This is a genomic window from Sphingomonas liriopis, from assembly GCF_024211255.1.
GTDB lineage: Bacteria > Pseudomonadota > Alphaproteobacteria > Sphingomonadales > Sphingomonadaceae > Sphingomonas > Sphingomonas liriopis.
On sequence record NZ_JAMLDY010000001.1, the window covers coordinates 55,385 to 111,959 of the forward strand.

General features: G+C 68.0%; 56 protein-coding genes (2 of these 56 cut by a window edge). 17 read left to right on the forward strand and 39 right to left on the reverse strand.

Annotation, left to right across the window (positions count from 1 at the left end; all coding sequences use genetic code 11):
- Both M9979_RS00295 and M9979_RS00300 read right to left on the reverse strand, forming a co-directional pair.
- On the reverse strand, window positions 1-467 hold the 5' portion of the coding sequence (locus M9979_RS00295) for a GFA family protein (RefSeq protein WP_254287328.1). The gene continues 79 nt to the left of window position 1, outside the view; the window shows 467 of its 546 coding nt (coding positions 1-467); the start codon lies at window positions 465-467; the stop codon falls past the left edge of the window.
- Between the two features lie 34 nt (window positions 468-501).
- Window positions 502-1,374, reverse strand: coding sequence for a class I SAM-dependent methyltransferase (locus M9979_RS00300; protein WP_254287329.1), 873 nt, complete (start codon window positions 1,372-1,374; stop codon window positions 502-504).
- 30 nt (window positions 1,375-1,404) lie between these two features.
- Here M9979_RS00300 and M9979_RS00305 point away from each other — a divergent pair, with 30 nt between their 5' ends.
- Window positions 1,405-1,824: a helix-turn-helix domain-containing protein gene (locus M9979_RS00305; RefSeq protein ID WP_254287330.1), complete on the forward strand. Its 420-nt coding sequence runs from the start codon at window positions 1,405-1,407 to the stop codon at window positions 1,822-1,824.
- A 60-nt stretch (window positions 1,825-1,884) separates the two neighbouring features.
- On the opposite strand, the gene M9979_RS00310 is transcribed toward M9979_RS00305, so the two are convergent.
- Window positions 1,885-2,622 carry a class I SAM-dependent methyltransferase gene (locus M9979_RS00310; protein ID WP_254287331.1) on the reverse strand — a complete coding sequence of 246 codons (738 nt, stop codon included), beginning with the start codon at window positions 2,620-2,622 and terminating at the stop codon, window positions 1,885-1,887.
- 351 nt (window positions 2,623-2,973) lie between these two features.
- On the opposite strand from M9979_RS00310, the gene M9979_RS00315 reads away from it, so the two are divergent.
- Window positions 2,974-3,234, forward strand: coding sequence for a hypothetical protein (locus tag M9979_RS00315; RefSeq protein WP_254287332.1), 261 nt, complete (start codon window positions 2,974-2,976; stop codon window positions 3,232-3,234).
- A 3-nt stretch (window positions 3,235-3,237) separates the two neighbouring features.
- Here the strand turns inward: M9979_RS00315 and M9979_RS00320 are convergent, their stop codons facing one another.
- Window positions 3,238-4,323, reverse strand: a complete 1,086-nt coding sequence (locus M9979_RS00320) for an anhydro-N-acetylmuramic acid kinase (RefSeq protein ID WP_254287538.1) — start codon at window positions 4,321-4,323, stop codon at window positions 3,238-3,240.
- Between the two features lie 121 nt (window positions 4,324-4,444).
- Between M9979_RS00320 and rimO the strand changes: the two genes are divergently transcribed.
- The 3 genes from rimO to M9979_RS00335 all read left to right on the forward strand — a co-directional run bounded on the left by rimO (window position 4,445) and on the right by M9979_RS00335 (window position 8,691).
- The gene (gene rimO / locus M9979_RS00325; protein WP_254287333.1) at window positions 4,445-5,770 is read left to right on the forward strand and encodes a 30S ribosomal protein S12 methylthiotransferase RimO; all 1,326 of its coding nucleotides are present in this window, start codon (window positions 4,445-4,447) and stop codon (window positions 5,768-5,770) included.
- Window positions 5,771-5,935: 165 nt separating this feature from the next.
- On the forward strand, window positions 5,936-7,327 hold the full coding sequence (locus tag M9979_RS00330) for a serine hydrolase domain-containing protein (RefSeq protein WP_254287334.1): 1,392 nt from the start codon (window positions 5,936-5,938) through the stop codon (window positions 7,325-7,327).
- Window positions 7,327-8,691 carry a leucyl aminopeptidase family protein gene (locus tag M9979_RS00335; RefSeq protein ID WP_254287335.1) on the forward strand — a complete coding sequence of 455 codons (1,365 nt, stop codon included), beginning with the start codon at window positions 7,327-7,329 and terminating at the stop codon, window positions 8,689-8,691. Before M9979_RS00330 ends, M9979_RS00335 begins: the two co-directional genes overlap by 1 nt.
- A gap of 131 nt (window positions 8,692-8,822) precedes the next feature.
- Here M9979_RS00335 and M9979_RS17185 read toward each other — a convergent pair whose 3' ends face one another.
- Both M9979_RS17185 and tpiA read right to left on the reverse strand, forming a co-directional pair.
- Window positions 8,823-9,566, reverse strand: a complete 744-nt coding sequence (locus tag M9979_RS17185) for an energy transducer TonB (RefSeq protein ID WP_277998320.1) — start codon at window positions 9,564-9,566, stop codon at window positions 8,823-8,825.
- Window positions 9,567-9,723: 157 nt separating this feature from the next.
- Window positions 9,724-10,470, reverse strand: coding sequence for a triose-phosphate isomerase (gene tpiA, locus M9979_RS00350; protein WP_254287338.1), 747 nt, complete (start codon window positions 10,468-10,470; stop codon window positions 9,724-9,726).
- Between the two features lie 110 nt (window positions 10,471-10,580).
- On the opposite strand from tpiA, the gene M9979_RS00355 reads away from it, so the two are divergent.
- Together M9979_RS00355 and M9979_RS00360 are read left to right on the forward strand one after the other, a co-directional pair.
- Window positions 10,581-12,521 (forward strand): peptidylprolyl isomerase, encoded by a 1,941-nt coding sequence (locus tag M9979_RS00355; protein WP_254287339.1) that lies wholly within the window; start codon window positions 10,581-10,583, stop codon window positions 12,519-12,521.
- 2 nt (window positions 12,522-12,523) lie between these two features.
- Window positions 12,524-14,017: an anthranilate synthase component I family protein gene (locus M9979_RS00360; protein WP_254287340.1), complete on the forward strand. Its 1,494-nt coding sequence runs from the start codon at window positions 12,524-12,526 to the stop codon at window positions 14,015-14,017.
- Between the two features lie 316 nt (window positions 14,018-14,333).
- On the opposite strand, the gene M9979_RS00365 is transcribed toward M9979_RS00360, so the two are convergent.
- A complete protein-coding gene (locus M9979_RS00365) occupies window positions 14,334-14,726 on the reverse strand; it encodes a hypothetical protein (RefSeq protein WP_340689035.1) in 393 nt (130 codons plus the stop codon).
- 183 nt (window positions 14,727-14,909) lie between these two features.
- Between M9979_RS00365 and M9979_RS00370 the strand changes: the two genes are divergently transcribed.
- The 6 genes from M9979_RS00370 to lexA are packed head-to-tail and all read left to right on the forward strand — an operon-like array spanning window position 14,910 to window position 19,648.
- The gene (locus tag M9979_RS00370) at window positions 14,910-15,494 is read left to right on the forward strand and encodes an anthranilate synthase component II (RefSeq protein WP_254287342.1); all 585 of its coding nucleotides are present in this window, start codon (window positions 14,910-14,912) and stop codon (window positions 15,492-15,494) included.
- On the forward strand, window positions 15,491-16,486 hold the full coding sequence (gene trpD, locus M9979_RS00375) for an anthranilate phosphoribosyltransferase (protein WP_254287343.1): 996 nt from the start codon (window positions 15,491-15,493) through the stop codon (window positions 16,484-16,486). The genes M9979_RS00370 and trpD overlap by 4 nt, the downstream gene beginning before the upstream one ends.
- Window positions 16,483-17,259 carry an indole-3-glycerol phosphate synthase TrpC gene (gene trpC, locus M9979_RS00380; protein WP_254287344.1) on the forward strand — a complete coding sequence of 259 codons (777 nt, stop codon included), beginning with the start codon at window positions 16,483-16,485 and terminating at the stop codon, window positions 17,257-17,259. Before trpD ends, trpC begins: the two co-directional genes overlap by 4 nt.
- Window positions 17,256-17,723, forward strand: coding sequence for a cyclic pyranopterin monophosphate synthase MoaC (gene moaC, locus M9979_RS00385; protein ID WP_254287345.1), 468 nt, complete (start codon window positions 17,256-17,258; stop codon window positions 17,721-17,723). Before trpC ends, moaC begins: the two co-directional genes overlap by 4 nt.
- A 4-nt stretch (window positions 17,724-17,727) precedes the next feature.
- The gene (locus M9979_RS00390) at window positions 17,728-18,906 is read left to right on the forward strand and encodes a molybdopterin molybdotransferase MoeA (protein WP_254287346.1); all 1,179 of its coding nucleotides are present in this window, start codon (window positions 17,728-17,730) and stop codon (window positions 18,904-18,906) included.
- 58 nt (window positions 18,907-18,964) lie between these two features.
- Window positions 18,965-19,648, forward strand: a complete 684-nt coding sequence (gene lexA / locus M9979_RS00395) for a transcriptional repressor LexA (RefSeq protein ID WP_254287347.1) — start codon at window positions 18,965-18,967, stop codon at window positions 19,646-19,648.
- Here lexA and bla read toward each other — a convergent pair.
- Both bla and M9979_RS00405 read right to left on the reverse strand, forming a co-directional pair.
- On the reverse strand, window positions 19,645-20,454 hold the full coding sequence (bla, locus tag M9979_RS00400) for a subclass B3 metallo-beta-lactamase (protein WP_254287348.1): 810 nt from the start codon (window positions 20,452-20,454) through the stop codon (window positions 19,645-19,647). The genes lexA and bla overlap by 4 nt on opposite strands.
- 455 nt (window positions 20,455-20,909) lie before the next feature.
- Window positions 20,910-23,069 (reverse strand): ComEC/Rec2 family competence protein, encoded by a 2,160-nt coding sequence (locus tag M9979_RS00405; protein ID WP_254287539.1) that lies wholly within the window; start codon window positions 23,067-23,069, stop codon window positions 20,910-20,912.
- Window positions 23,070-23,149: 80 nt separating this feature from the next.
- Here M9979_RS00405 and gltX point away from each other — a divergent pair, with 80 nt between their 5' ends.
- Genes gltX through M9979_RS00420 form a run of 3 tightly spaced genes read left to right on the forward strand, consistent with a single transcriptional unit; the run spans window position 23,150 to window position 26,059 of the window.
- A complete protein-coding gene (gene gltX, locus M9979_RS00410; protein WP_254287349.1) occupies window positions 23,150-24,556 on the forward strand; it encodes a glutamate--tRNA ligase in 1,407 nt (468 codons plus the stop codon).
- A 16-nt stretch (window positions 24,557-24,572) separates the two neighbouring features.
- Entirely contained in the window at window positions 24,573-25,856 is a 1,284-nt protein-coding gene (locus M9979_RS00415; RefSeq protein ID WP_254287350.1) for a citrate synthase, read from the forward strand.
- Window positions 25,856-26,059 carry a hypothetical protein gene (locus tag M9979_RS00420; RefSeq protein WP_254287351.1) on the forward strand — a complete coding sequence of 68 codons (204 nt, stop codon included), beginning with the start codon at window positions 25,856-25,858 and terminating at the stop codon, window positions 26,057-26,059. Before M9979_RS00415 ends, M9979_RS00420 begins: the two co-directional genes overlap by 1 nt.
- Window positions 26,060-26,147: 88 nt before the next feature.
- Here M9979_RS00420 and M9979_RS00425 read toward each other — a convergent pair whose 3' ends face one another.
- From M9979_RS00425 to M9979_RS00440, 4 genes are all read right to left on the reverse strand, one after another.
- Window positions 26,148-27,491: a sensor histidine kinase gene (locus M9979_RS00425; RefSeq protein WP_254287352.1), complete on the reverse strand. Its 1,344-nt coding sequence runs from the start codon at window positions 27,489-27,491 to the stop codon at window positions 26,148-26,150.
- Window positions 27,488-28,588 (reverse strand): DUF2336 domain-containing protein, encoded by a 1,101-nt coding sequence (locus M9979_RS00430; protein WP_254287353.1) that lies wholly within the window; start codon window positions 28,586-28,588, stop codon window positions 27,488-27,490. Before M9979_RS00430 ends, M9979_RS00425 begins: the two co-directional genes overlap by 4 nt.
- A gap of 35 nt (window positions 28,589-28,623) precedes the next feature.
- Window positions 28,624-29,781 (reverse strand): hypothetical protein, encoded by a 1,158-nt coding sequence (locus M9979_RS00435; protein WP_254287354.1) that lies wholly within the window; start codon window positions 29,779-29,781, stop codon window positions 28,624-28,626.
- 65 nt (window positions 29,782-29,846) lie between these two features.
- Window positions 29,847-30,137, reverse strand: coding sequence for an Hpt domain-containing protein (locus M9979_RS00440; RefSeq protein WP_254287355.1), 291 nt, complete (start codon window positions 30,135-30,137; stop codon window positions 29,847-29,849).
- A gap of 100 nt (window positions 30,138-30,237) precedes the next feature.
- On the opposite strand from M9979_RS00440, the gene M9979_RS00445 reads away from it, so the two are divergent.
- Entirely contained in the window at window positions 30,238-32,526 is a 2,289-nt protein-coding gene (locus M9979_RS00445; RefSeq protein ID WP_254287356.1) for a coiled-coil domain-containing protein, read from the forward strand.
- 105 nt (window positions 32,527-32,631) lie between these two features.
- Here M9979_RS00445 and M9979_RS00450 read toward each other — a convergent pair whose 3' ends face one another.
- From M9979_RS00450 to M9979_RS00575, 26 genes are all read right to left on the reverse strand, one after another.
- Window positions 32,632-32,916 (reverse strand): DUF1467 family protein, encoded by a 285-nt coding sequence (locus tag M9979_RS00450; RefSeq protein WP_254287357.1) that lies wholly within the window; start codon window positions 32,914-32,916, stop codon window positions 32,632-32,634.
- Window positions 32,917-32,922: 6 nt separating this feature from the next.
- Window positions 32,923-34,578, reverse strand: coding sequence for a ribonuclease J (locus M9979_RS00455; protein WP_254287358.1), 1,656 nt, complete (start codon window positions 34,576-34,578; stop codon window positions 32,923-32,925).
- A 58-nt stretch (window positions 34,579-34,636) separates the two neighbouring features.
- Window positions 34,637-35,416 (reverse strand): type III pantothenate kinase, encoded by a 780-nt coding sequence (locus M9979_RS00460; RefSeq protein ID WP_254287359.1) that lies wholly within the window; start codon window positions 35,414-35,416, stop codon window positions 34,637-34,639.
- Window positions 35,417-35,418: 2 nt separating this feature from the next.
- Window positions 35,419-36,132 carry a biotin--[acetyl-CoA-carboxylase] ligase gene (locus M9979_RS00465; RefSeq protein ID WP_277998321.1) on the reverse strand — a complete coding sequence of 238 codons (714 nt, stop codon included), beginning with the start codon at window positions 36,130-36,132 and terminating at the stop codon, window positions 35,419-35,421.
- On the reverse strand, window positions 36,129-37,583 hold the full coding sequence (gene nuoN / locus M9979_RS00470) for an NADH-quinone oxidoreductase subunit NuoN (RefSeq protein ID WP_254287360.1): 1,455 nt from the start codon (window positions 37,581-37,583) through the stop codon (window positions 36,129-36,131). The genes M9979_RS00465 and nuoN overlap by 4 nt, the downstream gene beginning before the upstream one ends.
- Entirely contained in the window at window positions 37,583-39,115 is a 1,533-nt protein-coding gene (locus M9979_RS00475) for an NADH-quinone oxidoreductase subunit M (RefSeq protein ID WP_254287361.1), read from the reverse strand. The genes nuoN and M9979_RS00475 overlap by 1 nt, the downstream gene beginning before the upstream one ends.
- Entirely contained in the window at window positions 39,112-41,238 is a 2,127-nt protein-coding gene (gene nuoL, locus M9979_RS00480; RefSeq protein WP_254287362.1) for an NADH-quinone oxidoreductase subunit L, read from the reverse strand. The genes M9979_RS00475 and nuoL overlap by 4 nt, the downstream gene beginning before the upstream one ends.
- A gap of 5 nt (window positions 41,239-41,243) precedes the next feature.
- Window positions 41,244-41,549 carry an NADH-quinone oxidoreductase subunit NuoK gene (gene nuoK / locus M9979_RS00485; protein ID WP_163959071.1) on the reverse strand — a complete coding sequence of 102 codons (306 nt, stop codon included), beginning with the start codon at window positions 41,547-41,549 and terminating at the stop codon, window positions 41,244-41,246.
- Window positions 41,546-42,157 (reverse strand): NADH-quinone oxidoreductase subunit J, encoded by a 612-nt coding sequence (locus M9979_RS00490; RefSeq protein WP_254287363.1) that lies wholly within the window; start codon window positions 42,155-42,157, stop codon window positions 41,546-41,548. The genes nuoK and M9979_RS00490 overlap by 4 nt, the downstream gene beginning before the upstream one ends.
- A gap of 117 nt (window positions 42,158-42,274) precedes the next feature.
- Window positions 42,275-42,760, reverse strand: coding sequence for an NADH-quinone oxidoreductase subunit NuoI (gene nuoI / locus M9979_RS00495; protein ID WP_254287364.1), 486 nt, complete (start codon window positions 42,758-42,760; stop codon window positions 42,275-42,277).
- A gap of 124 nt (window positions 42,761-42,884) precedes the next feature.
- Window positions 42,885-43,907: an NADH-quinone oxidoreductase subunit NuoH gene (gene nuoH / locus M9979_RS00500; protein ID WP_254287541.1), complete on the reverse strand. Its 1,023-nt coding sequence runs from the start codon at window positions 43,905-43,907 to the stop codon at window positions 42,885-42,887.
- Window positions 43,908-43,933: 26 nt separating this feature from the next.
- Window positions 43,934-45,937: an NADH-quinone oxidoreductase subunit NuoG gene (nuoG, locus tag M9979_RS00505; protein ID WP_254287365.1), complete on the reverse strand. Its 2,004-nt coding sequence runs from the start codon at window positions 45,935-45,937 to the stop codon at window positions 43,934-43,936.
- Window positions 45,930-46,547 (reverse strand): hypothetical protein, encoded by a 618-nt coding sequence (locus tag M9979_RS00510; RefSeq protein WP_254287366.1) that lies wholly within the window; start codon window positions 46,545-46,547, stop codon window positions 45,930-45,932. Before M9979_RS00510 ends, nuoG begins: the two co-directional genes overlap by 8 nt.
- Window positions 46,547-47,851, reverse strand: coding sequence for an NADH-quinone oxidoreductase subunit NuoF (gene nuoF / locus M9979_RS00515; protein WP_254287367.1), 1,305 nt, complete (start codon window positions 47,849-47,851; stop codon window positions 46,547-46,549). The genes M9979_RS00510 and nuoF overlap by 1 nt, the downstream gene beginning before the upstream one ends.
- On the reverse strand, window positions 47,851-48,519 hold the full coding sequence (locus M9979_RS00520) for a complex I 24 kDa subunit family protein (RefSeq protein WP_254287368.1): 669 nt from the start codon (window positions 48,517-48,519) through the stop codon (window positions 47,851-47,853). Before M9979_RS00520 ends, nuoF begins: the two co-directional genes overlap by 1 nt.
- Window positions 48,519-48,749, reverse strand: a complete 231-nt coding sequence (locus M9979_RS00525; RefSeq protein ID WP_254287369.1) for a hypothetical protein — start codon at window positions 48,747-48,749, stop codon at window positions 48,519-48,521. Before M9979_RS00525 ends, M9979_RS00520 begins: the two co-directional genes overlap by 1 nt.
- Window positions 48,750-48,794: 45 nt before the next feature.
- A complete protein-coding gene (locus tag M9979_RS00530) occupies window positions 48,795-50,006 on the reverse strand; it encodes an NADH-quinone oxidoreductase subunit D (protein WP_254287542.1) in 1,212 nt (403 codons plus the stop codon).
- Between the two features lie 20 nt (window positions 50,007-50,026).
- Entirely contained in the window at window positions 50,027-50,869 is an 843-nt protein-coding gene (locus M9979_RS00535; RefSeq protein WP_254287370.1) for an NADH-quinone oxidoreductase subunit C, read from the reverse strand.
- Window positions 50,866-51,426, reverse strand: a complete 561-nt coding sequence (locus M9979_RS00540; RefSeq protein ID WP_254287371.1) for a NuoB/complex I 20 kDa subunit family protein — start codon at window positions 51,424-51,426, stop codon at window positions 50,866-50,868. Before M9979_RS00540 ends, M9979_RS00535 begins: the two co-directional genes overlap by 4 nt.
- Complete coding sequence (gene ndhC / locus M9979_RS00545) at window positions 51,423-51,797, reverse strand: NADH-quinone oxidoreductase subunit A (RefSeq protein WP_254287372.1); 375 nt, start codon at window positions 51,795-51,797, stop codon at window positions 51,423-51,425. The genes M9979_RS00540 and ndhC overlap by 4 nt, the downstream gene beginning before the upstream one ends.
- A 212-nt stretch (window positions 51,798-52,009) precedes the next feature.
- Window positions 52,010-52,822 (reverse strand): inositol monophosphatase family protein, encoded by an 813-nt coding sequence (locus M9979_RS00550; RefSeq protein ID WP_254287373.1) that lies wholly within the window; start codon window positions 52,820-52,822, stop codon window positions 52,010-52,012.
- A gap of 147 nt (window positions 52,823-52,969) precedes the next feature.
- Complete coding sequence (gene efp, locus M9979_RS00555) at window positions 52,970-53,533, reverse strand: elongation factor P (RefSeq protein WP_254287374.1); 564 nt, start codon at window positions 53,531-53,533, stop codon at window positions 52,970-52,972.
- 64 nt (window positions 53,534-53,597) lie between these two features.
- A complete protein-coding gene (locus M9979_RS00560) occupies window positions 53,598-54,182 on the reverse strand; it encodes a M23 family metallopeptidase (protein ID WP_254287375.1) in 585 nt (194 codons plus the stop codon).
- A 154-nt stretch (window positions 54,183-54,336) separates the two neighbouring features.
- Entirely contained in the window at window positions 54,337-55,326 is a 990-nt protein-coding gene (locus tag M9979_RS00565) for a L,D-transpeptidase family protein (protein WP_254287376.1), read from the reverse strand.
- A gap of 204 nt (window positions 55,327-55,530) precedes the next feature.
- Entirely contained in the window at window positions 55,531-56,214 is a 684-nt protein-coding gene (gene thiE, locus M9979_RS00570) for a thiamine phosphate synthase (RefSeq protein WP_254287377.1), read from the reverse strand.
- Between the two features lie 163 nt (window positions 56,215-56,377).
- A protein-coding gene (locus M9979_RS00575) for a class I fructose-bisphosphate aldolase (RefSeq protein WP_254287378.1) crosses the window boundary here: on the reverse strand, window positions 56,378-56,575 show its end. Its footprint extends 726 nt past the window's final position; only the last 198 of its 924 coding nucleotides appear in the window; its start codon lies beyond the right edge, outside the window; its stop codon occupies window positions 56,378-56,380.

Genomic DNA, 56,575 nt, shown 5'->3' on the forward strand with positions numbered 1-56,575 from the left:
GCCGTCGGTCGTATCCAGATGGGACCATCGAGGCAGCCGGCGGGAACCTGAAGCATGGCACCGTCCATCTGAACATCCGGAAGCGCCGACCCGCACTCCATACAAAAGCTCCGCTGATGCCGGGTGCCGGGCAGCTTGAAGATTTTGACTTCAGCCTCGCCCGCTAGCCAATGAAGTGTTGCGCCAGACGCGAAGAGATTGGCGCCATGGGCCGTGCCGCTTCCCTTTCGGCATCGAGAGCAACGGCAGAGGAAGAAGCTGTCGAAGGATCCGTTGATCTCGAAGCATACTGTTCCGCAAAGACAGGAGCCGGAAATGTTGGACTGGTTCGTGGACGCCGCGCACATGCGCCTTTCGCTACTGCCCATGACGAACCTGGTCCGGTGATATGGTCGCGGTTTTCCGATCGCCGGGTGGATGTCACCACCCGGCGCGGCATCCTGTCCGCTACGATCGCCAAACACCATGCATCCCGGAAGCCCGTCCGGGAACGGCGCTTCGTCATGGCTTGCGTGCCCGTACCATCCAGCAGGCGGCACCGAACCGCGCGACTTCACCAACGACGAAGGGCGCAAATGCCTCGTCCAGCGCCGTTTCGAGCCTGATCCGTTCCGCGTCGTCCAGACGGGGCAGGATGGTCCCGATGCGGCCCATGCGTCGCGCGTAGACAGGCAGCTCCTTCGCGCTCAGTTCGCAGGGCACGGCGATGGGGCGGATATCGATGGTATCCCAACCCGCATCGGTGAGGATGCCATGCACCCGACCGTCATCGGCGAAGGCGAACTGGCCGGGCGCATGCGGGTCGGATGCGGGCTGCGGTCCCAGTATCGCAGCCGCGGCGCGTTCCGCCGTCGCCATGAACCTGTTGTCGCCGGGGCTGCGCCACACGATACAGGCCAGCGTGCCGGCGGGACGGAGTGCGCGGCGGATATTGGCGAACGCCGCAACGGGATCGTCGAAGAACATCACGCCGAAGCGCGAGACGATCGCGTCATAGGCTTCGGGATCGAAATCGTGGCGCTGCGCGTCGGCACACAGGAAGCGCGCATTGCCCAGCCCGGTGGCGATGGCCCGGTCACGCGCTACCTTTACCAAAGCTTCGGAAATGTCGATGCCGGTGCATGTCCCCGATGGGCGCAGCACTTCCGCAATGGCCAGGCTCGTCGCGCCCGCGCCGCACCCGATATCGAGCACGTCCTGCACGCCTTGCGCCAACATCATATCCGCCAATATCCGTTCGAACGGCAGGAACAGCCCGTCGAGCATCGGCTGTAACGCGACCCACGCGTTGCCGCGCCCTGTGGTCCAGCCTGCCGGGTCGGGCTGCCGACGGTCCATCATGTCCTCCTTGTGACCACTCCTGATTCGGGTCATTCTGCCACTTCAAGTCAACTTGAGGTCAAGATGGCATTGTTCGATATCGCCGAAGTCGGCCGGCGCAGCGGCGTGCCGGCCTCCACGCTGCGTTTCTACGAGGAAAAGGGGCTGATCGAATCAATCGGTCGTCGCGGGCTGCGCCGCACGTTCGACGTCGACGTGTTCGAACGACTGTCGCTGATCGCATTGGGGCGATCGGCGGGTTTCTCGCTGGAAGAGATCGGCGGCATGCTGCGTCGCGATGGCGGGCCCGAGATCGACCGGGCGCAACTGCTGATGAAGGCCGATGAGATCGACCGGACGATCCGCCGGCTCCGCGCATTGCGCAACGGGTTACGTCACGCGGCAGCGTGCGAAGCGCCCAGTCATGCGCAATGCCCGACCTTCCGACGCCTCATGGCCGTCGCGGCGGAGCGTGCGCGCAAGACCGGGCGGCGAGTAAGATAGCGGCGGCCGCGAGGTGGAGATGTATCATAAAGTGAATGACGAAGGGCCAGGCCGGGAAAGCTAGGCCTTCCTCGCAACGATCGCGTGCATCCTGCCCGACGGCCTGTCCTGCTCGATAGCAAATCCCAGGCCTTCCAGTTCCGCAACGAGCCCGGACGGCTTCAAGCGCAGCTTGCGGTAGCTGCTCTTGTGAAGCGTCCATCCGTCCCCGGAGCGGATATGGATCAGGTCGTTGACCACGACCCGTTCTTCCTCATAATCGAGCGCACAGATCATGATGCGCCCGTCATCGGCCCGCACCGGCAGGAATCGGTCAAGCCCGGTCAACTCCATCGAAAGATCGCGGAACGTCAGCGCCAGTTGTCCTCCCGAGCGCAGGCAGGCATGGGCGTCGCGAAACAGCGTCGAGACATCGCGCCTGTCGTCGAGATGCGTCAGCGTATCGCCCATGCAGATGATCGTATCGACACTGGCGTCTTCCACCAATTTCGGGAAGCGGCGCATATCCGCCAGTTCGGTCCGGATGGAACGACGACTGCCCCGATGTCCTTCCAACTCATCGAGGAGGTTGCGGCTCGTGTCGATCGCCAGGATCGTCCTGAAGCCCATCGCATCGAGGGCGATCGTCTGATAACCCGGTCCGCAGCCAAGATCGACGGCGGAGGATCTTACCTCGACACCCAGTTCAAGGAGAAACGCGCGTTGCTCGGCGACCTTCTCATCGAACGACAGTGCATTCATCCATGAATAATGCGCGGCGAGCAGATCATCATAATGACGCTGGACGTCACCGCTCATGTCTTCCTCCCCGCCCATAGCAAGCGCCTGCCTGATACATCGGCGAGCGCCAGAGCGTCGAGCGTGCCTTCGCCAAATATGAAATCTTGCCGGAGTCCACCGCTCCGATATGCTTGCGGTGCGCGGACATCAGGGAAAATCCGTGAGCGAGCGGGTCGCGACACATAACGCGATCAGGATGCTGCCATTTATCGTGGGCGTTTACACCCGGCCTGACCGACACGGCGCTAAAGATCAGCTCGAGCCCAAGTGCGTCCACCACCTTTTTCCATCATCGCTTCCGGATCGCTCGCACGGCGTTGCCGTACACGGCCCATGATGGCATGATATCGGCGCTTCGAGAGACCCGTCATGCGTTATCTGCCGTTGCTCGCCATGCTGCTGCCTGCGGTCGTCACGGAGCAGAGCCCCGCCGTCCCGCGATCGAACATGCCCGTGATCGGCAAAGCGCCGGCCAAGGCGCATTGCGAGCGGCCGGGCGCCCGGCGGGTCGGCGACGCGCCGCCGCCGGGCGTGCGCAAGCTCGGCGAGATGCCGCCGGCCAAGCCGATCTATACCGTGGTGCGCGAGATCGACGGTTGTCCCATACCGGTCAGCGTCCGCGCGCGATGACGGTCAGGGGCGGCTGACGATCCCGCCCGGCAGCGGCGCGGGCACGCCGGTCGTGCCGGGGAAGCTGATCGGCAGGCCGTTGAGCGTCCGCACCGCCATATAGGCGAAGCCTTCCGCCTCCATCGCATCGCCGTTCCAGCCCAACGCGTCGCTCGGTTCGGGCACCAACCCGGTGCGTTCGGCGATCATGCGCAATAGCGTCGGATTGTGGCGGCCGCCGCCAGCGACGATCAGCCGCTTCGGCCGCGCCGGCAGCCGGTCGATCGCCTCGGCGACGCTCGCCGCGGTGAAGGCGGTCAGCGTCGCCGCGCCGTCTGCCGCGGCGAGGCCGCGCGCCGGCTGGATGGTGAAATCGTTCCGGTCGAGGCTCTTGGGCGGCGGCGCCGCGAAATAGGGATGGTCGAGCATCGCGGTCAGCACCGTCTCGTCGATCCGCCCCGCCGCGGCGAGCGCACCGCCGTCGTCGTAGCGTGCGCCGGTCTCCGCCTCGACCCAGCTGTCGATCAGGCCATTGGCAGGGCCGGTGTCGAAGGCGATCAGCGCGCCGTCTTCGCCGACATAGGTGATGTTGCCGATTCCGCCCAGGTTGAGCACCGCGACCGGCATGTCCAGCGTCGCGGTCAGCGCGGCATGATAGACCGGCAGCAGCGGCGCACCCTGCCCGCCCGCCGCGACGTCGGCGCTGCGCAGGTCGCTGACCACCGCGATGCCGGTCGCGCGCGCCAGCACCGCGCCGTCGCCGATCTGCCATGTCCAGCCGCGGTCGGGGCGGTGCGCGACGGTCTGGCCGTGATAGCCGATCACGCCGACGTCCGCCGCGGCGATGCCGGCCTCGCGCAACAACTTGTGAACCGCGAAGGCGTGCGTCCGGTCGATCAGCTCGCCCGCCGCGACCAGATCGGGGCTGGCGCGCGGCCGGTCGAAGGTGAGCGCCAGCGCGGTCGCCGCCGCCAGTTGCGCACGCGCCGCATCCGAATAGGGCTCGCCGCGGAACGCAAGCGCCCGCACCGCGCCCTCGCCATCGGTCTCGATCAGCGCCGCATCGATTCCGTCGAGCGACGTTCCGGACATCAACCCTATTGCCAGCATCGGTGCATCACTCCCCTGTCGCCGCTGTGCCGCCTGCACCCGCCGCTGTCGAGCGACGAACCGCACCGCCCGCGGCACCATCTGGCAAAAGCGCGCCGAAACGCCTATGTGCGCGTCTCTCATGGCAACTCGTCTCCCCTCCCCGCCGCGCGTCGGCATGGTGTCGCTCGGCTGTCCCAAGAATCTGGTCGACAGCGAACGCATCCTCACGCAGCTGCGCGCCGACGGCTATCAGATGTCCGCCGATTATGCCGGCGCCGACGTCGTGCTGGTCAATACCTGCGGCTTCCTCGATTCCGCCAAGGAAGAGAGCCTCGAGGCGATCGGCGAGGCGATCGCGGAGAACGGCCGCGTCATCGTCACCGGCTGCATGGGCAAGGAGGCCGAGGTCATCCGCGCCCGCTTCCCGCAGGTGCTCGCGGTCACCGGCGCGCATCAGTACGAACAGGTCGTCGAGGCGGTGCACGAGGCGGCGCCCGCCAATCTGTCGCCGTACATCGACCTGATCCCCGACGCCGGGCTCAAGCTGACGCCACGCCATTACAGCTATCTCAAGATTTCGGAGGGCTGCAACCACCGCTGCTCCTTCTGCATCATCCCCTCGCTGCGCGGCGACCTCGTCAGCCGCCGCCCCGACGCGATCCTGCGCGAGGCGGAAAAGCTGGTCGCCGCGGGGACGAAGGAATTGCTGGTCATCAGCCAGGACACCTCTGCCTACGGCATCGACATCCGCAAGGAACCTCGGATGTGGAAGGGGCAGGAGGTCGTGCCGCACATGACCGATCTCGCCCGCGAGCTCGGCAAGATCGCACCGTGGGTGCGGCTCCACTACGTCTACCCCTATCCGCACGTCGATCAGGTCATCCCGCTGATGGCGGAGGGGCTGGTGCTCCCCTATCTCGACATCCCGTTCCAGCATGCCGCGCCGTCGGTACTCAAGCGGATGAAACGCCCCGGCAACGACGCCAAGGTGCTGCAACGCATCCATCAGTGGCGCGACATCTGCCCGGATATCGCGATCCGCTCGACCTTCGTCGTCGGCTTCCCCGGCGAGACCGAGGCGGATTTCGAGTATCTGCTCGACTGGCTTGATGAGGCGCAGCTCGACCGTGTCGGCGCGTTTCGGTTCGAACCCGTCGAGGGCGCCGCGGCGAACCTTCTTCCCGATCACGTACCGGAGGAGCTCAAGGAAGAGCGCTACCAGCGGATCATGGCCAAGACCGCGGCGATCAGCGCCGCCAAGCTCGCCGCCAAGATCGGCCGCACCCTCCCCGTCATCATCGACGAGGTCGGCGACGAGGGCGCCACCGGCCGCAGCCAGGCCGACGCCCCCGAGATCGACGGCCAAGTCTTCCTGCGCGACGCCGCGCACCTCTCGGTCGGCGACATCGTTCCCGTCGCCATCGAGGATGCCGACGAGCACGATCTGTACGGCGTGCCGGTTTGATTGCTCCGCCTGTCTTCGCGCATCCTTTCACACGGCAATAAAGCGGGTACCAATCAAGCACCTGAGTGAAGTCCTCCGCGATTGGCGCATCAGCCCGATCGGGAATGACCCAAGCGTGAAGATTTCACTATCGTTACGACGAGCCGATGTGGCAGCCTGCGCCGCATGCCGTTCAAGACCATCGCCGCGCTGGCGCTCGCCATCACCCCCGCCGCCGTCGCCGCACAGGCGCTCACTCCCGCCGAACTGACCGCGATCGACAAGGTCGTCGCCGATGGCCTCGCGGCCACCGGCACGCCATCGGCGCAGGTCGCGATCGTGCGCGGGGGCCGGATCGTGCTGACCAAGGCGTACGGCAAGCAATCGGACACCGCGCCCGCGCGCACCGATGCGCCCTATCAGATCGCGTCGATCTCCAAGCAGTTCACCGCCGCCGCGCTGTTGCTGCTCGAGGACGACGGCAAGCTGTCGATGGACGATACCGTCGCCAAGTGGCTGCCGAGCATCAGCGGCGGCGACAAGATCACCATCCGCCAGCTGCTCAGCCACACCTCGGGCCTGCAGGATTACTGGCCGCAGGATTACAGCTTCGCCGCGATGGAGAAACCAACGACGCCGCAGGCGATCGTCGATCGCTGGGCGAAGAAGCCGCTCGACTTCGCGCCGGGTACCCAGTGGCAATATTCGAATACCGGCTATGTCGTCGCCGGGCTGATCGCGGAGAAGGCGGCGGGCGAACCATTGCTGGCGTTACTGCAACGCCGCGTCTTCGCGCCGCTCGGCATGACCGCGATCGATCAGGACAAGGCGATCGGTGGCGGCTTCCCGGTCGGCTATCACCGCAACGCACTCGGGCCCGTCCGGGTGGCGCCGCCGCCCGCCGATGGCTGGCTGTTCGCCGCGGGCGAATTGTCGATGAGCGCAGGCGACCTTGCCAAATGGGACGTCGCGCGATTGAACCGCAGCCTGCTGCCCGCCGACGACTGGGCGGCGCAGGAAAAGCCGGTGCTGCTCGCCGACGGCAGCACGACCAATTACGGCCTCGGCGTCAGCCTCGGCAAGCGCGGTGGCCAGCCGTACGTGGAGCATAGCGGCGAGGCGGTCGGCTTCCTGTCCGAAAACATCGTCTTTCCCGACCAGAAGGCGGCGATCGTCGTGCTGACCAACGCCGATTTCGGCGACGCCTTCGTCACGATCGCGCAGGGGCTCGCCAAAATCGTCGTCCCCGGCAATGCCGATGCGGCCGAGGCGGCGAAGACCAAAGCGGCACGCGCGTTGTTCGATTCGCTGCGGGGCGGCACGCTCGATCGTCGGCTGCTGACCGCCAACGCCTCCTATTATTTCACGCCGCAGGTGCTCGCCGATTACCGCACCAGCCTGTCGCCGCTGGGCGAGCCGACCGGGTTCGAGTTGGCGAGCCCGAAGCGGCTGCGCGGCGGCTTCGTGCAGCGGCGCTACACCGTCACCTATCCCAAGCGGAAGCTGTCGATCGGCACCTTCGCCGAGCCGGACGGCGCCGAACGCTACGAACAGTTCCTCGTGTCCCCGGCCAACTGATGCCCGACACATTGCTCCAGCCCGACCGCGGCCAGCCCGCGCGGACCATCGACTGGGTCGCGCCCGACGGTTATGATGTCTGGCTCGGCCAGCAGCCGCCGCGGGTGCGCATCGCGCTCGCCGCGCAGCGCTTTACCGGCAAGACTGGTGCCCATGCGATCTACGCCGATAACGAGGACGTGCGCGCGATCGTCGTGGCGAAGGCGGCCGGTCCGTGGACGCTCGCCAGGCTCGTCGAGGCGCTGCCCGCGGGCACCTATCGCGTCGCCGCGCCGATCGGCGACGCGGCGCTCGGCTGGCTGCTCGGCCAATATCGCTTCGACCGCTATCGCAAGGCGGAGGATGCCGGTCCGCGCATCCTGCTGACCGCCGACGCCGCAGGGATCGAGGAGACGCTGCGCATCGCCGCGGCGACGCGGCTGGTCCGCGACCTCGTCAACACCGGCGCGGGCGACCTCGGCCCCGCCGAGCTGGAGGATGCGGTCGCGCGGCTCGCCAGCGAACATGGCGGGATGCTCAGCGTCACGCGCGGCGATGCGCTCGCGACCGGCTATCCGATGATCCACGCGGTCGGGCAGGCGGCGGTCAAGGAACGCTGCCCCCGGCTGATCGAACTCGAATGGGGCGACCCAGCGCATCCGCGCATCGCACTGGTCGGCAAGGGCGTGGTGTTCGACACCGGCGGGCTCGACATCAAGCCGTCCGCCGGCATGCGGCTGATGAAGAAGGACATGGGCGGCGCCGCGCACGCGCTGGCGCTCGCCGGGCTGGTGATGGCCGCGCGCCTGCCGGTGCGGCTCCACCTGCTGATCCCGGCGGTCGAGAACGCCATCGCCGGCAACGCCTTCCGCCCCGGCGACGTGCTGCGCAGCCGCGCGGGGCTGACGGTGGAGAACACCAACACCGATGCCGAGGGGCGGCTGATCCTCGGCGACGCGCTGACCAAGGCGGGCGAGGGCAAGCCCGAACTGATCCTCGATTTCGCGACGCTCACCGGCGCGGCGCGGGTGGCGCTCGGCCCCGATCTGCCGCCGCTGTTCACTGACGACGACGCGCTGGCGGACGAATTGCTCGCGGCCGGGATCGCGCTCGACGACCCGTTGTGGCGGCTGCCGTTGTGGGACGGCTATGACGAGATGCTGAAATCGGACATCGCCGACATGGTCAACGCGCCCGACGGCGGCTTCGCGGGTGCGATCACCGCCGCGCTGTTCCTGCGCCGGTTCGTGCCGGCCGGTGTCGCCTGGGCGCATATGGACGTCTTCGCGTGGCGGCCGGCGGGCAAGCCGGGGCGACCGAAAGGCGGCGACGCCTACGCTCTGCGTGCCTGCTTCGTGGTGCTGAAGCAGCGCTACGGTCGATAAGATCCCTCGTCACCCCGGACTGTTCCGGGGTCCACTCCGCGGCGAGGCGAGTGGCTCGCGAGTCTTTCCGCGCGCTTGCGGAACGGTGGACCCCGGAACAAGTCCGGGGTGACGAGGGGGTTGGGGAAACCCTATCGATCCACCGCCGGCGGATCGATGTCCCATTGCTGGTCGCGCAGCACGGTCGATCGCACCGGTTTGCCGGCGGCATCGCGCCACGGATCGTAACGGAAGCGCTTTTCGATCGCCCGGCACGTCGCCTGGTCCATCAGCGCACTGCCGCTCGACCGCGCGATCGTGCAGCCTGTGACGCGGCCGTTGGTCTCGACGCGGTAGCGCACGCCGACGACGCCGCGAAAGCCGGTGTCGAGCACGAACTCGGGAATGTCCGATCCCTTGATCCGCCCGCTGACCAGCCGCGGCACGCGCTCAAGGCCGCTGCCGTCGCCATCGCCGTCCCCGCCTGCACCATGGCCGTCGCCGATCCCGCCCGCGCCCGTCCCCGGGCCCGCCCGATCGGACGCGCCGGAGCTCGCCTGCACGCCGATGTAGGGCAGCGGTGCGACCACCATCGGCGGCGGCGGCACGACCTGGACGATCGGCACCGGCGCGGTGACCTCGGTCGCCTTGGAGCGGAGGTTGGGCGGCGATGCCTTGCCGCTCGCACGGTTGATCTTCGTGGGCGGCGGCACGATCCGTTCGGGCGGCGGCGGATCGGGCGTCACGTCGAACGTCGCCAGCACCTGCTGCGGCAGGTCGGGCGCCCCGCGGAACGCCAGCCCGAGCAGCAGCGCATAGCCGAGCGCCGCCACGATTACCGCGGTCAGCACCGCGGCGCCGAGCCGTTCGTGCGGTGAGGGGCCGTAAGTCATCATCGGAAAGATGATACCGCAGGCTGCCTTTCGCAACGCTGACCGCCGCCGCCCCGTTCGTGCCGAGCTTGTCGAAGCACAGCGCTCCACCTGCGACGACGGTGCGTGCGAGCCCCAGCCCTTCGACAAGCTCAGGGCGAACGGAGGAAGGGTGTGGCTCCTACAGTCCCGCCGCCGCCTCGACGATCGGCACGAACTTCGCTGCGGTCAGGCTGGCGCCGCCGACCAGCGCGCCGTCGACGTTGTCGCAGGCCAGGATCGTCGCGGCATTCTCGCCGGTCACCGACCCACCATACAGGATACGCACGCCATCGGCGGCATCGCCGATCAGCATCCTGAGCTTCGCGCGCGCGATCGCATGGATCGCTGCGATCTGCTCCAGTGTCGGCGTGCGCCCCGTGCCGATCGCCCAGCGCGGTTCGTAGGCGAGCGTGAACCAGCTGCCGTCGGCATTGTCCGGCACCGATTTCTCGATCTGCGCCTGCACCACGCGCTCGGCGCGATCGGCGTCGCGCTCCGCCTCGGTCTCGCCGCAGCAGGAGATGACGTGCAGCCCCTGACGATGCGCCGCCGCCGCCTTGGCCCAGGCATCGTGGCTGGTCTCGCCCTGATCCATCCGCCGCTCGCTATGGCCGACGATGGTGAAGCGCGCGCCGGCCTCCGCGACCATCGCCGCCGAGACGCAGCCGGTGTGTGCGCCGCTCGCCGCCTCGTGCACGTCCTCCGCGCCGATCGCCAGACCGGGCGCACGCTCGGCCGCCGGTGCGATCAGCGTGAACGGCACCGCGACGGCGACGTCCACCCCCGGTGCCGCCGCCGCGGCCGCCGCGATGGCGTCCAGTTCGGCGAGCGTGGCCCGCGAACCGTTCATCTTCCAATTGCCCGCCACGAGCTTGCGCCGCGTCATCCGACCTCCTGTTTTACACGTTAAACACGCAATGCCTCCCCCCATGCTTGATGGCAAGCCGCCTCCCCCCTAAAGCGTGCGGCATCTGCCAAGGGACGATCGACCTCTCCATGCTCAGCTTCTTCCGCCGGATCATCAATTCCAAGGCCGGCATCGTCGTCACCTTCATCGTGCTCGGCGTCATCGCGCTGGCCTTCGCGGCGGGCGACATCACCGGCCTCGGCGGCAATTCGACGCGCCTGTCGGGCGACGCGGTCGCGACCGTCGGCGGCACCAAGGTGGCCGCCGCCGAGCTGCGCAGCCGCGTCCAGACCGAGCTGCAGGGCGTGCGCCAGCAGAACCCGACCGCGACGATGGAACAGCTGCTCGAACAGGGCGGCCTGCAATCGACGCTCGACCGGACGATCAATGGCCTTGCCTTGGAGCGCTTCGGGCAGGATCAGGGCATGGTCGTCAGCAAGCGCTCGATCGACGGCGTCATCGCCGGCATCCCGGGCCTGCGCGGCCCCAACGGCCAGTTCGATCCGGCCAATTACCAACGCCTGCTCGCCGACCAGAAGCTGACCGACGCGCAAGTCCGCACCGACATCGCGCGCGACATCATCGCGCAGCAGCTGATGCTGCCCAACCAGGGCGCGACGCAGGTGCCGATGAAGGTCGCGCTGCCCTATGCCTCGCTGATGCTCGAGAAGCGCACCGGCCAGATCGCGTTCGTCCCCGCCAAAGCGGTCGATACCGGCGCCGCACCGACCGACGCCGAGCTGCAGGCCTTCTACAAGCGCAACATCGCGCGCTACACGATCCCCGAACGCCGCATCGTCCGCTACGCGCTCGTCTCGCCCGAACAGGTGAAGGCGCGCGCGGTGCCGACCGAGGCGGAGGTCGCCGCGGCCTACAGGCAACAAGCGCCGCGTTTCGCCGCCGCCGAGAAGCGCACGATCGCGCAGGTCGTCGTCGCGGATCAGGCCGGTGCCAACGCGCTTGCCGCCAAGGTGAAAAGCGGCACGCCGCTCGCCGACGCCGCGCGCGCTGCCGGCCTCGAACCCGCGGTGCAGACCAGCGTGACCAAGGCCGCTTATGCCGCCGCCAGCAGCGCGGCCATCGCCGACGCCGCCTTCGCTGCGCAGCGCGGCGGCGTGGTCGGCCCGATCCGCGGCCCGCTCGGCTGGGTCGTCGCGCGTGTCGACGGCATCGAACAGGTGGCCGGCAAGACGCTGGAGCAGGCGCGTCCCGAGCTGGTCGCCGAACTGTCGAAGCAGAAGCTGCAACAGGCGCTGTCGGACGTCCACGACAAGCTCGACGACGCGCTCGCCAAGAACGCGACCTTCGACGAGGCGGTCGCCGACCAGAAGCTGAGCGGCCAGACCACGCCGGCGCTGCTCGCCAATGGCGGCAATCCCGACGCACCGACGGCGCAGACCGATCCGGGAATCGCGCCCGTCGTCGCCGCGGCCTTCCAGATGACCGAGGGCGATCCCGCACAGCTGGTGCCGGTCGGCCAGGACGGGGGCTTCGCGGTCGTCGCGATCGGCCGCGTCGTCGCCGCTGCGCCGCGTCCGCTGGCGCAGGTCCGCGCGCAGGTCGCCGCCGACGTCACCGCCGATCGCGCCCGCGCTGCTGCGCGCAAGCTCGCCACCGATATCCTCGCCAAGGTGAACAAGGGCACACCCCTGCCCGCGGCAATCGCCGGCGCGGGTCGCGCGCTGCCGCCGGTCCAGCCCGCCGCCGCCACCCGCGCGCAGTTGGCGCAGCAGCAGGGCCAGGTGCCGCCGGCGCTCGCGCTGATGTTCTCGATGACGAAGGGCAACGCGAAATTGCTCGAGGCGCCGAACAATGCCGGCTGGCTGATCGTCAAGCTCGACACGATCGTCCCCGGCAATGCCGCCGGCACGCCCGCCGCCGTCGCCGGCGCGCGCGGCAGCATCGCACGGGTCGTCGGCCGCGAATATGCCGAGCAGTTCGCGCGCGCGGTGCGCAACACCGTCGGCGTCAAGACCGACGCCGCCGCGCTCGCCCGCGTCCGCGCCGACCTGACCGGCACCGGCAACTGAGGGTGAGCGACGCGGTCGATACGCTCGCCGCGGGCCGGCCGGCGTTCGTCTGGCGGCGGCAGGTCGCCGACACCGAAACGCCGGTCGCCGCGGCGCTCAAGCTGATCGAGCCGGGCCGCGGCGACTTCCTGCTCGAATCGGTCGAGGGCGGTGCGACCCGCGGTCGCCACAGCCTGATCGGCCTCGCGCCCGACCTCGTCTTCCGCGCACATGGCAACCGGGCGGAGGTCAACCGGCATTGGGCGACGAACCGCGACGCCTTCGTCCCCGCCGGTACCCCGACGCTGCAGACGCTGCGTGCGCTCGTCGCCGAATGTCGCGCCGACGTGCCCGCAGATCTGCCGCGCGCGCTCGCCTGCCTCGTCGGCTATTTCGGTTACGAGACGATCGGCCTCGTCGAACGGCTCGACGCGCCCGCCGTCGATCCGCTCGGCCTGCCCGACATGCTGTTCGTCCGGCCGACGGTGATCTGCGTGTTCGACCGGCTCGCCGACACGCTGCACCTCGTCGCCCCCGTCTGGCCCGATGCGGCACGCGATCCGGCGCTACTCGTCGCAGAGGCGGAGGACCGGCTCGACGCCACCGCCGCGCGCCTCGCCAACACGCCGCTGCCTGCGCCGGTGCGTACCGACGATGCCGGCCTCGCCTACACACCGGCGATCCCGCCCGAACGCTACGCACGGATGGTGACGCGCGCGCAGGACTATATCGCGGCGGGCGACATCTTTCAGGTCGTGCTCGCCCAGCGTTTCTCGACCCCCTTCGCGCTGCCGCCGTTCGAGCTGTACCGCAGCCTGCGCCGCATCAATCCTTCGCCCTTCCTCTACCACCTCGATCTGCCCGGCTTCGCGCTGATCGGGTCGAGCCCCGAGATCCTCGTCCGCGTCCGCGACGGCCAGATCACCATCCGCCCGATCGCCGGCACCCGCCCGCGTGGGCGTACGGCGGCGGAGGACGAGACGAACCGGGCCAGTCTGCTCGCCGATCCCAAGGAGCGCGCCGAGCATCTGATGCTGCTCGATCTCGGCCGCAACGACGTCGGCCGTGCCGCCGCGCCCGGCAGCGTGCGCGTGACCGCGAGCTACGGCATCGAGCTGTACAGCCACGTCATGCACATCGTCTCGAACGTCGTCGGCGACCTGTCGCCCGCGGCGGATGCGATCGACGCGCTGTTCGCGGGCTTTCCGGCCGGCACGGTCAGCGGCGCGCCCAAGGTCCGCGCCTGCCAGATCATCGCCGAACTGGAGCCCGAACGCCGCGGTGCCTATGCTGGCGGCGTCGGCTATTTCTCACCGGACGGATCGATGGACAGCTGCATCGTCCTGCGCACCGCGATCGTCAAGGACGGCACGATCCACGCCCAGGCCGGCGCCGGCATCGTCGCCGACAGCGTGCCGGAATACGAACAGCGCGAATGCGAGGCGAAGGCGGGCGCGATCCTGGCGGCGGCGCGCGATGCGGTGGCACGGGCGTCGGACGGAGGCTTCGGGCAGTAGCCTGGCGGGAGGGCTTGGACGCTACAAGCACCAACCCCTCCCCGTCATTGCGAGCGCAGCGAAGCAATCCAGGGCGTCCTGGTCCGGCTCTCGATTGCTTCGCTAAGCTCGCAATGACGAACCGGGGGACTGTGCCGGCAGCCTCGCCTCCATCTTTCCGCCGTTCGTGCTGAGCCTGTCGAAGCACAGGTGAGACTCAGGCCCTTCGACAAGCTCAGGGCGAACGGTCGGGGTGAGGCAGGCCCTGCCCCAAGCCCAACCTCTTAGCGCCTTCGCGTCTTCGCGCGAAAACCCCGTTAACCGCCTCGTACGAACCTCAGGGAACCGTCGACTCCGCATCCCGCTGCGCACGCCGTTCCGCCGCCCATTGCTTGTTGGTCATCAGCGCACAGCCGCTTTGCCCACCCGTGCCGACCGGCGAACACGTATCCGGCAGCCCGCCCGCGACGCGCCCGACCTGGTCCTGCGTCGCGACGCGATTGCCCCACGCCTGGTTCTGCGCAGGGATCGGCCCGCTGTCGCGGAACTGCTTGGGGATGCGATAGGGCTGGTCGAGCGTCGAGCAGATGACGATTTCGGTATCGCTGCTCTGCGGGCATTTCTGGCCCGCGCCCAGCGTCACCGCGCGCACCCGCTGCGGCGGCGTCCCCGTCCCTCCGGTATCGGCAGCCGGCGCGGTCTGGGCGCCGGCGACGGCGGGCAGCGCCATCAGGGTAGCGATAAGCAACGGGCGGAACATGACGGGCGTCTCCTTCGCAAGGCTCAACGTGCAGGCGACGCAGTTTCTCCCGGCGCGCGACACGACGATGGCTTTAGCCGCCGCTACATTGCTACAGGATTGCCGCCGCGCAACAGGCGTTGCACGCGCGCGGTCATCGGCTATGGCGACGCGATGATCTTGGTCGTCGACAATTACGACAGCTTCACCTGGAATCTGGTCCATTACCTGATGGAGCTGGGCAGCGAGGTGGAGGTGGTGCGCAACGATGCCATCTCGGCGGGGCAGGCGCTGTCGTCGGGCGCGCAGGCCTTCCTGATCTCGCCCGGCCCCTGCACGCCCACCGAGGCGGGCGTCAGCCTCGACCTCGTCGCCGCCGCCGCCGATGCCGGCCGGCCGCTGCTCGGCGTGTGTCTGGGGCATCAGGCGATCGGCCATCATTTCGGCGGCCGGGTCGAGCGCGGCGGGCTGATGCACGGCAAGACCTCGCCCGTCGAGCACGACGGCACCGGCCTGTTCGAAGGGCTGCCCTCGCCGTTCACCGCGACGCGCTATCACAGCCTGATCGTCAACGACGTCCCCGCCCCGCTCGTCGTCAACGCGCGCGCCGAGGACGGCCACGTCATGGGCTTCCGTCACGAAAGCCTGCCGATCCACGGCGTCCAGTTCCATCCCGAAAGCATCGCCACCGAACACGGCCATGCGATGCTCGCCAACTTCCTGCGCATCGCCGGCATCCCGGTGAAGGATCGCGCGTGACGGTTTTCACGCTGCTGCCCGATCCCACGACGCCGCTGTCGCGCGAGAGCGCGGCGCAGGCGTTCGCCGACATCCTCGACGCACGCGTATCCGAAGAGGCGATCGGCGCCTTCCTGATCGCGCTGTCCGACCGCGGCGAGACCAGCATCGAGATCGCCGAGGCCGCACGCGCTTTGCGTCAGCGGCTGATCCCGATCGCGGCACCGGCAGGAGCGATCGACGTCTGCGGCACCGGCGGCGACGGCCACCACACGCTCAACGTCTCTACCGCGGTCGCGCTGGTCGTCGCGGCGTGCGGCGTTCCGGTCGCCAAGCACGGCAACCGCGCCGCCAGTTCGAAGGCGGGCGCCGCGGACACGCTGGAGGCGATCGGTCTCGACATGGACGTCGCCGGCGCGACCGCGGAGGGAAGCCTCGCCGACCTCGGCATCGCCTTCCTCTTCGCCGCCAACCATCATCCGGCGATGGCGCGGATCACGCCGATCCGCCGCCGCATCGGCAAACGGACGATCTTCAACCTGATGGGCCCGCTCGCCAATCCCGCGCATGTCACGCAGCAGCTGATCGGCATCGCCCGCCCTGACTACGCAGGCCTCTATGCCGAGGCGCTCGAACAGCTCGGCACCACCCGTGCCGCGGTGATCTCGGGCGAGGAGGGGCTGGACGAACTCTCCACGGCGGGTCCCAGCATCGCGGTCAACGTCGGCAGCGCCGACCTGCCGCGCCGGATCGCGCCCGAGGATGCCGGCTTGCCCCGCCATCCGCTCGCCGCGATCCGTGGCGGTGACCCCGCCTATAACGCCGCCGCGCTGCGGCGCCTGCTCGACGGTGAGGCCGGCGCCTATCGGGATGCGGTGCTGCTCAACGCCGCCGCCGCCTTGGTTGTCGCCGCGCACAGCCCCGATCTCACCATGGGTGCGCAGGCCGCCGCCGCCGCCCTCGACACCGGCAGCGCCGCCGCGCTGCTCGACCGCTGGATCGCCTACCGATGACCATCCTCTCGCGCATCATCGAAACCAAGCGCGCCGAGGTCGCCGCGCGCAAGGCGACGACCAGCCTCGCCGACCTCGACGCGCGCATCGCCGCGGTCACCAAGCCGCGCGGTTTCCGCGCCGCGCTCGACGCCAAGCCCGGCCCGGCGCTGATCGCCGAGATCAAGAAGGCGAGTCCCTCCAAGGGCCTGATCCGCGCCGATTTCGTTCCCCCCGCGCACGCCCGCGCCTATCAGGCGGGCGGCGCGGCGTGCCTGTCGGTGCTGACCGACGAACAATGGTTCCAGGGCTCCGACGACTATCTGATCGCCGCACGCGCCGCCTGTGATCTTCCCGTGATCCGCAAGGATTTCATGGTAGACCCCTGGCAGGCCACGGAAAGCCGCTCGATCGGCGCCGACGCGATCCTCATCATCGTCGCCGCGCTGGACGACAACCAGATGGCGGAGATCGAGGCGTCTGCGCTCGACTGCGGCATGGACGTGCTGGTCGAGGTCCACGACGCGCACGAACTCGATCGCGCGTTGAAGCTCAAGTCGCGCCTGATCGGCGTCAACAACCGCGACCTGCGCGACTTCACCGTCGATTTCGCCCGCACCTACGAACTGGTCGGCAAGGCCCCGGCGGGCTGCACCTTCGTCGCCGAAAGCGGCCTCGAAACCCGCGCCGACCTCAACGCGATGGCCGAGCACGGCGTCCGCTGCTTCCTGATCGGCGAGGCGCTGATGCGGCAGGCCGATGTCGAGGCGGCGACGCGCGCGCTGATCGGATGACCGGCCTCACGCACCTCGATGCCGACGGCGCGGCGCACATGGTCGACGTCGGCAGCAAGGCGGTGACCCAGCGCCACGCCGTCGCGACCGGCCATATCGCCATCGCGGCGGACGCGCTCGCCGCGATCCGCGACGGCGCGGCGAAGAAGGGCGACGTCCTCGCCGTCGCGCGCGTCGCCGGGATCATGGCGGCGAAGAAGGCCGCCGATCTCATCCCGCTGTGCCACCCGATCCCCCTCACCCGCGTCACGCTCGACCTGACGCTCGACGACACCGGCATCACCGCGACCGCGCTGACCGCCACCGACGGCAAGACCGGGGTCGAGATGGAGGCGCTGACCGCCGTCTCGATCGCGCTGCTGACCATCTACGACATGGCGAAGGCGATGGATCGGGGGATGACGATCCAGGGCATCCGCCTGCTCGAAAAAGCCGGCGGCCAATCCGGCGACTGGCGCGCCTGACGCCATGCTGCTGCCGATCGCCGAGGCGCAAGCGCGCCTGTTCGCACTGGCGACGCCGGTCGGCGTGGAGGACGTGCCCCTCGCCCGCGCGCACCGCCGCTGGGCCGCCGCCGACATTCACGCGCGCCGCACTCAGCCGGCGAGCGACCTGTCCGCGATGGACGGCTATGCGATTCGTTTCGCCGACCTGCCCGGCCCTTGGACGCTGATCGGCGAGAGCGCCGCCGGCCGCCCGTTCGCTGGCGCGGTACAACCGGGCGAGACGGTTCGCATCTTCACCGGCGCCGCCATGCCGGCGGGCGCCGACACGGTGATGATCCAGGAAGAGGTCGCCGCCAGCGGTGCGACGATCCGCCTGACCGGCGAAGGACCCCCAACGCAAGGCCGCAACACCCGCCGCCGCGGCCTCGATTTCGCGGACGGCGACCGGCTGATCGCACGCGGCGAGGCGCTGACGCCCGCGCGGATCGCGGTCGCGGCGACCGGCGGGCTGGCGTCACTTCCCGTCCACCGACCGGTGCGAGTCGCGATCTGCGCAACGGGTGACGAGCTGGTCGATCCTGGCACCTCCGCCGATCCCGACGCGCTGCCCGAATCGAACCGTGCGATGCTCGCGGCGATGCTCGCCGATCTGCCGGTCGAGGTGATCGACCTCGGCATCCTGCCCGACGACCTTAATACACTGTGCGATACCTTCGCGAACGTCGACGCCGACCTGCTCGTCACCACCGGCGGCGCCTCGGTCGGCGACCACGACCTCGTCCGCCCCGCGCTGGAGGCGGCGGGCGGTAGCATCGATTTCTGGCGGATCGCGCTCCGGCCCGGCAAGCCGATGATGGCCGGACGCCGCGGCGGCATGATGATGCTCGGCCTGCCCGGCAATCCGGTCTCCGCCTTCGTCACCGCGGTCCTGTTCGTCAAACCGCTGATCGCGCATCTCGGCGGCGCACGCGATCCGCTGCCGCGCACCACCCGTGCGATCCTCGGCGAGAATCTGCCCGCCAACGGGCCGCGCACCGATTATCTGCGCGCCGAATTGCGCGACGGCCATGCCTTCGCCTCGACCATCCAGGACAGTTCGATGCTGCTGACGCTGGCGCGCTCGCACTGCCTGATCGTCCGTCCGGTCGGAGCTCCCGCCGCCCGCGCCGGCGACTCGGCGGAAATCCTCGTCATCGCTTGACGCACCCCCCATTGTTCCCTAGAAGTTCCGCGTCTGTTCTGACGGGGAAGGACCGTTTATGCTCACGCGCAAGCAGCACGAGCTCGTGTGTTTCATCAATGACCGGCTCGAAGAGACCGGCATCTCCCCCTCGTTCGAGGAGATGAAGGACGCGCTCGACCTCAAGTCGAAGTCCGGCGTCCACCGTCTCATCAGCGCGCTTGAGGAACGGCATTTCATCCGTCGCCTGCCCAATCGCGCGCGCGCGCTCGAAGTGCTGCGCATGCCGGAACGTTCGGAGCGCAAGCCCGCGCCGGCGGCGCCTGCCCCCGCACCGGCAAAGACCGCCAACGTCCGCCCCGCGCCCTCGCCCGCCAACGACGTGATCGAGATCCCGCTGCACGGCCGCATCGCCGCCGGCGTGCCGATCGAGGCGTTCGAGGGCAGCGCGATGCTCGCCGTCCCCGCCGCGCTGCTCGGCTCGGGCGAACATTATGCGCTGGAGGTCGCCGGCGATTCGATGGTCGAGGCGGGCATCCTCGACGGTGATTACGCGCTGATCCGCCGCACCGACGTCGCCCGCGACGGCGAGATCGTCGTCGCGCTGATCGAGGACAGCGAGGCGACGCTCAAATATTTCCGCCGCGAAGGCGCGATGATCCGGCTCGATCCCGCCAACCGCGCCTACGAACCGCAGCGCTACGTCCCCGCGCACGTCCGCGTGCAGGGCAAATTGTCGGGCATCTTGCGCCGCTACGACTAAGGGGCGCGGCGCTGTTCGGCGAGGGTCCGCGCGAAGGCGCGGCGGGCCTGATCGACCCGGCGCGGTAGCTCGCCGGCATCGACGAAGGCGAACGGATCGCCCGCCGCCAGCTTGCGGCGCTTCGCCTGCAGGTCGTATTGCTCGGGATGATAGCTCAGCACGACATCGGCACGCATCGCAGCGAGCCGGCGGAAGGTCGAGCGGAACTGTGCCACCGCCGCGGTCTCGCGCGGCGGCCTGCCGTGGACCAGCGGGCGGTCGGCGACGGAAAGGCTGGACAGGAACAGCACGTCGAGCGGCCTGCCCTTTTCCTGCGTGTGCAGCGTCCAGCTCGTCGCGCCGTCGGTATGGCCGGGCGTCAGGTGTGTGGTCAGTATAGTTTTGCCGACCCGGATCGTTTCGCCGTCGCGGATCGTCCGCGCCGGTCGGATCGGCGGGAAGCCGGCGAGATCGCGACGCCCCACCGTCCGTCCGGCGATCAGATCGGCCCGATCGCCGGCGCTCGACAACAGCGGCGCGCCTGTCGCGCGATGCAACGCCGCAAGCCCGCCGGAATGATCGAAATGGCTGTGGTTGTTGAGCAGATAGCGGACATCACGCAACCGGAACCCCAGCCGGCGGATGTTGGCCGCGATCCGCGAGGCGCTTTCGGGCAGGGCGCCGTCGATCAATACCAGCCCGGCGGGATCGACGATCAGGAACGCCGACAGCCCGGCAGTCCCGACATAATAGACGTTGCCGACGATCCGGAACGGCGTCGTCGGCGCATTCCATTCGCGCCGTTGCGCCGCATCGCGCTGTGCCATGACCGGGGAAGCGATCAACACGGCTGCGGCGGCCAACAAACGGATCATCATGGCTCCTGTCGCTGTGCCAATGTGGCGTGGCGCGTAGCGCACCGGCCTGCGCCCGTCCAACCGCCTGGGCCCGATCGACATTCGGGCCGCATGGCGATGTAACGGAGAAAAAAGAGATGTTCGCGCGGAGGCGCGGAGGACGCAGAGATGTCGCACCTGCTGCATCATCTGGACTTTCGATTGCGATGACAGACCATGCTGCGCCCTACGCGAGTCACCTCTGCGTTCTCCGCGCGTCCGCGCGAACATCTCTGTTACTGAATGTCGACGGCGCTTATCCCGCTTAAACAAGCAAGCCCGTGTTTCCGCGCAGGCGGGAACACGGAGCCAAGCAGAACCACGCCTGATTGTGCATAAACCCGGGGCTCCCGCCTTCACGGGAGCACGGCCAAGGGCGGGGCATGCTATTGATTGCTCGAAGGGGACGACCACCGATGTCGGTCAATCCCAGCTCGTCCCGCACCGCGTCCACCGCCTGTATCGCGCGGCGGCACGACGATGGGCGCGACCAGCCACGGATGGCGGTCGCCCGCCCGCCGCACCGTCCGCACCGTTCCGGTCGCCAGCGTCACCGCGACGCCGCCGCTCCGTCGCAACGCCGCCGCATCGAGCGTCAGCCAGCGCGGCGTACACCCGCGCGGCAGCCGCCGTTCGCTGACCACGATATCGGCGGCACGGCAGGCGGCGATCAGCTCGGCCCACGGCAGGCGATAGGTGCTACGCGTCGCCAGCACCCGCCATACCCGCCCCCCCGCCGACAAACGCGCGATGCAGGCATCGCGGCTGCACGATGCGGCGACCTGATCGTCGAGCAGCGCCGGCTCACCTTCGACGCCGCCATTCTCCGCCAGCATCGACCGCGTATAATCCCCGGCCCGCTCGCGCAGGATCGCCAGGCGACCATCGATCCGCAGCGCAAGATGCCGCCCGTCGCCGGTGACGATCAGGTCGGGCGGCGGCGTGGTCCACGCCCAGATCGCCCCGACCGCCAGCGGCAACAGCCCCAGCCGCCGCCAGCGCGTCCGCCACAGCGCGAGCCACAACCCGCCGCCGACCATCGCCGCGAACGCCCCCGCCGGCATCGACGGCAGCGCCACCGACGATCCCGGCGCCGCCGCCACCGCATGCGCCAGCGCCAGCAGCGCCCGCAATGCCACGTCGGTCAGCCACCACACCGGCGCCCCCAGCCCCGCCGCATCGAACAGCAATGCCAGCGCCTCGAGCGGCATGACGACGAAGGTGGTGAGCGGGATCGCGACGATATTCGCCGCCGCACCGTACACGCCCGCCTTGTGAAAATGGTAGACCGCGATCGGCATCAGCGCCGCCTCGACCACCAATCCGGTCAGCAGCAGCGATCCCAGGCCACGCAACAGCTTCGCCCCCCGCCCCTCGTCGCGGCGTTCGAACCAGCCGTGCACGCGTGGATGTTCGTGCAGCGCGACGATCGCCGCGATCGCCGCGAACGACAGCTGGAAGCTCGCGCCGGTCAGCGCCTCGGGCCGGACGAGCAGCACCGCCAGCGCCCCCGCCGCGACCAGCCGCAACGTCACCGCCTCGCGTCCCAGCACCAGCGCCGCCAGCACCAGCAGCGCCGCGACGCACGACCGGATCGTCGGCACCTGACTGCCGGTCAGCAGCGTATAGCCGATCGCCGCCAGCGCGCCCGCGCCCGCCGCGACCAATGGCAGGCGCACGCGGATCGCCAGCCACGGCCACAATGCGAGCAGCCGCATGACGATCAGCATCGTCGCCGCCACCGCCGCGGTGATGTGCAATCCGCTCACCGACAGCAGATGAGCGAGACCGGCGCGGCGCATCGCCTCCGAATCATCCTCGCTGATCGCGCCCTCGTCGCCGGTCGCCAGCGCCGCCGCGATACCGCCGCGGCTCCCCGCCAGCCGGCCGGTGATATGCGCGGTCAGCCGAGCGCGCAGGCCGCCCGTCGCTTCCCCGGGCGCGGTCACCGCTACCGGCGCGAAGCCGCGCCCCGTGGCGCCGATCCCTGCAAACCACGCGACCCGCGCGAAGTCGTACGCGCCCGGCACCGACGCGGCCGGCGGCGGCATCAATCGCGCGCGCAGCCGTATGCCGGCACCGTCGCGCAAACCCTTCGGCGCGTCTGCCGTCGCCAGATTGACGCGGATACGCGGCGGCAGGCCCGCCCCCGTGTCGGGCCGGATCGTCAGCCGCACCAGATCGCGCGCGGCGAGCGGCTCGACCGCCTCGACCCGCCCGGCAACCATCGCGACCACCGGCCGCGCCAGGATCGGTGCCGCGACCCGCTCCGCCCGCCACCACGTCAGCCCCAGTCCGATCGCCGCGACGATCGCACCCACCGCCAGCGCATGCGGCAGCCGCCCGCCCCGGCCCGCCGCGAGCGCCGCCGACGCCAGCGCCACGCATCCCAGCATCGCCGCCATCCAGCCCCGCGGGTCGGGCAGCAGGAACCACGCCGCGATGCCGCCGCCCAGTGCGACGGGCAACCACAGCACCAACTGGTCGCGCTCCGCCTCCAGCCATGTTTCGATACCGTCATGCAACCCAAGCCACGCCCGCGGCATTTGAAGGCGCACGGAGCGCGTGCTAGGGGCCGCGGCGGCTGGACTGGCCATCAGGTTTCGAACATTGGGAGCAGCCGCCGTTGGGCGCAACAGTTGAAAATCCGTCTGGCGTCGTGACCCGCTTCGCGCCGTCGCCCACCGGTTACCTGCACCTCGGCGGCGCGCGCACCGCGCTGTTCAACTGGCTGTACGCGCGTCATCACGGCGGCACATTCCTGCTGCGCATCGAGGATACCGACCGCGCCCGCTCGACGCAGCCGGCGATCGATGCGATCCTGTCGGGCCTCACGTGGCTCGGCATCGACTGGGATGGCGACGCCGTCTTCCAGTTCGCGCGCGCCGACCGCCATGCCGAGGTCGCGCACCAGATGGTCGCGTCGGGGCACGCCTATCGCTGCTACATGACGCAGGACGAGATCGCCGCGCAGCGCGAGGCGGCGCAGGCCGCCAAGCAGCCGCTGCGCATCCGCTCGCCCTGGCGCGATGCCGATCCCGCCACCGCTCCCGAAGGCCAGCCCTTCGTCGTCCGCCTCAAGGCGCCGCGCGACGGCGCCACGACGATCGAGGATCGCGTGCAGGGTTCGGTGACCGTCCAGAACGCCGAGCTCGACGACCTCATCCTCCTGCGTTCCGACGGCACGCCGACCTATATGCTCGCGGTGGTGGTCGACGACCACGACATGGGCGTGACCCACGTCATCCGCGGTGACGACCACCTCAACAACGCCTTCCGCCAGCTGCCGATCTATCGCGCGAACGGCTGGCCCGAACCGGTCTATGCGCACATCCCGCTGATCCACGGCACCGATGGCGCCAAGCTGTCCAAGCGCCACGGCGCGGTCGGGATCGAGGCCTATCGCGACGATCTCGGCATTCTCCCCGAAGCCTTCGACAATTACCTGCTCCGTCTGGGTTGGGGTCATGGTGACGACGAGATCATCAGCCGCGAACAGGCGACCGAATGGTTCGATCTCGGCGGCGTCGGCAAGAGCCCGTCGCGCTTCGACCTCAAGAAGCTCGAGAACCTCAACGGCCATTATATCCGCGCCGCCGACGATGCGCGGCTGGCGGGCCTGGTCGCGGGGATCGGCGGCTATGCCGACACCGATCTGCTGACCCGCGCGATGCCGGTCCTGAAGGCGCGCGCGGCCAACCTCAACGAACTGAGCGAGGGCGCCGGTTTCCTGTTCGCGGTTCGCCCGCTCGCCATGGATCAGGCTGCGGCCGACCTCATCGCCGGCACGACGCCCGCGCTTCTCGCTGCGCTGCACGCGGCTCTTGACGCGGTGCAGCGGTGGGATCAGGAGGCTATCGAAGCAGCGGTACGGCAGGTGGCCGAGGCCCAGGGCGTCAAGCTCGGCCAGGTCGCCCAGCCGCTCCGCGCCGCTCTCACCGGGCGCAAGACGTCGCCCGGCATTTTCGACGTGCTCGCGCTGCTCGGCAAAGAGGAAAGCCTCGGCCGGATCGCGGACCGGATGGCAGTCTGATAGGAAGGACCACGACATGACCGAAGCCGCAAAGGTGTCCCTGGACGGTAAGGACCTCGATTACCCGGTCATGTCCGGCTCGGTCGGGCCCGACGTCGTCGACATCCGCAAATTCTACGCACAGACCGGCGCCTTCACCTACGATCCCGGCTTCACCTCGACCGCGTCGTGCCAGTCGGCGCTGACCTATATCGACGGTGACGAGGGCGTGCTGCTCCACCGCGGCTATCCGATCGGCGAGCTGGCCGAAAATTCGAGCTTCATGGAGGTCGCCTACCTCCTGCTCAACGGCGAACTGCCGTCGGCGGACGAGCTCGACGGTTTCAACACGACGATCACCCGCCACACGATGGTGCACGAACAGCTCGCGGCGTTCTTCCGCGGTTTCCGGCGCGACGCGCATCCGATGGCGATCATGTGCGGCGTCGTCGGCGCGCTGTCCGCCTTCTACCACGATTCGACCGACATCCACGATCCGGTGCAGCGCACCATCGCCAGCCACCGCCTGATCGCCAAGATCCCGACGATCGCGGCGATGGCGTACAAGTACAGCGTCGGCCAGCCGTTCCTGTACCCCGACAATTCGCTGTCCTACACCGGCAACTTCCTGCGCATGACCTTCGGCGTGCCGGCCGAACCCTATGAGGTGAATCCCGCGGTCGAGAAGGCGATGGACCGCATCTTCATCCTCCACGCCGACCACGAACAGAATGCCTCGACCTCGACCGTGCGTCTCGCCGGATCGTCGGGTGCCAACCCGTTCGCATGCATCGCGGCGGGCATCGCCTGCCTGTGGGGCCCGGCGCATGGCGGTGCCAACGAAGCGGCGCTCAACATGCTCCGTGAGATCGGCACGCCCGAGCGTATCCCCGAATTCATCGCGCGCGCGAAGGACAAGAACGATCCCTTCCGCCTGATGGGCTTCGGCCATCGCGTCTACAAGAACTACGATCCGCGTGCGACGGTGATGCAGAAGACGGTGCGCGAGGTGTTCGATGCGCTGAAGGTCGACGACCCCCTGTTCGACACCGCGCTGCGGCTCGAGGAACTGGCGCTGTCGGACGACTATTTCATCGAGAAGAAGCTGTTCCCGAACGTCGATTTCTATTCGGGCGTCATCCTCTCGGCGATCGGCTTCCCGACCGAGATGTTCACCGTGCTCTTCGCGCTCGCCCGCACCGTCGGCTGGGTCGCACAGTGGAACGAGATGATCACCGATCCCGACCAGAAGATCGGCCGCCCGCGCCAGCTCTACACCGGCCCGACGCAGCGGTCGTACGTTCCGGTCGGCCAGCGCTGATGCGCCGCGCCCGGCCGGTCCTGCTGTCGATCGGCGTCCTGCTGACGCTGGTCGGGCTGCTGTGGATCGGTCAGGGGCTCGGTTACGTCCATTGGCCGCAGTCGAGTTTCATGCTCGATCAGCGGCCATGGGCGGATCGCGGCGCGGCTTTGGCTGTCGCCGGACTGCTGCTGATTCTGGTGGCACGCCGCCTCAGGCGCTGAACCGGCACGCTACGGTTCGCCCCGAGCCTGTCGAAGGGCAGGTGAAACTCGACCGTGCTTCGACAGGCTCAGCACGAACGGCGTCAATTCAAACCGGCAGGGTCAGCGTAAACCGCGCGCCTTCGCCCGGCGTGCTTTCCACCGTCAGGTCGCCGCCCATCGCCCGCGCCAGTCGCCGCGCGATATAGAGGCCCAGGCCGTTGCCACCCGCCTCCGTGGGATCGACGCGCTCGAACTTCTCGAAGATGCGCATCTGGTCCTCCGCGGCGATCCCCTTGCCCTGATCGGCGACCACCGCTTCGGCCATGCCGCCGGTCAGCGTCGCGGTGACGCTGGCCACGCCGCCTTCGGGCGAATAGCGCACGGCATTGCCGATCAGATTGACCATGATCTGCAGCGCGCGTCGGAAGTCGCCCGCCGCCGGCACACGGAGGTCCGGCAGCGGCCGCGCGATCGCCACGCCGGCATTGCCCGCCTTCACCGACAGCAGCCCCGCCGCCCGCCGCGCGACGTCGGCGAGGTCGATCGGTTCGGGCGCCAGCGCAAAGTCAGGCCGTTCCACCGCCTGCAGGTCGACCAGATCGTCGACCAGCCCGAGCAGGTGCCGCCCGGCATTGGCGATGTCCGACGCATAATCGACATAGTCGCGCTGCACCGGCCCCTCGGCCTCGGCATGGATCGTGTCGGCATGCGCGATGATCCGCGCCAGCGGGGTGCGCAGCGCCTTGTCGAGTCCTTCGGTGAAGCTGCTCGAGATCGCCGGTGCCGGAGGCGGCGGGGCTTCCTCCGCGATCCGCGCAACGCCGTTCAGACCGGCAAACCCGCCCGCCGTATCGTGCCGGATGCTCGCGGTCAGCAGCACGCGCGCCTCGCCGCCACGCAGCCGCGCGCGCTGGTCGTGCAGCGGCCGGCGTCGTGCCACCGCTTCGAGGATCGGCAACGTGCCGTCACCTGCCGCGTCGAGCGTGAACAGCGCCGTCAGCGGCTGGCCGAGCAGCGACAGCGCATCCAGCCCCAGCCGCCGCGCCGCATCGATCGATACGAAGGTCAGCCGCAATCCGGCGTCGGTTTCCCACGCCAAATCGCCGAGTTCGATTACCGTCCCGGCCGGGCGTTCCGCCACGGTGCGTGCACGCGTCTCGCGCCAGCCGCTCACCGCCATGCGGACGCCCTCGCCCTCCGGCTGCACCCGCACCCACAAATCGAGATCGGCGTCCTGATCCGCGACCTTGACGCCGCGCGATACCAGGATGCCGAGCCGCCGCGCCAGCCGCGCGACCGTCGCCAGCTGCGGCACCGCCAGCGGCTGACCGAGCGTCCCTCCGGCGCCATCGTTGAGCGCCATGATCGCCGGATCGGCGGCGACCAGCCGGTCGTCGGCGTCGAGCGTCGCGTGGCTGACCGGCACATCGGGCATTCCGTCCACCCTCATCGCGCCGCCTCCCGCGCCAGCGCATCGATCGCGAGGCGCAGATCGTGATGCAGCGTGAGCGGCGCGAGCGCCGAGCGCGCCGCCTCGACCGGCACGGCGGCGATCGCGTCCAGTTCGTCGGCGAAGCTTTCGATATCGCGCCGCGGATCGGCATCGGCGAGCGCCAGCCCGATCCGTGCGATCGTCGCACGGTCGAGCCCCGCCGCGCGCAACGCCAGCCACAATCGGTCGCCCTCGGGCTCCAGCACGATCGCCCGCGCGCCCTCGAAATCCATGTCGACCGCGCGGCCCAGCACGGCGACGAACAGCAGCAACCGCCGGTCGCCGAGCGCTTCGACGAGCAACTCGCCGACCTCGTCCGCGCGCGCATCGATCGCCGCGGCCAGCCGCATCGCGATGGCCTCCGCGCGCTGCCCCTCGTCGTGCGCGGCGAGGCTGCGCTGCGCCGCCTCGACGATCGCGCGATCGACCGCGGTATCGTCGCCCGCCGCGGCGACCTGCGCCTCGCGGATCGAGGCGGCGACCCACCAGACCAATTGATGATGCCGCTCTGCCGGCAGCGTCCCCGCGGGCACCCCGCCCTGTTCCGCCGCGGTGCGCCGCCGAGCCTCCGCCGACAGCAGCGCGCGCGCCGCCGCGGCGACGACGCCGTCGTCGACTTCGGACAGGCGGACGAGCAGGCTCGGCTGATCGGGCCCCGCCACGGCGGGCGACAGCGCGCCTGCGATCAGGTCGCACCGTACCTGCGCGATCAGTTCGTCCATCAGCAGCCGGTCGCGCAGCAGCCCCGCGCGCGACAGCCGCCGCACGACATCCTCATGCCCCTTGAGCAACCGCTCGGCCTGTTCGATCAGGTCGCGGCCCGACAGGACGCGGGCGGCCTGACGGCGGATATCGGTCTCGATCCCCTGCACCACCGCCGCCAGCATCCGTCCCAGCGTCAACCGGGTCCGCTCGTCGAGCCGTACGTCGTCGGCCAGGAAGAAATCGTCGATCGCGCCGGTCAAGCGCCTGTCCGCCAGCGTGCCCAGCCGGCGCGCAGCGTTGATGCGGGTGCCGGGCGCGTGACGCCCTGCCTGTTCCGGTCCGACCGACATGGTCTGACGCTTACCCTTCCATCATTAAGACGACGCTAAGCCTGACGCCGCAATCGTTCGATCGCCGCCGCCAGCGTTGCGCCGGCATAGCTCGTCGCCAGCCCCAGCCCGACGGACGGCGCCGCCACCACCGCCCCCAGCCAAACGACCAGCAGATAGGCGGGCGCACTCCCCCACCACATCCGCCGCGGTGCGGCACCCAGCGCCCGCTCGCCGAGCACGCCCAGCAGGACGAGGCCGAGCGCCAGCACCTGCGGCGTTCCCTCCAGCGCGTCGCGCGTCGCGATATGGCCGTAGAGCAACGCGGCAAGACCCGGCAGTACCGCCGCGGCGCGATGCAGCCCCCGCTCGCTCGCCGATTCGTCGCGCAGGTCGGCGAGGATCGCGGCCAGCGACAGACCGACCGTCGCGACCAACGTCAGCAACAGCCCCGCGACGGGATAATCGAAACCGAGCAACACCAGCCCGATCAGGCCCACCGTCCCAGCACCACCCGCGACCGCGACGACCGGCACCGTCTTGGGTACCAGCAGCGGAATGACGATCCGGGCGAGCGGCGCGGTGATGAAGCGTTCGAACCAGCCGCTGCGGCCCGACACCATCGCCGCCATCACCGTGCGCCCGCGCGCCTCCAGCGCCGTGCCGGAATGACCGACGCCATGGCTGCCGCGGATCGCCTCCTGCGGCAACAGGACGTGCACGCCGCGGGCCTGCGATGCGAGGCGGACCAGCGTCGATTGCACGTCGTAATCGCGCGGCATCGCCGCCAGCTCGCCCAGTCGCCGCGCCTCGATCCGGGCGGCACCGGCCCAGACCATCCCGCCGCCGACGCGTTCGTAACCCGGCCCGGCCTGCTCCTCCGGCATCACCAGCAGCGCATCGCCGCCCTCGCGCGCCAGCACGCCAAGCGTATCGCTGGTGGTGGTGAGCCCGTCCGCGAGCATCAGGATGCGCGCCAGCGGGTGCAGCTTCTCCGCCGCCTCGATCGCCGTGCGTACGGTATCGACCGCGACGCCGCGCTTGCCGATCCGCGCGATCGCGCCGAGCAATTCGGGGGTCAGGCGTGCGACCAGGATCACGATCTGCGACGCACCCGCTGCGATCAACAGCCGCGCCTGATATTCGATCAGCGTCACGCCGCCGAAGGGCAATGTCGCGGTCAGCATCGCGGGCCGATCGTCCGCGTCGTGCATGGCGAAAAGAAGACCGGCGAGCATCCGCCCGCTGTTAGGCGGTGACGCCGCCCGTGCCTAGGCCCTTACAGGCGCGCGACCGACCGGCGCAGCTTGGCGAGCGTCGCGGGGTCGCGTGGGCTATCGGCAGCCTGGCCCGCGAGCGCCATCAACCGCACCGCGCCGAAGCTCGCCGCCAACCCCTTCAACCGCGACGCCGCCTCGCGCCAGTCGTCGCGCGTCGTCGCCGTTTCCAGCGATGCCAACGCCCGTTCGGCGCTCTCGACGAAGGCGAGCCGCAGCTCCGCGATCAGTCCGGGTTCGTCGCCCACTGCCGCGGCCAGCGCCGCATCGATCGCACCTGGATCATAAGCCATGCCGTTTCCCTAGCGCGACGGTGCTTAACCGAGTGTTGCACTTTCGCTTTATGGCGGTGCCGAACATGGTTAAGTTCGCGTCCGCACGAACGGGGGTTCCATGATTATCGACATGCGGGCGGATGCCGCGGCGACCAGCGACGCGTTTGGCCATGACGACCACGAATCGATGGGCGGCCATGGCATCGACGGCGCGGAGCCGCTCGCCTGGACTGAAGCGGTCGAGCCCGAACCGCGCCGTGTCGGCTGGTGGCCGCCGGTGCTCGCCGCCCTCGCCTGCGTGGCGTGGCTTGGCGGCATGCTGTGGATCGCGCGCGATCAGCTGCCCTTCCTGCTCCCCGTGCCGCTGGTCGAGTTCGTCGCCGCGCTGGCGGTGGTGCCGGCGCTGATCGGCATCGTCTATCTGCTGGCGATGCGCACCAGCCGGCGCGAGGCACGCCGCTTCCAAGCCACCGCGCATGCAATGCGGGCCGAGGCGGCGAGCCTGGAGCGTACCGTCGCGGTCCTCTCGCGCGCGCTCGACGCCAACCGCCGCCAGCTCGGCGAACAGATCACCACGCTGATGGCGATGGGCGACGGCGCCAACGAACGGCTTGCCGCGGTCGGCCGCGGGATGGCGCTGGAGATCGGTCAGGCCGATGCGCATGCCCGCGCGCTGTCCGAATCGGTCGCCGATGCGCAGACCAGCCTCGGCGTGCTGCTCGCCTCGCTGCCCCGCGCGCAGGCCGAGGTGGCGGAGGCGCAGCGCCTGCTCGAGGATACCGGCCTTGCCGCCGGCGAACATGCCGCCGCGCTCGATGCGCGGCTGGCGGCGCTCGCCGAGCGCGGGCGCGAGGCGGACCTCGTCGCCGGCGGCGCCGCGCAGAAGCTCGCCGCACATATCACCCGGATGGAGGCGACCAGCGAAACCGCGGGCGCCCGGCTGGAGGCGGTGACTGGCGAGATGTCGGACGCGGTCGACGCGCTGCTCGGCCGTACCGCGGATGCGGTGGACGAGGCACGCAAGGGTATCGCCGCGCAGGGCGACGCGATGCTGGCGATGCTGCGCGCCAACCAAGCGGCGCTCGACAGCGCCGCGCGCGACAGCGCCGAGGCGCTCGCCGAGCGGATCACCGCGGTCGAGGACGTCATCGACCGCGTGACGCTGCGCCTGCTCGACCAGCGCGAGGCGAGCGATTCGCTGCTCGCCGGGCTCGATACCGGGATCGGCCGGGTCGAGACGCGGCTCGATACGCTGCACACGCAGGGCGTCGAACGTTCGCAACTGCTTGCCGCATCGATCAGCGCGCTGGGCGGCTCGGCGGATGCGATGACCGAGGCGCTGCGCACCGGCGAGGCGATGGCGACGCGGACGATCGGCACCACCGAATCGCTGCTGATCGCGCTCGACGCCGCGGCGCGTGAGATCGACGAGACGTTGCCCGAAGCGCTGAGCCGGCTCGACGCCAAGATCGCGTCGAGCAAACAGGTCGTCGTCGCCGCCAAGCCCGAACTGCTCGCGCTCGTCACCGCCGCCGAAAGCACGCACGACGCGATCGAGGCGATCGCCGGCGTCATAGGCGACCAGCGCCGCGTGCTCGACACGCTTTCGGGCTCGCTGATCCAGACGCTGACCGACGGTCGTGCCAAGGCCGATGCGCTCGGTATGATGGTCGATGAGACGATCGAGCGCACGCACCGCTTCGCCGAAGAGGCGGCGCCGCGGCTGGTGGATGCGCTGTTGCGAGTGCGCGACACCGCCTCGGTCGCCGCGGACAAGGCGCGCGAGACCCTCGCCACCGTCATCCCCGACGCCGCGAGCCAGCTCGAAACCGCCAGCGCCGAGGCGATGCGCCGCGCAACCAGCGACACGGTCGAGCGACAGGTCCGCGCGATCGCCGACGCGACCGGTCATGCGGTCGATGCCGCGACGCGCGCGACGGAGCGACTGTCGGCGCAGGTCCAGCAAATCCTCGACCAGACCGCGATCGTCGAGACGCGGATCGAGGATGCGCGCACCGAACGCGACGAGGCGGAGCGCGACACGTTCGCGCGCCGTGCCTCGCTGCTGATCGAATCGCTCCATTCGGCATCGATCGACATCACCAAGGCGTTCGCGCCGGAAGTCTCCGACAGCGCCTGGGCCGCCTATCTGAAGGGCGACCGCGGCGTCTTCACCCGCCGCGCCGTCCGCGTGCTCGAACCGGGTGACGCGCGCGACATCGCCCGCCTCTACGACGACGATTCGCGTTTCCGCGAGGCGGTCAACCGCTACATCCACGATTTCGAGAGCATGCTGCGCACGATCCTGGCACAGCGCGATGGCTCGCCGCTCAGCGTTACATTGCTGTCGTCGGATATGGGCAAGCTCTACGTCGCGCTGGCGCAGGCGATCGAGCGGCTGCGGTAAGAGACGAGCCCCCGGTCCCTACCCCCTTCCGTTCATGCTGAGCTTGTCGAAGCAGGGTGAGTCTCAACTGCCCTTCGACAGGCTCAGGGCGAACGGAAGGTGCCCTCACATCTGGTTGTAGACCTGATCCCGGTTGAACAGGTCCAGCATCTGCGGCGTCACCCAACCGAATTCGTAATTGGCGACGAACAGCCCGAACAATACCGACGCGACGATCGTCACCCGTAGCGCCAGCCGCCCGAGCCGGAACTCGTGCGGCGCGCTTTCCGCCTGCCCGGCGACGAAATCGCCGCCGGCCTCGTGCGTGGTGCGCACGCCCCAGGGCAGGACGAGGAAGACCGAGAACGCCCAGAACAGGATGTAGATCGCCAGCAGCGACGTCCACTTCATGACGCGTTACGCCTCGACGATCAGCACGTCGACGATCGGCTTCTTGCCGGTCCAGCGCGTCGCGATGCGGCGCACGGCGAGGCGCACGTCCTCGCGACGGCGGTCGATTTCGCGCTTCTGGCCCTTCATCGCCTCGGACGCCGCCTCGGCGGCGTCCTCGACGAACGCCAGCCGGTCTTCCTCGACCGGAATGCCGTTGACGCGGATCTGCGGGCGGCCGAGCAGCCGACCGTCCTTGGCGACCGCCACCGCGACCGAAATCTGGCCGTTGATCGCCAGCTTGCGGCGCTCGTTGATGGTCGAGCCATCGGCGGGCAAGATCACGTCGCCATCCAGCACCAGCCGGCCGACGCTCGCATTGCCGATCTTGGTCACATTACCCGGCAGCAGGCGCAGGATGTCGCCGTCGCTCTGCACCAGCGACTGCGGCACGCCCTCGCTCAACGCAAAGCGGGCATGCTCCATCATGTGGCGCATCTCGCCATGGACGGGGATCAGCACCTCGGGCCGAATCCACTTGTACATCTGCGACAGCTCGGGACGACCCGGATGGCCGGAGACGTGGACGTGCGCCTGCCGCTCGGTAATCATCACCACGCCCTTGCCGGCGAGCGTATTCTGGATCTTGCCGATCGCAACCTCGTTGCCCGGGATTTGCTTCGACGAGAAGATCACCGTATCGCCGAAATCGAGCTTGATCGTGTGCGATCCGTCGGCGACACGCGCCAGCGCCGCACGCGGTTCGCCCTGCCCGCCGGTAGCGACGATCAGCACCTTGTTCTTAGGCAGGCGCATCGCCGTTTCGGGATCGACCGTCTCGGGGAAGTCGGTGAGGTAGCCGGTCGCACGCGCGACCTTCAGGATACGGTCGAGCGAACGCCCGGTGACGCACAATTTGCGCCCCGTCTCGCGCGCGACTTCGCCCAGCGTATGCAACCGCGCGGCGTTCGACGCGAAGGTGGTGACGAGCACGCGGCCCTTCGCCTTGGCGACCTGTTCGGCGAGGCCGCGGCGCACCGAGGCTTCGGAGCCCGATGCCTCCTTGTTGAAGACGTTGGTCGAATCGCACACCAGCACGTCGACGCCGGCATCGCCGATCTGGGTCAGCCGTTCCGGGCTGGTCGGCTTGCCGATGACGGGGGTCGGATCGAGCTTCCAGTCGCCGGTGTGGAACACGCGGCCCGCCTTGGTCTCGATCACCAGCGCATTGGGTTCGGGGATCGAGTGGGACAGTTCGACAAAGCTGACGCCGAACGGGCCGATCTGCACGCCGGCGATGCCGGTATCCTTGTTCGGCTGGATCACGCGCAGCTTGACGCGGTTGGCGTTGCCCTCCTCTTCCAGCTTGCCGCGGATCAGCCCGGCGGTGAACGGCGTCGCGTAAAGCGGCACGCCGAGGTCCTCGGCGAGGTACGGCAGCGCGCCGATATGATCCTCATGCCCGTGGGTCAGCACGATGCCGACGAGGTCGTCGATGCGATCCTCGATGAACGACAGGTCGGGCAGCACGATGTCGATGCCGGGATAGGCGGCGTCGGCGAAGGTCACGCCGCAATCGACCATCAGCCATTTGCCGGCATGGCCGTACAGGTTGACGTTCATGCCGATCTCGCCGGAGCCGCCGAGGGCACAGAAGAGAAGTTCGTTGGTCTTGGGAGTCATTTAGGTCTTTCAAAGAATAGGATGCGCCCGGCGGGCCGATGGATGGCGCGAGCGCGTCTCAGCCGATATGGGCGTTTTGGTACATGATCGCCAGCCCCTGTATCGTCAGGTCCGGCTCGATGACGTCGAACACGTCGGTATGCTGTTCGAACAGCGTGGCGAGGCCACCGGTCGCGATCACCCGCGCGGGGCGACCGATCTCCGCCTTCATCCGCGCGACCAGCCCCTCAATCATCGCGATATAGCCGAAATAGACGCCGATGGCCATCTGATCGACGGTGTTGCGGCCGATGACGCTGGCCGTCGCCGGCGCCTCGATCGCGATCCGCGGCAGTTTCGCCGCGGCACTGACCAGCGCGTCGAGCGACAGGTTGATACCCGGCGCGATGATTCCGCCCTTGTAGGCACCGCTGTAATCGCTGACGTCGAACGTCGTCGCGGTGCCGAAATCGATGACGATCAGGTCGCCGTCGTGCAGCGCATGCGCCGCGATCGTGTTGACCGCGCGGTCGGCGCCGAGGCTGGACGGCTCGTCGACGTCGATGGTGATGCCCCATTCGACCGGCGCCCGGCCGGCGATCAGCGCCTCGGTCCCGAAATATTTGCTGCTGAGCACCTGCAGGTTGTGGAGCGCGCGCGGCACGACGGTGGCGACGATGACGGCGTCGATCTGGCGGCGGTCATAGCCTTCCAGCGCGAGCAGCTGGCTGAGCCACACGGCATATTCGTCCGCGGTGCGCCGCGGATCGGTGGCGATGCGCCAGCGCGCCTTGATCGTACGCCCCTCGACCAGTGCGAACACGACATTGGTATTGCCGGCATCCACCGCGAGCAGCATCGTCAATCCTTCAGGACAAAAACGTCGGCGGCGTGAATGACATGCCGCGCCCCCGACGCCAAGCGCAGGATCAGCGCGCCGTCCGCGTCGAGGCCGTCGAACAGCCCGTCGATCGCGCTGCCGTCGGGCAATCGTGCTGACAGCGCGGTCCCGATCGGATGCGCCGCGGCGAGCCAGGCGGATCGCACGATGCCGATGCCCTGGTCGCGCCAGCGCGCCAGCCAGCGCGCGAACGCCTCCGCCAACACATCGAGGGTCGTCGCGGCATCCGCTGCGACGCCATGTGCCGCAAGGCTGGTCGTCGCGCGATCGGGCAGATCGGGATGGTGCGTCAAATTGACGCCGATGCCGATGACGACCGCATCGCCGCCGCGTTCGAGCAGGATACCCGACGCCTTGGCTCCGTCGACCAGCAGGTCGTTGGGCCATTTGAGCTGCGCCGGCACCTCCGCGGGCAGGAAGACGCGCACCGCCTCGTACAATGCGACCGCGGCGACCAGCGCCAGCGAGGCGGGCGGCGGATCGCCTGGACGAAGGCGGACGATCGTCGACGCGGAGAGATTGCCCGGCGGCGCGGTCCACACCCGCCCCATCCGGCCGCGTCCCGCGGTCTGGCGTTCGGCGCGGAGCCACAGCCCCTCTTCCGCGCCGCGGCTGGCGAGGAGGAGCATGTCGGCGTTGGTCGATCCCGTCTCCGCGACGGTGCGGATCGTCAAATCGCGGGGAACAGCGCGCGCGCCGCCGTCATCGTCCAGCCGCCGAGCAGGGGGATCGCCAGATAGCCGAGCGGCGAGACGAAGGCGGCGGTGAGGACGATCAGGCCGCCCTCTACCGGGCTGTTGCCCTTGGGGAAGGCCGGGGCGGGATCGTCGAAATACATCGTCTTGACGACGCGCAGGTAATAATAGGCACCGATCGTCGAGGCGGCGATACCGACCGCGGCGAGCGGGAACAGGCCGGCGCGCACCGCCGCGTCAAACACCGCAAACTTCGCGTAAAAGCCGAACAGCGGCGGGATGCCGGCGAGGCTGAACATGAAGATCGCGAGCGCGGCGGCGAGGCCGGGGCGGGTGCGCGACATACCGGACAAAGCAGCAATGTTTTCAATGGGTTGACCGTCATCATCGCGCATCTGGAGGACGATCAGGAACGAGCCCAGCGTCATCGCGATGTAGATCGTCATGTAGATCAGCACGCCCGACACGCCCTCCGGCGTGCCCGCAGCGAGACCGACCAAGGCGAAGCCGACGTTGTTGATCGACGAGTAAGCGAGCAGGCGCTTGATGTTGGTCTGGCCGATCGCCGCCACCGCGCCGAGCACGATCGAGGCGAGCGCGGCGAAGATCACGATCTGACGCCACTGGTCGGTCGCCGGGCCCATCGCCTCGACCGCGACGCGGACCGCGAGACCCATCGCCGCCACCTTGGGCGCGGAAGCGAAGAAGGCGGTCACCGGGGTCGGCGCGCCTTCGTAGACGTCGGGCGTCCACATGTGGAACGGCACCGCGGCGAGCTTGAAGGCGAGGCCGGCGAAGACGAAGACGAGGCCGAACAGCAGGCCCAGCGAATGCGGCGCGGCATAGGCCGCGGCGATGCCGCCGAACAGCGTCGTGCCCGAGAAGCCGTAGACCAGGCTGATGCCGTAGAGCAGGATGCCGCTCGCCAGCGCGCCGAGCACGAAGTACTTGAGGCCCGCTTCCGCCGAACGCGTGTCGCGGCGCATGAAGCTGGCAAGGACGTAGGCGGCGAGGCTCTGCAGTTCGAGGCCGACGTAGAGCGTCAGCAGGTCGCTCGCCGAGACCATCATGCCCATGCCCGCCGCGGAGAGCAGGATCAGCACCGGATATTCGGGGCGGAGATCGTCGCCCGTGGTGCGCTGGAAGAAGTCCGGCGCGAGCAGGATCGCGACGCCCGAGGCGATGAAGATCAGCACCTTGGCGAAAGCGGCGAAGGCATCGGCGCGATACAGGCCGTCGAACGCCGACCCGCCGTAGCTGGCGGGGCCGAGCAGCGCGAGGCACGCGCCGGCGAGCACCGCGACCGCGGTCCACGACACCGCACGCGTCGAGGCGGATCCGCCCCAGGCGGAGACCAGCATCAGGACGATGGCGCCGACGCCGAGGATCACCTCGGGCAGGGTCATGGCGAGATTGGCGGCGTAATCCATCAGTGAGCGGTTCCGTGGGCGGCGGCATGCGCCGCTGGAATGGGCTTGCCGGCGGTCGGCTTGGAATCGGACGGCGGCGTGGCGCGATCGATACGGGCGAGCAGGACGCCGACGTCCTTGCGCATCGGCGCCATGAAGCTCTCGGGGTAGACACCCATCCAGAGCGCGACGGCGGCGATCGGCGCGAGCAGCCAGAGTTCGCGATGCGACAGATCCTGCATCTCACGCACGTCCTCGGACTTGATCTCGCCGAAGACGACACGGCGGTACAGGTACAGCATGTACGCCGCGCCGAGGATGATGCTGGTCGTGCAGAGCAATGCGATCCACGTCGACACCTGATAGGTGCCCATCAGCGCCAGGAATTCGGCAACGAAGCCGCTCGTCCCAGGCAAACCGATCGACGCCATGGTGAAGAACAGGAAGAACAGCGCGTAGCGCGGCATGTTGATCGCGAGGCCGCCGTAACGGCTGATCTCACGCGTGTGCAGCCGATCGTAGATGACGCCGACGCACAGGAAGAGCGCGCCCGACACCAAGCCGTGGCTGAGCATCATAATCATCGCGCCCTCGATCCCCTGCCGGTTGAAGGCGAAGAGACCGATGGTGACGATCGCCATGTGCGCGACCGACGAATAAGCGATCAGCTTCTTCATGTCCGACTGCACCAGCGCGACGAGCGACGTGTAGATCACCGCGACCGCCGACAGGCCGAAGATCAGCCAAGTGAGTTCGCCGGAGGCTTCGGGGAACATCGGCAGGCTGAAGCGCAGGAAGCCATAGCCGCCGAGCTTGAGCAACACGCCCGCCAGGATCACCGACCCCGCGGTCGGCGCCTGCACGTGCGCGTCGGGCAGCCAGGTGTGGACCGGCCACATCGGCATCTTGACCGCGAACGAGGCGAAGAAGGCGAGCCACAGCCACGTCTGGACGTGGCCCGGGAAATCGAATGCCTGCAGCGCCGGGATGCTCGACGTGCCCGCGACCTGCGTCATGTACAGCATCGCGACGAGCATCAGCAGCGAGCCGAGCAGCGTGTACAGGAAGAACTTGTACGACGCGTATATGCGGTTCGCCCCGCCCCAGATACCGATGATGAGGTACATCGGGATGAGGCCAGCTTCGAAGAACAGGTAGAACAGGAACAGGTCCTGCGCCGCGAAGGTGCCGATCATCAGCGTTTCGGTCAGCAGGAACGCCGCCATATACTCGGGCACGCGCTTCTCGATCGCACGCCAGCTCGCGCCGATACAGATCGGCATCAGGAACACGCTGAGCATGACGAGCATCAGCGCGAAACCGTCGATGCCGAGGTCCCAGCGGAAGAAACCGAACGCCGGGCCGTGCTCGACGAACTGCCACTGCGCGCCGCCGATATCGTAATTCGCCCACAGCAGCACGCCGAGCACGAAGTCGACCAGCGTCGCCGCCAGCGCGATGGCACGCGCGGTCGCGGCGGGGACGAACAGGCAGGCAATCGCCGCGACCGCGGGGATCAGCAGCATGATCGAGAGGATGGGCAGCCCGCTCACTGTGCGATCGCCCAGGTGACGACGGCGGTCAGACCGATCAGCATGACGAAGGCATAGGTATAGACATATCCGTTCTGGAGCCGGCCCGCGACGCGGCTGGAGAGCTGCACCACCCAGGCCGAGCCGTTCGGCCCGAAACGATCGATCGTCTTCTCGTCACCGCGGTGCCACAGGAAGCGGCCGATCGCGAAGGCGGGGCGGACGAAGATCAGGTGATAGAGCTCGTCGAAATAATATTTGTGGACGAGGAAGCGGTACAGGATGCGGAACTGGTCCGCGACCGCCGCCGGGAAGCTGGGCGCCTTGATATAGGCATACCATGCGGTCCCGAGCCCGAGCAGCATCGCGATCGTCGCCGACAGCTTGATCGGCACCGGCACGCCATGCATCGCGTGCATCAGATGCTCGCGGAAGGCGATGTCGCCCTTCCAGAAGGTCTCGCCCGCGTCCGGCTCGATGAAATAGCCGTGGAAGACGAAGCCCGCCGCGATCGCACCGATCGACAGAAGGATGAGCGGCACCAGCATCGGCCACGGGCTTTCGTGCGGGTGATAGCCGCCGGTGCCCGCGGGCAGATCGTGCTGCGAGGCGCCGTGCGTCGAGGGATGGTCGCCGCTGTCCTCGGCCTGTGCCGGATTGCCGTGTGCCTCGTCGGCGTGATGAGCGTCATGCCCGTGGGCATGATCGTCATGGCCGTGGCCGTGCGCGTCGTGAAGCGCGTGCTGGATATGCTCCGACGCGGCCCAACGCGGCGTGCCCCAGAAGGTGAGGAACATCAGCCGCCACGAATAGAAGCTGGTGATGAGCGCGACGAGCACGCCGACGAACCACACGCCGGGCTCGCCCGCGGCCCAGCCGGCCTCGATGATCGCGTCCTTCGAATGGAAGCCCGCGAAGCCGATGCCGAGCGGGTTGCCGAACACCGCGGGCAGGCCGACGCCGGTGATCGCCAGCGTCCCCATCATCATGCCCCAGAAGGTCAGCGGGATGCTTTTACGCAGGCCGCCATAATAGCGCATGTCCTGCTCGTGGTGCATCGCATGGATCACCGACCCCGCGCCGAGGAACAGCAGCGCCTTGAAAAAGGCATGCGTGAACAGGTGGAACATCGCCGCACCATAGGCGCCGACGCCCGCAGCGAAGAACATGTAACCGAGCTGCGAACAGGTCGAATAGGCGATGACGCGCTTGATATCGGTCTGCACCATGCCGACCGTCGCGGCGAACAGGCAGGTCGCGGCGCCGACGAACATCACGACGTGCAGCGCGGCGGGCGACGTTTCGAACATCGGCGACAGGCGGCAGACCATGAACACGCCCGCGGTGACCATCGTCGCCGCGTGGATCAGCGCCGACACCGGGGTCGGGCCCTCCATCGCGTCGGGCAGCCAGGTGTGCAGGCCGAGCTGCGCCGACTTGCCCATCGCGCCTACGAACAGCAGCAGGCAGAGCAAGGTCATCGTGTCGACGCGATAGCCGAGGAAGCCGATCGTCGACCCCGCCATCCCCGGCGCCGCGGCGAGGATCGCCGGGATCGACACCGTGCCGAAGACGAGGAACGTGCCGAAGATGCCGAGCATGAAGCCCAAGTCCCCAACGCGGTTGACGACGAACGCCTTGATCGCGGCGGCATTGGCCGACGGCTTGCGGAACCAGAAACCGATGAGGAGGTAGGAGGCGAGGCCGACACCTTCCCAACCGAAGAACATCTGCACCAGCGTATCCGCCGTCACCAGCATCAGCATCGCGAAGGTGAACAGCGAGAGGTAGGCGAAGAAGCGCGGCTGGTCGGGGTCCTCGCTCATATAGCCCCAGCTATAGAGGTGGACGAGCGCCGACACGCTGGTGATGACCACCAGCATGATCGCGGTCAGCTGGTCGACGCGCAGCGACCAGTCGACCGCCATGTCGCCGCTGACGATCCAGGTGAGCACCGGCACGACGCTCGCCGTGTTGGTCCCTGCGAGGAAGCCGAGGAAGATCGGCCATGACAGCAGGCACGAGGCGAAGAGTGCGCCGGTCGTGATGACCTTCGCCGGCACGACGCCCAAGGCCTTGTTGCCGAGCCCCGCGACCACCGCCGCGAGCAGCGGCAGGAAGACGATGAGAAGGATGGAGTGCACCGTAATCAGCCCTTCATCCGATTGACGTCATCGACCGCGATCGTGCCGCGGCCACGGAAATAGATCACCAGGATCGCCAGCCCGATCGCCGCTTCGCCCGCGGCGACGGTCAGCACGAACATCGCGAAGATCTGGCCGACCAGATCGTGGAGGTATGCCGAGAAGGCGACAAGGTTGAGGTTCACCGCGAGCAGGATCAGCTCGATCGCCATCAGGATGACGATGAGGTTCTTCCGGTTGAGGAAGATGCCGAGCACGCCCATCGTGAACAGGATCGCCGCGACGACGAGGTAATGCGTCAACCCAATCACAGCTGGACCCCCTGCCCGACCGGCGGCTGGACGTTGCGCGTCGCATCCTGCGGACGGCGTGCGTTCTGGCGGCTGATGTTCTGCCCCTTCACGCCGCCGCGCTGGCGATGCGTCAGCACGATCGCGCCGATCATCGCGACGAGCAGGACGAAGCCCGCCGCCTCGAACACGAACAGATAGCGCGTGTAGAGCAGCTGCCCCATCGCCTGGATGTTGGGCACGTTGCCGTCGATCGGCGCGATGCGCTGGCTGATCTTGAGGCCGCCGGCGCTCCACGCACCGATGCCGATCAGGATCTCCGCCGCCAGCGCGACGGCGAGTGCCAGGCCCAGCGCCGCATAGCGCGCGACGCCGGCGCGCAGCTGCGCGACCTCGATGTCGAGCATCATGACGACGAACAGGAACAGCACCGCGACCGCGCCGACATAGACGATGACGAGCAGCATCGCGATGAACTCGGCGCCGACGAGCACCATCAGCCCCGCCGCGTTGAAGAAGGCGAGGATCAGCCACATCACCGAATGCACCGGGTTGCGCGACGATATCGTCATCGCGGCCGACCCGATCACGATGATCGCGAAGAGATAGAAGGCTATGGCCTGGATCACGGCAGCACCGTCACCCCAGCGAACGCTGGGGTCTTTCCGAGCTTGAGCGCGCGCTTGCGGCACGAGATCCCAGCGTCCGCTGGGATGACGATGAGGGGGCGATTCATGCGCACGCGCCTACCGATACGGCGCATCGGCGGCAAGGTTCGCCGCGATCGCGCTTTCCCAGCGGTCGCCGTTGTCGAGCAGCTTGGCCTTGTCGTAGATCAGCTCCTCGCGCGTCTCGGTCGCATATTCGTAGTTCGGCCCCTCGACGATCGCGTCGACCGGGCACGCTTCCTGACACAGGCCGCAATAGATGCACTTGGTCATGTCGATGTCGTAGCGCGTCGTGCGACGGCTGCCGTCGTCACGCGGCTCGGCCTCGATCGTGATCGCCTGCGCCGGGCACACCGCCTCGCACAGCTTGCACGCGATGCAGCGTTCCTCGCCGTTGGGATAGCGGCGCAGCGCATGCTCGCCGCGGAAGCGCGGAGACACCGGGTTGCGCTCGAACGGATAGTTGATCGTCGCCTTAGGCTTGAAGAAATAGCGTAACGTGAGGGCGTGTGCCTTCACGAACTCCCACAGCGTAAACGACTTGATGATCTGTGCGACGCTCAAGACCCAAACCCCAATATTCGGTCGATCGATACGACCGTCAATCCGATGACGACGCCGCCAAGCGCACGCCGATACACTGCCTGCGGCTCGAACCCGTGGCCCGCCAGCCAGGCGGAGACGTGGCTCACAGCCCGACCCGATGGATCATCAGCACACCCGACACCAGGAACACCCAGAACAGCGACAGCGGCAGGAACACCTTCCACCCCAGCCGCATCAGCTGGTCGTAGCGGTAGCGCGGCACGGTCGCCTTGATCCAGCTGAACACGAAGAAGAAGAACAGGATCTTGGCGAACAGCCAGATGATCCCCGGCACGTAATAGAGCGGCGCCCAGTCGATCGGCGGCAGCCAGCCGCCCCAGAAGAGCGTCGCGTTGAGCGCGCACATCAGCAGCACGTTGGCATATTCGCCGAGCCAGAAGAGCGCGAAGCTCATCGAGCTGTATTCGGTCTGGTAGCCGGCGACGAGCTCGCTCTCCGCCTCGGTCAAATCGAACGGCGCGCGCTGCGTTTCGGCGAGCGCCGAGATCAGGAACACCACGGCCATTGGGAACAGCAAAGGATTGAACCCGAAGCCGTTGACCGGGAGGAAGCGGTAGATCGCGCGCTGCGCCTCGACGATGCCCGACAGGTTGAACGTCCCTGCCCACAGCACGACCGAGATCAGCACGAAGCCGATCGCGACCTCGTAGCTGACCATCTGCGCGGCGGCACGCAGCGCCGAGTAGAAGGGGTATTTCGAGTTCGACGCCCAGCCCGACAGGATGATGCCGTAGACGCCGAGGCTCGACGCGGCGAGCACGTAGAGCAGGCCGACGTTGATATCGGCAAGCACCACGCCCGCCTGGAACGGGATCACCGCCCAGACGATCAGCGCGACGGTGAAGGTGATGATCGGCGCGAGCAGGAACAGCACGCGGTTCGCTGCCGCGGGCACGATGGTTTCCTGCAGGAACACCTTGAGGCCGTCGGCGAACGACTGGAGCAGACCGAACGGCCCGACCACGTTGGGCCCGCGACGCAGCGCCATCGCCGCCCAGATCTTGCGATCGGCGTAGATGATCATCGCCACCGCCAGCATCAGCGGCAGCGCGATGACCAGGATGCCGACGATCGTCGCGACGAACCACGCCCAATCGTAGGACATACCGACGGTATGATTGAAGAAGTCGGTCACTCCGCGGCCTCCGCGAACGTCTCGCCATGAACGAGTTCGGCCGAGCAGCGCTGCATCGTCGGCGATGCGCGGCAGATGGCGTTGGTCAGATAGAAATCCTTGATCGGATAGCCGGCAAGCTCGCCCAGCCCAGCCGTGCCGAGCGCCGGCGGGCTCCAGTCGAACGTCGCGACCTGGCCGATGTTGCGCAGCGCCGGTATTTCGGTCGCCATCGCCTCGCGCAGCCCGGCGAGCGTGTCGAAGGGCAGCGTCTGACCGAGCACGTCGGACAAGGCACGGAAGATCGCCCATTCCTCGCGCGCGTCGCCGGGAGCGAAGACCGCCCGCTCGCCGCGCTGGACACGGCTCTCGAGATTGACCCAAGTGCCCGACTTCTCGGCATAGGTCGCGCACGGCAGGATCACGTCGGCATGATGCGCGCCCTTGTCGCCATGATGGCCGACATAGACCTTGAACCCGCCGAACTTCGTGAAGTCGACTTCGTCGGCACCGAGGAAGAAGGTGACCGCGGCGTCGGCGCAATCGGCGATACCGCCCTTTTGCGCATAGCCGAGCATCAGTCCGCCCATCCGGCTCGCCGCCATGTGGACGACGTTGAAGCCGTTCCAGCCATCGCGCACGAGATTGAATTGCTTGGCGAAGGCGAGCGCGGCCCCATGGCCGCCCTTCAAAGCGCCACCGCCGACGATGACCATCGGCTTCTCGGCGTCGGTGAACAGATTGGCGACCGTCTCGGGCAGATTGCCGAGCAGCGACAGATCGGCGCCGAGCCATTCGACCTTGTAGGTCAGCTCGGTCTCCGGCCCGATTGCAAAGACCTTCGCGCCCTTCTTGATCGCCTTGCGCACGCGGGTGTTCACCAGCGGCGCTTCCCAGCGGAGGTTGGTGCCGACCAGCAGGATCGCATCGGCCTCTTCGACGCCGGCGATCGTCGTGTTGAAATTGACCGCGGCGAGGCTGGACGTGTCATAGTCCATGCCGGTCTGGCGGCCTTCGAGCTTGGTCGAACCAAGCTTCGCGAGCAGCGCCTTGGCGGCGTACATGCTTTCGCAATCGGCAAGGTCGCCGGCGATCGCGGCGACATTCGCGCCGGCGGCATCGACCCTGGTCTTGATGACCGCGAACGCCTCGTCCCAGCTGACCGGCGCAAGCTTGCCGTCACGACGGACATACGGGCGGTCGAGGCGACGGCGGACGAGGCCGTCGACATGGTGGCGCGTCTTGTCGTGCGCCCATTCCTCGTTGACGTCCTCGTTGATCCGGGGAACGCACCGCAGCACCTGACGGCCGCGGCTGTCGAGGCGTATGTTGGTGCCGACCGCGTCCTGCACGTCGATCGTCAGCGTCTTCTTGAGCTCCCACGGCCGCGCTTCATAGGCATAGGGCTTCGACGTCAGGGCGCCCACCGGGCAAAGATCGACGACGTTGCCAGAGAGTTCGCTCGTCACCGCCTGTTCGAGGTAGCTGGTGATCTGCATGTCCTCGCCGCGGTAGATCGCGCCGATCTCCTCGACCCCGGCGACTTCCTCGGCGAAACGCACGCAGCGGGTGCACTGGATGCAGCGGGTCATGATCGTCTTGACGATCGGACCCATGTACTTCTCGGTCACCGCCCGCTTGTTCTCGGTGTAGCGGCTATGGCCCTTGCCATAGGCGACCGACTGGTCCTGCAGGTCGCATTCGCCACCCTGATCGCAGATCGGGCAGTCGAGCGGATGGTTGATGAGCAGGAACTCCATCACGCCCTCGCGGGCGTTCTTCACCATCGGCGAAGTCGTGAACACTTCCTGATTGTCCGCGGCGGGTAGCGCGCACGACGCCTGCGGCTTGGGAGGCCCCGGCTTCACCTCGACGAGGCACATGCGGCAATTGCCGGCGATCGACAGCCGCTCGTGATAGCAGAAGCGCGGGATTTCCTTCCCCGCGGCCTCGCACGCCTGGAGCACGGTCGCTCCCTGCGGCACCTCGACTTCGATCCCGTCTACTTTCAGCTTAGGCATTCGTCATCTTTCGCTTGGCCGCCGTCAGCCGGTAAAGCGGTTCTGCAATCATTCCACGAACAATCGATTTACTCAGGCTCAGCGTGCGCCCCTTTGTTGCGCACGCTGATAGCGCCGGAACAAGGGCAGTTATCGCCGTGCCTTCAGCAACGCTCGCCACTTCCGCGCCCAGCAGGGTTCGGGCCTCCGCCGGAGCCTTACGAACGACGCAATCTCCGATATCCATTTGAAGGCTGTACCGCGCCGCCTCCGCGTTCCCAGAAACATCGCCAACAGGATAAGAGATTGTCGGAACACCGTCGAAAGTCGCCGGCGCACTGTGTACGAATTCCTTCAGGTAGAACGCCTCGAATAATCCGCCACGCATTAGTGTAGGCTTAAACTTGAGCGAGATCCCACCCACGTCATCACTCGGCAAACAACCCGAGTCATTTAGGGCAATCATCTTCGCGTTCGCCTGTGGCGAACCAACAGGCATATCCATGACAGGGCGAAGCTTATAACCTAGCCGATTTATTAAACACGAAGTATAAGCCGCCATCGTACGGCGAGATTCATCAATGTTTGCCGGGTTCGGTTCTGCAACCAGTATCGCGAGCAATGGCAACATTACTCCGCCGCCTCCTGCATCGGCGCCAGCCCGCCGCAGCTACGTTCGTTGATCCGGCGCTCTAGTTCGGGGCGGAAATGCCTGATGAGGCCCTGGATCGGCCACGCCGCGGCATCGCCGAGCGCGCAGATCGTGTGGCCCTCGACCTGCTTGGTCACCTGATGCAGCGTGTCGATCTCGGCGATTTCGGCGTCGCCGGTACGCAGGCGTTCCATCACGCGCCACATCCAGCCGGTGCCTTCGCGGCAGGGCGTGCACTGGCCGCAGCTCTCGTGCTTGTAGAAATACGAGATGCGGCTGATCGCGCGGACGATGTCGGTCGACTTGTCCATCACGATCACCGCCGCGGTGCCGAGGCCCGAGCCGACCGCCTTCAGACCGTCGAAGTCCATCGGCGCGTCGATGATGTCCTTTGCCGGCACCAGCGGCACCGACGATCCGCCCGGAATCACCGCGAGCAGATTGTCCCAGCCACCGCGGATGCCGCCGCAATGCGTTTCGATCAGCTCGCGGAAGGTGAGGCCCATCGCATCCTCGACGACGCATGGGCGATTCACATGGCCGCTGATCTGGTAGAGTTTGGTGCCCTTGTTGTTCTCGCGCCCGAAGCTCGAGAACCACGACGCGCCGCGCCGCAGGATCGTCGGCGCGACCGCGATCGATTCGACGTTGTTGACCGTCGTCGGGCAGCCGTAGAGGCCCGCGCCGGCCGGAAACGGCGGCTTCAGGCGCGGCTGCCCCTTCTTGCCTTCGAGGCTTTCGAGCATCGCGGTCTCTTCGCCGCAGATGTAGGCCCCGGCCCCGCGGTGGACGAAGACGTCGAAGTCATAGCCCGAACCGCTGGCATTCTTGCCGATCAGCCCGGCGTCATACGCCTCGGCGACCGCGGCAAACAGCGTCTCCGCCTCGCGGATATATTCGCCGCGGATGTAGATGTAGGCGGCGCGCGCGCGCATCGCGAAACCGGCGATCAGCGCGCCCTCGATCAGCTTGTGCGGATCGTGGCGGATGATCTCGCGGTCCTTGCACGAACCGGGCTCGGATTCGTCGGCGTTGATGACGAGGAAGTTCGGCCGGTCGGCCTTGGGCTCCTTCGGCATGAACGACCATTTCGTCCCCGTCGGGAAGCCCGCGCCGCCACGGCCGCGCAAACCGCTCGCCTTGATGACGTCGATGATCGCGTCCTGGCCGAGCGCCATCAGCGCCTTGGTATTGTCCCAGTCGCCACGCTTCATCGCCGCCGGCAGGTTCCAGGGCTGGAACCCGTAGACGTTGGTGAAGATGCGGTCCTTGTCAGCCAGCATCAGGCCCACTCGCTCCGGTAATCGTGGTTGGCGTCGACCATCGCGGTCAGCGTCGTCGGGCCGCCTTCGGGGCAGCTGGTCTGGCGACCGATCGTCGAGCCGGTCTTCGGCTGTTCGCCCTTGGCCAGCGCCTCAAGCACCGCGACGGTGCGGTCATAGTCGAGGTCTTCGTAATTGTCGTCGTTGATCTGGACCATCGGCGCGTTCGCGCAGGTGCCGAGGCACTCGACCTCGGTCAGCGTGAACAGGCCGTCTGGCGTCGTGCCGCCCTTGACCAGCCCGCGGTTCTTGCACGCGGCGAGCACGTCGTCCGACCCGCGCAGCATGCACGGCGTCGTGCCGCAGACCTGCACATGATAGCGGCCGACCGGCGCGAGGTTGAACATCGTGTAGAAGGTCGCGACCTCGAACACGCGCATGTACGGCACGCCGATCTGACGGGCGACGAACTCGATCACCGGCACGGGCAGCCAGCCTTGCGTCTGCGTCTCAGCGCCGACCTGGCGCTGGGCGAGGTCGAGAAACGGGATCGACGCGGACTGCTCGCGACCCTTGGGATAGCGCGCGAGGATCTCGTTCGCCTTCTTCTGGTTGTCATCGTTCCACGCGAAGCCGCCCCAGCGGGCGCGGGTTTCGGCTTCATCGGGGATCTGTGCTGCTTCGGCCATTAGCGGTGATCCACCAAATCGAGACGCCGTTCGACGCGGCCCAACCGTTCCTCGACGCGGTCCAGCCGCCTGTTCAAACCCGTCATCTGCAAGAGCATGTTACCCAGATGTTCGTCTGTTGCGGTTGCCCGCGCTTTCAGTTCGCCAATGTCGAAGCGTACTTCGGTCATATCGGCCTGAAGTTTCTGCAAGACGGCATAGATGAGGTCGTTCGTTACCGGTTCAGGCATGACCCACCCCCAGCTCCTTTTGCCGCACGCAATCAGCGCGCATATTCACCGGTCGCACTCACCGAACACAATATCCATCGCGCCGAGGATCGCGGTCGTATCGGCCAGCATGTGGCCGCGGCTCATGAAGTCCATTGCCTGAAGGTGGCTGAACGCGGTCGGGCGGATCTTGCAGCGATACGGCTTGTTCGACCCGTCGGAGACGAGGAACACACCGAATTCGCCCTTGGGGCTCTCGGTCGCGACATACACTTCGCCGGCGGGGACGTGATAGCCCTCGGTGTAGAGCTTGAAGTGATGGATCAGCGCTTCCATCGACTGCTTCATCTCGGCGCGTTTGGGCGGCACCACCTTGCGGTCGGACGAGGCGATCGGCCCCTCCGGCATGTCGCGCAGGCACTGTTTCATGATCCGCGCCGACTGGCGGACCTCCTCCACGCGCACCATGAAGCGGTCATAGCAATCGCCCTTGGTGCCGACCGGGATGTCGAACTCCATGCGATCGTAGACGTCATAGGGCTGCGACTTGCGCAGGTCCCACGGGATGCCCGCGGCGCGGATCATCGGCCCGGAGAAGCCCCAGGCGATCGCGTCTTCGCGGCTGACCACGGCGATGTCGACGTTGCGCTGCTTGAAGATGCGGTTGTCGGCGACCAGCGAAATCGCATCCTCGAACAGGCGCGGCAGGCGCGTATCGAGCCAGTCGGCGATGTCGGTCAGCAGCTTCAGCGGTACGTCCTGATGAACGCCGCCCGGCCGCATGTAATTGTGGTGCATGCGCGCGCCCGAGGCACGCTCGAGGAAATTGTAGCAATCCTCGCGGATCTCGAACAGCCACAGGTTCGGCGTCATCGCGCCGACGTCCATGACGTGGCTGCCGAGGTTGAGCATGTGGTTCGAGATGCGCGTCAGCTCGGCGAAGAAGACGCGCAGATACTGGGCGCGGATCGGCACCTCGATATCGAGCAATTTCTCGATCGCGAGTACGAACGTATGCTCCATGCACATCGGCGAGCAGTAATCGAGGCGATCGAAATAGGGGATCGCCTGCGCATAGGTCTTGTATTCGATCAGCTTCTCGGTGCCGCGATGCAGCAGGCCGACGTGCGGATCGATCCGTTCGATGATCTCGCCGTCCAACTCCATCACCAGCCGCAGCACGCCGTGCGCCGCCGGGTGCTGGGGACCGAAGTTGATCGTGTAATTCTGGATAGTGACGTCACCGGTCGTCGGATCGGCCGCGTCGGTGACGTGCATCAGCTCATCGACATAGTCGCTCACTGGTTCTGTCCTCCACCCTTGGTCGGCACGACGTCCGAATCCCTGGGCTTGTCCTGCCGCTGGTTGCCGGGGTCGGGTTCGCCGGCGCCGGTCTGCGCGGTGCTGTCGGTCGTCTTGGGTTCGTGCGTCGTGCTGCCTGCCTGCGGCTTCGACGGCGCATCGGCCTTGACGATTTCGTCCGCCTTCAGCGGCGTCGGCGCACCCTTGGCTTCGGGGACCATACCCTTCTCATCGCCGGGGAGCACGTATTGCGCGCCTTCCCAAGGGGATTGGAAGTCGAAGTTGCGGAAGTCCTGCGCCAGCTGCACCGGCTGATAGACGACGCGCTTCGCTTCTTCCGAATAGCGCATCTCGACGAAACCGCTGAGCGGGAAGTCCTTGCGCTGCGGATGGCCGCGGAAGCCATAGTCGGTCAGGATGCGGCGCAGGTCGGCGTTGCCGGCGAACAGCACGCCGTACATGTCGTACACCTCACGCTCCAGCCAGCCGGCGACCGGCCAGATGCCCGTGACCGACGGCACCGGCTTCACGTCGTCGGTGGAGACGTGGACATGGAGGCGATGGTTACGCGTCAGCGACAGCAGGCAATAGACGACTTCGAACCGCTCGGGGCGATCCGGATAGTCGACGCCGGCGATCTCCATCAGCTGCTGGTATTCGAGGCCCGGCGTGTCGCGCAGCGCGGTGAGCACGGTGACGATCGCGTCACGCTCGACGTAGAGCGCGACCTCGCCGACCTGATCGACCGCGTCGATCAGCGCCGTGCCGAGCGTGGCGCGGACGGCCTCGATCGTCTCGCCGTTGAGGTCGGCGGCCCATGCGGGTGCGGGTGCCCTCACCGTTCGATGCTCCCCGAACGGCGGATCTTCCGCTGCAGCTGCATGATGCCGTACAGCAATGCTTCGGCGGTCGGCGGGCAGCCAGGGACGTAGATGTCGACCGGCACGACGCGGTCACAACCGCGCACCACCGAATAGCTGAAATGGTAATAGCCGCCGCCATTGGCGCAGCTGCCCATCGAGATGACGTATTTCGGCTCCGACATCTGGTCGTAGACCTTGCGAAGTGCGGGCGCCATCTTGTTGCAGAGCGTGCCGGCGACGATCATCACGTCCGACTGGCGCGGGGACGCGCGCGGCGCGGCGCCGAAACGCTCGAGGTCGTAGCGCGGCATGTTGACGTGGATCATCTCGACCGCGCAGCAGGCGAGGCCGAAGGTCATCCACCACAACGAGCCGGTACGCGCCCACTGGAACAGGTCCTCGGTCGAGGTGACGAGGAAGCCCTTGTCGGTCAGTTCGCCGTTGAGGCTGTCGAAGAAACCCTGATCGGGCGGCACCAGCGACGTGGCAGCGGCCGAGCGATCGAGTTCCACTGGCGTAGACGTAAGGGTCATTCCCAATCCAACGCTCCCTTCTTCCAGGCATAGACGAGGCCGAGAGCCAGCTCGCCGATGAAGATCATCATCGAGATCCATGCGGTCCAGCCGATGGAGAAAACCGAGACTGCCCAAGGATATAGGAAGGCGGCTTCGAGATCGAAGATGATGAACAGGATCGCGATCAGATAAAAGCGCACGTCGAACTGGCTGCGCGGATCCTCGAACGCGGGGAAGCCGCACTCGTATTCGGACAATTTCTGCTCATTGGGCTTGGCCGCGCCGGTCAGCCTGGCGACCAGCATCGGCAGGAACACGAACGCGCTCGACAGCGCGATCGCGACGCTCAGGAACAGCAGGATAGGCAGGTATTGCGACAGGTCTACCAAAGGGCTTCTCGCAGGTGCGAAGGATGTGGGGTCGCTTTAGGCCCGTGGGGGGGCACGGGCAAGGCCGCGAGGGTGTGAGAATCACTCGCAATTAACGGGCGTCGTGCACTCACCCTCACCCCGCGGCGCTGCGCGCCTTGCCCCTCTCCCAGCGGGAGAGGGGAGAGACGGCGCAGCCGTCGATGGGGTGAGGGTGAGGGCGATGCAGGCGCTTAACGCAGCGCGCCGGCCACCAGCTTGTGCAGCTTGACGTGCAACCCGTCGTTCGCGGCAAGGAACTCGTTGCGCTCCATCGGCTTGTCGCCGCCACGGAAGTCGGTGACGTAGCCGCCGGCTTCCTTGACCAGCAGCATGCCCGCCGCGGTGTCCCATGGCTTCAGCCCCGATTCCCAATAGCCGTCGAATCGCCCCGCCGCGACCCACGCGAGGTCGAGCGCTGCGGCGCCGAAACGGCGGATGCCGGCGACCTCGGGGGCGATCGCACCGAAGATGCGGCTCCACTGGACGAAATCGCCATGGCCGAGGAACGGGATACCGGTGGCGATCAGCGCGTCCGACAGGTCGCGGCGCGCCGAGACGCGCAGGCGCTGATCGGTGTGCCACGCGCCGCGGCCCTTCTCCGCCCAGAAGCTCTCGTCGGTGATCGGCTGGTAGACGAGGCCGGTGGTGATCTCGCGCTTGCCCGACGGAGTCGGCTCCTCGACCGCGATCGAGATGGCGAAATGCGGGATGCCGTGGAGGAAGTTGGTCGTGCCATCCAAGGGATCGATGATGAAGCGCGGCTTGTTGGGATCGCCCGCGACCTCACCGCCCTCTTCCATCAGGAAGCCCCAGTCGGGACGGGCGCGGCGCAGTTCCTCGAACAGCGTCTGCTCGGCGCGCTTATCGGCGATCGAGACGAAGTCCGCGGGGCCCTTGCGGCTGACCTGCAGGTTCTGGACCTCGTTGAAGTCGCGGCGCAGCGCGGTGCCGGCCTTGCGGGCGGCGCGCTCGATGACGGTGAAGAGGCCGGAATGGCTGGGCATGGGGCAATCTCTTTACCCCTCTCCCGGCGGGAGAGGGAGGGGCCCGCCGCCGTCAGGCGGTGGGAGGGTGAGGTCGGGTAAAGGCCCTGCCCTCACCCGACCTCGCTACGCTCGGCCACCCTCTCCCAAAGGGAGAGGGATATTCGATCAATCCGCGCGCCTTACGTACGTCTGCTCGTACACGTCGACGACGATCTTCGTCCCCGCGCCGATGTGCGGCGGGACCATGACGCGCACGCCGTTGTCGAGGATCGCGGGCTTGTAGCTCGACGAGGCGGTCTGCCCCTTCACGACGGCGTCGGCCTCGACGATCATCGCCTCGATCGTGCTCGGCAGCTCGACCGAGATCGGGCGTTCGTCGTAGAGTTCGAGGACCACGTCCATGCCGTCCTGCAGGAAGGCGGCGGCATCGCCGAGGATGCCGGCGTCGAGCGTGATCTGCTCGTAATTGTCCTTGTCCATGAAGGTCAGTGCCTCGCCGTCGCGGAACAGGAACTGGAAATCCTTGGTGTCGAGGCGGACGCGCTCGACCGTCTCGGCGGAGCGGAAGCGGACGTTGTTCTTGCGGCCGTCGATCAGGTTCTTCATCTCGACCTGCATGTACGCGCCGCCCTTGCCGGGCTGCGTGTGCTGGATCTTGACGGCGCGCCAGATGCCGCCCTCATATTCGATGATGTTGCCGGGACGGATGTCCACGCCGCTGATCTTCATGGATCTGAACCTATTGGAAAGAGCGAGATGGGCGCGGCGCTAGCGCACGCCCGGTGGCGCCCCTTTATCGCCCCCGCGCGCGGGCGGCAAGCATGGGGTAGGGATCGACGTCCTCGCCCTGATACCAGCGCTCGCCCGGCCGCATCCGCTGCATGCCGAAATGGAGGTGGTAATTGCCCTGCCCCGCGTCGCCGGTGTCGCCGACGTTGCCGATCTGCTGACCGGCGCGGACCGGCTGTCCTTCGCGAAGACCGGGGGCGTACGCGGCAAGGTGCGCGTAATAATAGATCCAGCGGCGATCCGTCGACCGGACATAGGCGGTGGTGCCACCGCGCACTGACCGGAAGAGCTTTTCGACCGTGCCGGACGCGGCGGCGATGACCGGCGTGCCCTGTGCGGCGGGGATGTCGGTGCCGTGATGGCCGCGCGTGCCGCCGCCGCGGGGGTCGCCCCAGCTGTCGACGATCGTCTCGCGGCGGACGCCGGCTACGGGGACGACGAGCGGGCCGGCCGTCGTTTCCGCCGGTGGGGGCGGAGGGGTATCGACCCGCGTCATGCGGCGATCGGCGGTGCCGAAGCTGGTCATCGACACGAACGCAGCGGCGAACAGCAGCACGACGGCCAGGATGATCCAGCCGAGGCGGGTCATGCCGCCTGCCCGATACGCCCCGTCACCCCGGACGTGTTTCGGGGCCCACCCTGCGACTTGGCGCATCGGCAGGAGGCGCTAACGATCCGCATGCGGAGGGGTGGACCCCGGAACAAGTCCGGGGTGACGAGGGATATGCGGATAGTCCCTGCCCTCACGCCTGGAACACCGCCTTGGTCCCGGGCTTTACCATCTGTGCGAGGCGGGCGACGTCCCAGTTGGTCAGGCGGATGCAGCCGTGGCTTTCGGTGCGGCCGATCAGCTCGGGGTGCGGCGTGCCGTGGATGCCGTAATGCTCCTTCGACAGGTCGAGCCAGACAACGCCGACCGGGCCGTTCGGGCCCGGCGGCAGCATCTCCTTCTCATCGCCCTTCTTGGCATCCCAGAACAGCGCGGGATTGTAGTGGAATTTCGGGTTATAGTCGGCGCCGTAGATCTTCCACGTCCCCAGCGGCAACGGATCATGTTCGGAGCCCATCGTGGCGCTGAACTGCGCGATCAGGCGATCGTCCTTGTCGAGGACGCGCAGCACCTTGTCCGATTTGTCGACGACGATGTGATCGCCCACCGGCTGGTTGGCATCGACGTTGAGCATGTTCAGCGTCTGGCGCCAGTGATCGGGGAGCTTCGGATCGTAGGCGCGGCTGGCGGGCAGCGCGTTGGGGACGACGATCGTGTCGCCGACCCTGAGCCGCGTCGTCGGGCTGTTGAGCGCGATCAGCACCTCGGGCTGGGTGTGGAACATCTCCGCCAGTTTCTCCATCGGCGTGGCGTAGCCGAGGCTGGGGAGCTTGGCCTGTTCGCCGTAATCCTTGGGCAGCGGGTTGTAATAGGGACCGGCGAGCGCCTCGCGGGTCAGCACGAAGCGCGCGGTCGGGCGCTTGGCGCGATAGGGATAGAGCGCCTGCAGCGTCGCGGCATCGGGCTTGCCGGTGCGCGGCAGGCCCTTCGCCTCCTGAAAACCCTTGAGCGCGGCGGTCAGCGACTGGCCGCCCTTGCCGTCGAGCACGCCCGGTCCGAAGCCGAGCGAATCGAGGATGACCTGCACATGGAGGATATTGCGGTCGACCGGCGCGGCTTGCGCGGTCGCCGGAGCGGCGAGCGTGGCGCCCGCCAGGAGTGCCGTTGCGAGTAGCGCCTTCATTGCCGTTCCCTTTTACCGTTACGCTGGTGGATCAAACGGTCGGAAGGGCGTGGGGTTTCGTTGGGTCGCTCTATCCCTTCGTCACCCCGGACTTGTTCCGGGGTCCACTCTGCGGCGAGGCGCGGGGCTGGATGGGCGAGCGTGACGCTTGCGGCCCGGTGGACCCCGGAACAAGTCCGGGGTGACGGCGGACATATGGAGGGGTCAGCCCGCCAGGATTTCGGTGAACGCCTGTACCGCCGCGGCTTCGTCGCCGTTCCACACCGCGCCGGACACGGCGATGAAATCCGCGCCCGCCGCCACCAGCGGCGGCGCGTTGACGGGGGTGATGCCGCCGATCGCGACGCTGGGGAGTTCGAACATCGACGCCCACCACGACAGGATCGACGGATCGGGGCGGTGCTGCACGTCCTTGGTCGTGGTCGGGTAGAAGGCGCCGAAGGCGACGTAATCCGCCCCACCCTCGCCCGCTTCCATCGCGAGGTGGCGGCTGTCGTGGCAGGTCACGCCGATCTGCACGTTGGGGCCGAGCGCATCGCGTGCCTCGCGGGGATCACCATCGTCCTGGCCGAGGTGGACGCCGTCCGCGCCCAGCCGCTTGGCGAGCGCGATGCTGTCGTTGACGATGAAGGCGACCTCGCGGTCGGCGCAGATGCGCTGCAACGGCTCGGCGAGCGCTGCGGCGGCGTGCTGGTCGATGTCCTTGACGCGGAACTGGAACGCCGCGACCGGGCCGGCGTCGAGCGCGCGCGCCAGCCGATCGGGGAACGCGCCGCCGACGTCGAGCGGCGAGATCAGGTACAGCTGGCACGGCGGCCGCCGGTCGTTGCGCCGGAAATGCGCGGCGAAATCGGGATCGAGCGGGCCGAGGGGATCGTCTTCAGTCATCTCGCGCCCCTACAGGTCCGCGCCCGTTCCGACAACGCCGCCCCGGTGAAAGCGAGACCTTTGCAAAACTCCCGAGCCCCCCCCGGCTTCCGCCGGGGTGGCGCTTTGGATGGGGCGCATCGACCTTTGCAAACGTCCCGCGAACGTCGGAACGGCGCGGGGATCAGGCCGCTTCGCCCTTGTAGATGGCGATGATCTTGGCGAGCATCTCGAGCGCGTCCTCGCGGTTGCGCTGGAAGGTGTTGCGGCCGATGATCGAGCCGTTACCGCCGCCCGCCAGAATGTCGCGCGCGTCCTGATAGACCGCGTCGTTGCCCTTGGCGGCGCCGCCCGAGAAGACGACGATGCGGCGGCCGGCGAA

Excerpts from the sequence above, each read along its gene's own strand:
- M9979_RS00300 (WP_254287329.1), bottom strand. The coding sequence starts at position 1,374 with ATGACCCGAATCAGGAGTGGTCACAAGGAGGACATGATGGACCGTCGG.
- M9979_RS00305 (WP_254287330.1), top strand. The coding sequence starts at position 1,405 with ATGGCATTGTTCGATATCGCCGAAGTCGGCCGGCGCAGCGGCGTGCCG.
- M9979_RS00310 (WP_254287331.1), bottom strand. The coding sequence starts at position 2,622 with ATGAGCGGTGACGTCCAGCGTCATTATGATGATCTGCTCGCCGCGCAT.
- M9979_RS00315 (WP_254287332.1), top strand. The coding sequence starts at position 2,974 with ATGCGTTATCTGCCGTTGCTCGCCATGCTGCTGCCTGCGGTCGTCACG.
- M9979_RS00320 (WP_254287538.1), bottom strand. The coding sequence starts at position 4,323 with ATGCTGGCAATAGGGTTGATGTCCGGAACGTCGCTCGACGGAATCGAT.
- rimO (WP_254287333.1), top strand. The coding sequence starts at position 4,445 with ATGGCAACTCGTCTCCCCTCCCCGCCGCGCGTCGGCATGGTGTCGCTC.
- M9979_RS00330 (WP_254287334.1), top strand. The coding sequence starts at position 5,936 with ATGCCGTTCAAGACCATCGCCGCGCTGGCGCTCGCCATCACCCCCGCC.
- M9979_RS00335 (WP_254287335.1), top strand. The coding sequence starts at position 7,327 with ATGCCCGACACATTGCTCCAGCCCGACCGCGGCCAGCCCGCGCGGACC.
- M9979_RS17185 (WP_277998320.1), bottom strand. The coding sequence starts at position 9,566 with ATGATGACTTACGGCCCCTCACCGCACGAACGGCTCGGCGCCGCGGTG.
- tpiA (WP_254287338.1), bottom strand. The coding sequence starts at position 10,470 with ATGACGCGGCGCAAGCTCGTGGCGGGCAATTGGAAGATGAACGGTTCG.
- M9979_RS00355 (WP_254287339.1), top strand. The coding sequence starts at position 10,581 with ATGCTCAGCTTCTTCCGCCGGATCATCAATTCCAAGGCCGGCATCGTC.
- M9979_RS00365 (WP_340689035.1), bottom strand. The coding sequence starts at position 14,726 with ATGGCGCTGCCCGCCGTCGCCGGCGCCCAGACCGCGCCGGCTGCCGAT.
- M9979_RS00370 (WP_254287342.1), top strand. The coding sequence starts at position 14,910 with ATGATCTTGGTCGTCGACAATTACGACAGCTTCACCTGGAATCTGGTC.
- trpC (WP_254287344.1), top strand. The coding sequence starts at position 16,483 with ATGACCATCCTCTCGCGCATCATCGAAACCAAGCGCGCCGAGGTCGCC.
- moaC (WP_254287345.1), top strand. The coding sequence starts at position 17,256 with ATGACCGGCCTCACGCACCTCGATGCCGACGGCGCGGCGCACATGGTC.
- M9979_RS00390 (WP_254287346.1), top strand. The coding sequence starts at position 17,728 with ATGCTGCTGCCGATCGCCGAGGCGCAAGCGCGCCTGTTCGCACTGGCG.
- lexA (WP_254287347.1), top strand. The coding sequence starts at position 18,965 with ATGCTCACGCGCAAGCAGCACGAGCTCGTGTGTTTCATCAATGACCGG.
- bla (WP_254287348.1), bottom strand. The coding sequence starts at position 20,454 with ATGGCACAGCGCGATGCGGCGCAACGGCGCGAATGGAATGCGCCGACG.
- M9979_RS00405 (WP_254287539.1), bottom strand. The coding sequence starts at position 23,069 with ATGCCGCGGGCGTGGCTTGGGTTGCATGACGGTATCGAAACATGGCTG.
- M9979_RS00415 (WP_254287350.1), top strand. The coding sequence starts at position 24,573 with ATGACCGAAGCCGCAAAGGTGTCCCTGGACGGTAAGGACCTCGATTAC.
- M9979_RS00420 (WP_254287351.1), top strand. The coding sequence starts at position 25,856 with ATGCGCCGCGCCCGGCCGGTCCTGCTGTCGATCGGCGTCCTGCTGACG.
- M9979_RS00425 (WP_254287352.1), bottom strand. The coding sequence starts at position 27,491 with ATGAGGGTGGACGGAATGCCCGATGTGCCGGTCAGCCACGCGACGCTC.
- M9979_RS00430 (WP_254287353.1), bottom strand. The coding sequence starts at position 28,588 with ATGTCGGTCGGACCGGAACAGGCAGGGCGTCACGCGCCCGGCACCCGC.
- M9979_RS00435 (WP_254287354.1), bottom strand. The coding sequence starts at position 29,781 with ATGCACGACGCGGACGATCGGCCCGCGATGCTGACCGCGACATTGCCC.
- M9979_RS00440 (WP_254287355.1), bottom strand. The coding sequence starts at position 30,137 with ATGGCTTATGATCCAGGTGCGATCGATGCGGCGCTGGCCGCGGCAGTG.
- M9979_RS00445 (WP_254287356.1), top strand. The coding sequence starts at position 30,238 with ATGATTATCGACATGCGGGCGGATGCCGCGGCGACCAGCGACGCGTTT.
- M9979_RS00450 (WP_254287357.1), bottom strand. The coding sequence starts at position 32,916 with ATGAAGTGGACGTCGCTGCTGGCGATCTACATCCTGTTCTGGGCGTTC.
- M9979_RS00455 (WP_254287358.1), bottom strand. The coding sequence starts at position 34,578 with ATGACTCCCAAGACCAACGAACTTCTCTTCTGTGCCCTCGGCGGCTCC.
- M9979_RS00460 (WP_254287359.1), bottom strand. The coding sequence starts at position 35,416 with ATGCTGCTCGCGGTGGATGCCGGCAATACCAATGTCGTGTTCGCACTG.
- nuoN (WP_254287360.1), bottom strand. The coding sequence starts at position 37,583 with ATGGATTACGCCGCCAATCTCGCCATGACCCTGCCCGAGGTGATCCTC.
- nuoH (WP_254287541.1), bottom strand. The coding sequence starts at position 43,907 with ATGTCCTACGATTGGGCGTGGTTCGTCGCGACGATCGTCGGCATCCTG.
- nuoG (WP_254287365.1), bottom strand. The coding sequence starts at position 45,937 with ATGCCTAAGCTGAAAGTAGACGGGATCGAAGTCGAGGTGCCGCAGGGA.
- M9979_RS00510 (WP_254287366.1), bottom strand. The coding sequence starts at position 46,547 with ATGTTGCCATTGCTCGCGATACTGGTTGCAGAACCGAACCCGGCAAAC.
- nuoF (WP_254287367.1), bottom strand. The coding sequence starts at position 47,851 with ATGCTGGCTGACAAGGACCGCATCTTCACCAACGTCTACGGGTTCCAG.
- M9979_RS00520 (WP_254287368.1), bottom strand. The coding sequence starts at position 48,519 with ATGGCCGAAGCAGCACAGATCCCCGATGAAGCCGAAACCCGCGCCCGC.
- M9979_RS00525 (WP_254287369.1), bottom strand. The coding sequence starts at position 48,749 with ATGCCTGAACCGGTAACGAACGACCTCATCTATGCCGTCTTGCAGAAA.
- M9979_RS00530 (WP_254287542.1), bottom strand. The coding sequence starts at position 50,006 with ATGCACGTCACCGACGCGGCCGATCCGACGACCGGTGACGTCACTATC.
- M9979_RS00540 (WP_254287371.1), bottom strand. The coding sequence starts at position 51,426 with ATGACCCTTACGTCTACGCCAGTGGAACTCGATCGCTCGGCCGCTGCC.
- M9979_RS00550 (WP_254287373.1), bottom strand. The coding sequence starts at position 52,822 with ATGCCCAGCCATTCCGGCCTCTTCACCGTCATCGAGCGCGCCGCCCGC.
- efp (WP_254287374.1), bottom strand. The coding sequence starts at position 53,533 with ATGAAGATCAGCGGCGTGGACATCCGTCCCGGCAACATCATCGAATAT.
- M9979_RS00560 (WP_254287375.1), bottom strand. The coding sequence starts at position 54,182 with ATGACCCGCCTCGGCTGGATCATCCTGGCCGTCGTGCTGCTGTTCGCC.
- M9979_RS00565 (WP_254287376.1), bottom strand. The coding sequence starts at position 55,326 with ATGAAGGCGCTACTCGCAACGGCACTCCTGGCGGGCGCCACGCTCGCC.
- thiE (WP_254287377.1), bottom strand. The coding sequence starts at position 56,214 with ATGACTGAAGACGATCCCCTCGGCCCGCTCGATCCCGATTTCGCCGCG.